This is a genomic window from uncultured Intestinibacter sp. (assembly GCF_902468165.1).
Classification (GTDB): Bacteria; Bacillota; Clostridia; order Peptostreptococcales; family Peptostreptococcaceae; genus Intestinibacter.
In genome coordinates this window covers 1-52147 of the sequence record NZ_CABQXJ010000011.1, presented here as the reverse complement: position 1 = coordinate 52147, position 52147 = coordinate 1, and the positions used below count along the sequence as shown (strand labels likewise).

General features: G+C 28.7%; 44 protein-coding genes and 1 riboswitch. Of the genes, 3 read left to right on the top strand and 41 right to left on the bottom strand.

The annotated features are described in order from the left end of the window. Positions 1-133: 133 nt before the first annotated feature. From spoIVA to RDX53_RS03585, 27 genes are all read right to left on the bottom strand, one after another. A complete protein-coding gene (gene spoIVA, locus RDX53_RS03715) occupies positions 134-1609 on the bottom strand; it encodes a stage IV sporulation protein A (RefSeq protein ID WP_295571544.1) in 1476 nt (491 codons plus the stop codon). Between the two features lie 181 nt (positions 1610-1790). After that, the gene (locus RDX53_RS03710) at positions 1791-2816 is read right to left on the bottom strand and encodes an NAD(P)H-dependent glycerol-3-phosphate dehydrogenase (protein WP_195929766.1); all 1026 of its coding nucleotides are present in this window, start codon (positions 2814-2816) and stop codon (positions 1791-1793) included. Positions 2817-2835: 19 nt separating this feature from the next. Then, complete coding sequence (gene plsY / locus RDX53_RS03705) at positions 2836-3441, bottom strand: glycerol-3-phosphate 1-O-acyltransferase PlsY (protein WP_195929767.1); 606 nt, start codon at positions 3439-3441, stop codon at positions 2836-2838. A 21-nt stretch (positions 3442-3462) separates the two neighbouring features. Further along, positions 3463-4791 (bottom strand): ribosome biogenesis GTPase Der, encoded by a 1329-nt coding sequence (gene der, locus RDX53_RS03700; protein ID WP_195929768.1) that lies wholly within the window; start codon positions 4789-4791, stop codon positions 3463-3465. Positions 4792-4804: 13 nt separating this feature from the next. Next, on the bottom strand, positions 4805-6130 hold the full coding sequence (locus RDX53_RS03695) for a DUF512 domain-containing protein (RefSeq protein WP_195929769.1): 1326 nt from the start codon (positions 6128-6130) through the stop codon (positions 4805-4807). 89 nt (positions 6131-6219) lie between these two features. Further along, positions 6220-6417 carry a hypothetical protein gene (locus RDX53_RS03690; RefSeq protein ID WP_195929770.1) on the bottom strand — a complete coding sequence of 66 codons (198 nt, stop codon included), beginning with the start codon at positions 6415-6417 and terminating at the stop codon, positions 6220-6222. A 1-nt stretch (position 6418) separates the two neighbouring features. After that, positions 6419-7351 carry a YIEGIA family protein gene (locus tag RDX53_RS03685; RefSeq protein ID WP_195929771.1) on the bottom strand — a complete coding sequence of 311 codons (933 nt, stop codon included), beginning with the start codon at positions 7349-7351 and terminating at the stop codon, positions 6419-6421. A gap of 19 nt (positions 7352-7370) precedes the next feature. Continuing rightward, positions 7371-8303, bottom strand: coding sequence for a YIEGIA family protein (locus tag RDX53_RS03680; protein WP_195929772.1), 933 nt, complete (start codon positions 8301-8303; stop codon positions 7371-7373). 138 nt (positions 8304-8441) lie between these two features. After that, entirely contained in the window at positions 8442-9743 is a 1302-nt protein-coding gene (locus RDX53_RS03675; protein WP_195929773.1) for a HAMP domain-containing sensor histidine kinase, read from the bottom strand. Between the two features lie 17 nt (positions 9744-9760). Next, positions 9761-10444, bottom strand: coding sequence for a winged helix-turn-helix domain-containing protein (locus RDX53_RS03670; RefSeq protein WP_195929774.1), 684 nt, complete (start codon positions 10442-10444; stop codon positions 9761-9763). 12 nt (positions 10445-10456) lie between these two features. Beyond that, entirely contained in the window at positions 10457-11179 is a 723-nt protein-coding gene (gene pgeF / locus RDX53_RS03665) for a peptidoglycan editing factor PgeF (RefSeq protein ID WP_195929775.1), read from the bottom strand. 1 nt (position 11180) lies between these two features. Next, on the bottom strand, positions 11181-11639 hold the full coding sequence (nrdR, locus tag RDX53_RS03660) for a transcriptional regulator NrdR (RefSeq protein ID WP_195929776.1): 459 nt from the start codon (positions 11637-11639) through the stop codon (positions 11181-11183). 33 nt (positions 11640-11672) lie between these two features. After that, positions 11673-11933 (bottom strand): YlmC/YmxH family sporulation protein, encoded by a 261-nt coding sequence (locus tag RDX53_RS03655; protein ID WP_195929777.1) that lies wholly within the window; start codon positions 11931-11933, stop codon positions 11673-11675. A 264-nt stretch (positions 11934-12197) separates the two neighbouring features. Then, the gene (gene sigG, locus RDX53_RS03650) at positions 12198-12971 is read right to left on the bottom strand and encodes an RNA polymerase sporulation sigma factor SigG (RefSeq protein WP_195929778.1); all 774 of its coding nucleotides are present in this window, start codon (positions 12969-12971) and stop codon (positions 12198-12200) included. An 89-nt stretch (positions 12972-13060) separates the two neighbouring features. After that, positions 13061-13795, bottom strand: a complete 735-nt coding sequence (gene sigE, locus RDX53_RS03645) for an RNA polymerase sporulation sigma factor SigE (RefSeq protein ID WP_279325548.1) — start codon at positions 13793-13795, stop codon at positions 13061-13063. Between the two features lie 16 nt (positions 13796-13811). Further along, complete coding sequence (locus tag RDX53_RS03640) at positions 13812-14639, bottom strand: sigma-E processing peptidase SpoIIGA (protein ID WP_195929779.1); 828 nt, start codon at positions 14637-14639, stop codon at positions 13812-13814. 204 nt (positions 14640-14843) lie between these two features. Continuing rightward, positions 14844-16016, bottom strand: a complete 1173-nt coding sequence (gene ftsZ / locus RDX53_RS03635) for a cell division protein FtsZ (RefSeq protein ID WP_195929780.1) — start codon at positions 16014-16016, stop codon at positions 14844-14846. A gap of 290 nt (positions 16017-16306) precedes the next feature. Beyond that, positions 16307-17047 carry a cell division protein FtsQ/DivIB gene (locus tag RDX53_RS03630; protein WP_195929781.1) on the bottom strand — a complete coding sequence of 247 codons (741 nt, stop codon included), beginning with the start codon at positions 17045-17047 and terminating at the stop codon, positions 16307-16309. Between the two features lie 227 nt (positions 17048-17274). Continuing rightward, positions 17275-18492, bottom strand: a complete 1218-nt coding sequence (murG, locus tag RDX53_RS03625; protein WP_195929782.1) for an undecaprenyldiphospho-muramoylpentapeptide beta-N-acetylglucosaminyltransferase — start codon at positions 18490-18492, stop codon at positions 17275-17277. Positions 18493-18506: 14 nt separating this feature from the next. After that, entirely contained in the window at positions 18507-19643 is a 1137-nt protein-coding gene (ftsW, locus tag RDX53_RS03620; RefSeq protein WP_307993717.1) for a putative lipid II flippase FtsW, read from the bottom strand. A gap of 53 nt (positions 19644-19696) precedes the next feature. Continuing rightward, a complete protein-coding gene (murD, locus tag RDX53_RS03615; RefSeq protein WP_307993716.1) occupies positions 19697-21052 on the bottom strand; it encodes a UDP-N-acetylmuramoyl-L-alanine--D-glutamate ligase in 1356 nt (451 codons plus the stop codon). A gap of 19 nt (positions 21053-21071) precedes the next feature. After that, positions 21072-22037, bottom strand: a complete 966-nt coding sequence (gene mraY / locus RDX53_RS03610; RefSeq protein WP_195929784.1) for a phospho-N-acetylmuramoyl-pentapeptide-transferase — start codon at positions 22035-22037, stop codon at positions 21072-21074. 348 nt (positions 22038-22385) lie between these two features. After that, the gene (locus RDX53_RS03605) at positions 22386-24374 is read right to left on the bottom strand and encodes a penicillin-binding transpeptidase domain-containing protein (RefSeq protein ID WP_307993715.1); all 1989 of its coding nucleotides are present in this window, start codon (positions 24372-24374) and stop codon (positions 22386-22388) included. Between the two features lie 39 nt (positions 24375-24413). Next, on the bottom strand, positions 24414-24761 hold the full coding sequence (locus RDX53_RS03600; RefSeq protein WP_295571466.1) for a hypothetical protein: 348 nt from the start codon (positions 24759-24761) through the stop codon (positions 24414-24416). Between the two features lie 265 nt (positions 24762-25026). Continuing rightward, positions 25027-26925, bottom strand: a complete 1899-nt coding sequence (locus tag RDX53_RS03595; protein WP_195929804.1) for an ABC transporter ATP-binding protein — start codon at positions 26923-26925, stop codon at positions 25027-25029. Further along, a complete protein-coding gene (locus RDX53_RS03590; RefSeq protein WP_307993714.1) occupies positions 26918-28651 on the bottom strand; it encodes an ABC transporter ATP-binding protein in 1734 nt (577 codons plus the stop codon). The genes RDX53_RS03595 and RDX53_RS03590 overlap by 8 nt, the downstream gene beginning before the upstream one ends. 115 nt (positions 28652-28766) lie before the next feature. Beyond that, positions 28767-29192, bottom strand: coding sequence for a MarR family winged helix-turn-helix transcriptional regulator (locus RDX53_RS03585; RefSeq protein WP_278474017.1), 426 nt, complete (start codon positions 29190-29192; stop codon positions 28767-28769). Between the two features lie 316 nt (positions 29193-29508). On the opposite strand from RDX53_RS03585, the gene RDX53_RS03580 reads away from it, so the two are divergent. Then, entirely contained in the window at positions 29509-29958 is a 450-nt protein-coding gene (locus RDX53_RS03580) for a hypothetical protein (RefSeq protein WP_195929807.1), read from the top strand. Between the two features lie 205 nt (positions 29959-30163). On the opposite strand, the gene RDX53_RS03575 is transcribed toward RDX53_RS03580, so the two are convergent. From RDX53_RS03575 to RDX53_RS03545, 7 genes are all read right to left on the bottom strand, one after another. Next, positions 30164-31516 (bottom strand): MATE family efflux transporter, encoded by a 1353-nt coding sequence (locus RDX53_RS03575; protein WP_307993713.1) that lies wholly within the window; start codon positions 31514-31516, stop codon positions 30164-30166. Between the two features lie 167 nt (positions 31517-31683). Beyond that, the gene (locus RDX53_RS03570) at positions 31684-32970 is read right to left on the bottom strand and encodes an O-acetylhomoserine aminocarboxypropyltransferase/cysteine synthase family protein (protein WP_295571461.1); all 1287 of its coding nucleotides are present in this window, start codon (positions 32968-32970) and stop codon (positions 31684-31686) included. A 207-nt stretch (positions 32971-33177) separates the two neighbouring features. Further along, a riboswitch (SAM riboswitch) is annotated at positions 33178-33278 on the bottom strand. 82 nt (positions 33279-33360) lie between these two features. After that, entirely contained in the window at positions 33361-34296 is a 936-nt protein-coding gene (gene rsmH, locus RDX53_RS03565; protein ID WP_195929810.1) for a 16S rRNA (cytosine(1402)-N(4))-methyltransferase RsmH, read from the bottom strand. A 56-nt stretch (positions 34297-34352) separates the two neighbouring features. After that, positions 34353-35084, bottom strand: coding sequence for a prolipoprotein diacylglyceryl transferase (gene lgt, locus RDX53_RS03560; RefSeq protein WP_295761498.1), 732 nt, complete (start codon positions 35082-35084; stop codon positions 34353-34355). 11 nt (positions 35085-35095) lie between these two features. Further along, complete coding sequence (locus tag RDX53_RS03555) at positions 35096-35878, bottom strand: tyrosine-protein phosphatase (RefSeq protein WP_295732959.1); 783 nt, start codon at positions 35876-35878, stop codon at positions 35096-35098. Between the two features lie 182 nt (positions 35879-36060). Further along, a complete protein-coding gene (locus tag RDX53_RS03550; protein ID WP_195929813.1) occupies positions 36061-37362 on the bottom strand; it encodes a pitrilysin family protein in 1302 nt (433 codons plus the stop codon). A gap of 10 nt (positions 37363-37372) precedes the next feature. Further along, positions 37373-38635 (bottom strand): pitrilysin family protein, encoded by a 1263-nt coding sequence (locus tag RDX53_RS03545; protein WP_295675570.1) that lies wholly within the window; start codon positions 38633-38635, stop codon positions 37373-37375. A gap of 228 nt (positions 38636-38863) precedes the next feature. Between RDX53_RS03545 and ychF the strand changes: the two genes are divergently transcribed. Continuing rightward, positions 38864-39961 carry a redox-regulated ATPase YchF gene (ychF, locus tag RDX53_RS03540; RefSeq protein WP_195929815.1) on the top strand — a complete coding sequence of 366 codons (1098 nt, stop codon included), beginning with the start codon at positions 38864-38866 and terminating at the stop codon, positions 39959-39961. A 154-nt stretch (positions 39962-40115) separates the two neighbouring features. On the opposite strand, the gene RDX53_RS03535 is transcribed toward ychF, so the two are convergent. From RDX53_RS03535 to RDX53_RS03505, 7 genes are all read right to left on the bottom strand, one after another. Next, positions 40116-41621, bottom strand: coding sequence for a UDP-N-acetylmuramoyl-L-alanyl-D-glutamate--2,6-diaminopimelate ligase (locus RDX53_RS03535; RefSeq protein ID WP_295675572.1), 1506 nt, complete (start codon positions 41619-41621; stop codon positions 40116-40118). A gap of 37 nt (positions 41622-41658) precedes the next feature. After that, positions 41659-42372 (bottom strand): aspartate/glutamate racemase family protein, encoded by a 714-nt coding sequence (locus tag RDX53_RS03530; protein WP_195929817.1) that lies wholly within the window; start codon positions 42370-42372, stop codon positions 41659-41661. 13 nt (positions 42373-42385) lie between these two features. Next, the gene (locus RDX53_RS03525) at positions 42386-43600 is read right to left on the bottom strand and encodes a carboxylate--amine ligase (protein ID WP_195929818.1); all 1215 of its coding nucleotides are present in this window, start codon (positions 43598-43600) and stop codon (positions 42386-42388) included. A gap of 254 nt (positions 43601-43854) precedes the next feature. Then, complete coding sequence (locus RDX53_RS03520; protein ID WP_195929819.1) at positions 43855-44940, bottom strand: hypothetical protein; 1086 nt, start codon at positions 44938-44940, stop codon at positions 43855-43857. A 163-nt stretch (positions 44941-45103) separates the two neighbouring features. Further along, positions 45104-46711 carry a Na/Pi cotransporter family protein gene (locus RDX53_RS03515; RefSeq protein WP_295732966.1) on the bottom strand — a complete coding sequence of 536 codons (1608 nt, stop codon included), beginning with the start codon at positions 46709-46711 and terminating at the stop codon, positions 45104-45106. Positions 46712-46960: 249 nt separating this feature from the next. Beyond that, positions 46961-48940: a fructose-1,6-bisphosphatase gene (locus tag RDX53_RS03510; protein ID WP_195929821.1), complete on the bottom strand. Its 1980-nt coding sequence runs from the start codon at positions 48938-48940 to the stop codon at positions 46961-46963. A gap of 463 nt (positions 48941-49403) precedes the next feature. Beyond that, positions 49404-51194, bottom strand: coding sequence for an aminopeptidase P family protein (locus tag RDX53_RS03505; RefSeq protein ID WP_195931829.1), 1791 nt, complete (start codon positions 51192-51194; stop codon positions 49404-49406). Between the two features lie 252 nt (positions 51195-51446). Here RDX53_RS03505 and RDX53_RS03500 point away from each other — a divergent pair, with 252 nt between their 5' ends. Beyond that, a complete protein-coding gene (locus RDX53_RS03500) occupies positions 51447-52037 on the top strand; it encodes a metalloprotease family protein (RefSeq protein ID WP_195931830.1) in 591 nt (196 codons plus the stop codon). Positions 52038-52147: the final 110 nt, after the last annotated feature.

Genomic DNA, 52147 nt, shown 5'->3' with positions numbered 1-52147 from the left:
TTAATTTTTAATCTTCACTTATCTTTAGAGGTATTAACGCAAAAAAAATTTCCTTAAACATTCTAAGGAAATTTCAAAATATATATTTTTTAAGGAGCAAATTATAACAACATATTCTTATTAATAATATAATTTAAAGAATAATTGTTATTATATTATTGCTGCCTTCATTTATAATTTTTTGTAGTGTTTTTTGGATTTTAAATCTAATTTCATCTGGCATCATATACAACTTACTTTGTAGCTGTTCTTTTACTAAATCATTTAATGACTTACCAAACATATTTGATTCCCATAATTCACTAGGATTTTGTTCAAATTCATTTAGAAGATATTTAACCATTTCTTCACCTTGATCTTGATTTCCTACAATTGGAGATACTTCTGTAGATATATCTGCTTTTATAATGTGAAGTGATGGTGCATTTGCTTTTAACTTAACTCCATATTGTTTTCCTTGTTTTATAATTTCAGGCTCTTCCAAGCTAAGTTCACTAAGTGATGGTGCTACAACTCCATATCCAAAAGTTTTAGCATCATTTAATGCAACTTCTATCTTGTCGTATTCTCGTTTTACTTTAGATAAAGTCGTAACTAAATTCAATAATTGACTATCCCCTTCAATCTTAAATCCACTCTTTTCTTCTAATACTGTATAGAACAATTCTTGTTTTGTAGCTAATTGAATATTTATTACTCCTTCACCAAGTTCTACACTATCTACATTTACGCCTTCTAAAAATTCTAATTCTTTAAATCCATTTATAATATCATCAATATCTCTAATTTTTTGTAAACTAGCTATACATTCTTTTAATGTAGCTATTATACTTTGTTTTATCCAATGATTTTTTTCTAATCCTTCTACCCATTTAGAAATATTTATTCTTATTTCATTTACTGGGAAGTCATATAATACTGTTTCTAAGATATTTTCTATATCAGATTCATTCATTTCTTCCACATTTACTGGCAATATAGGTACTTCATATTTTTCTTCCAATTCTTTTCTTAGAAGTTCTGTTTTTTCTTCTTTTGGAGTCATGCTGTTTAAAACTACTACAAATGGTTTTTGGATTGATTTTAACTCATCTATTACTCTTTCTTCAGCTTCGATATAGTTGCCTCTTTCTATACCAGTTACACTTCCATCAGTTATAACTACTACTCCTATTGTAGAGTGATCTCTTATAACCTTTTTTGTGCCTATTTCTGCAGCTTCCTCAAAAGTCATAGCGTCTTTTGACCATGGCGTAGATACTAATCTTTGTTTGCCGTTTTCTTCGTGTCCTAATGCCCCATCAACTATGTATCCCACACAGTCGACCATTCTGACTTTTAGAGAAACAGCGTCTTTTAATTCAATAACTACACCATCTGCAGGTACAAACTTAGGTTCAACAGTCATGATAGTTTTGCCTGAGCCACTTTGAGGTATTTCATCTCTAGTTCTATCTCTTTTGAATTCATTGTCTATATTAGGTAGAACTAGCGTTTCCATAAACTTTCTTATAAATGTTGATTTTCCTGTTCTAACAGGGCCAACAACCCCTATATATATATCACCTTGAGTTCTTTTTGCTATATCCTCATAAATGTTCATTCTTATTCCCTCCTGCATACATTTCTTATTAAAGTATATTGAACAGTTTCTAAATTTATAACAAAAATCTTATTGCGTGGTTGTGAATGAATATAATTTCATATGTGCTATAAAATGTAAAAAAATAAAACCTACATAGAGTTTAAGTTTTATTTAACTTAAAATCCATGTAGGTTTTATATATAAATTAATTATGTACAAATCCGTTATTAACGACTTCTTCCATTTCATTTTTCTTATGTCTAGTCATAAGTGCTTTTACAGTTTCTTCAGTATTTGCTCCTTCGTATAATACTGAATAAATAGCATTAGTTATTGGTAGTTCAATATTTAATTTTTTACCAACTTTATAAGCAACTTCTGTTGCTACAATACCTTCAACAACCATATCAACTTCAGCTAATGTTTCCTCTAGTGTTTTTCCTTGTCCCATAAGTATTCCAGCTTTTCTATTTCTACTGTGCATACTAGTACAAGTTACGATTAAGTCTCCAATACCTGAAAGTCCTGTGAAAGTTGTTACATGTGCACCCATAGCAACTCCAAGTCTACCTATTTCTGTAATACCTCTAGTCATTAATGCTGCTTTTGCATTATCTCCATATCCAAGTCCATCACACATACCAGCACCGAATGCTATTATGTTTTTTAGAGCTCCACCTAATTCAACCCCTATTATATCTGGATTAGTGTAAACTCTAAGTACAGGACTCATAAATGCATCTTGTACAATTTCAGCTATTTCTAAATTTGGAGATGCTGCTACTAATGTAGTCGGCATAAATTTAGAAACTTCTTCAGCATGAGATGGTCCAGATAAAGTAACATATTCATTATTTGGTAGTTCTGATTTAACTACTTCAGATAATCTAAGTCCTGTTTCTCTTTCAAGACCTTTTGCAACATCAACTATAATTTGATTTTCTTTTATAAAAGGCTTTATCTTTTTGCATACACTTCTTACAGCTTGTGATGGCACTGCCAATACTACTATTTTACTGTCTTTTATTACACTTTCTAAATCAGTAGATATTCTCATTTCTTTTGGGAAAATAACACCTGGTAAGAATCTAGAATTTACTCTTGTAGTATTAATTTCGTTTGCTTGAGATTCATCTCTCGTCCACATATCTACTTTATATCCATTTTTACAAAGAGCTAGGGCAAGTGCGCTCCCCCAACTTCCTACACCTACTACACATACCTTCTCCATAATGACACCACCTAGTTTATTATTTTTTTTCACCAAGTTTTCTTTCTGTTCCATTTATAAGGCGTTTTATATTTGCTCTATGAGTATATATAACTGATGCTGATAAAAATAATGTTACCCATATACCTTTTGTATTGTGGTTTATAAGCATCAACACAGGAGACAAACATATACTTAAAACAGAACCTAAAGAAACATATTTGCTAACTAATACTATTATTATAAATGCTGCTAAACATGTAAGAGCTACAATAGGATTTATAGCTAACATCGCACCTAAAGAAGTTGCTACTCCTTTACCGCCTTTAAAACCTAAAAATGCTGGCCAATTATGTCCTATTACAACGGCTACTACAGCTATATAAGCGCAAGTTGCCTCATCTGCTTTCATGTAATGGGCTAATACCCTAGCAAATCCAACTGCAATCGCACCTTTTAAAACATCGCCACCAAAAGTCATGGCTCCTGCTTTTTTACCCATAGTTCTAAGTACGTTAGTTGATCCTGCATTACCCGAACCTTGAGTTCTTATGTCTACGCCTGCAAATTTTTTGCCAATAATATATGATGTTGATATATTACCTAAAAGATAAGCAACTACTATAATAATTAAATAAACTAACATCTCTGGCCCCCCATATTTTTATTATTTTCTTCTGTTCTTTTCTCTGTACTCAAATTGCACTGAAGTTCCTTCAAATCCAAAGTTCTCTCTTATTTTATTTTCAAGATATCTTTGATAAGAGAAATGAGTAAGCTGTTTATCATTTATAAATAATGTAAATTTAGGTGGCTTAGTTCCTGTTTGAGAACCATAATAAATTTTAAGTCTTTTACCTTTGTCTGATGGTGGTTGATTAAGCATAACTGCTTCACCTATAACATCATTTAATGCTGATGTACTAACACGTTTAGCATGTTCACTAGCTACATAGTTTACTGTTTCTAGTATTTTATTCATTCTTTGGTTAGTAAGAGCAGATACGAATAATACTGGTGCATACATCATGAACGGGAATTTCTCTCTTATTTCTTTTGTGTAGTTTCCTAATGTTTTGTTGTCTTTTTCAATTAGGTCCCATTTATTTACGATGAATATGCATCCTTTACCTTCGTCGTGAGCTATACCAGCAACTTTAGTATCTTGTTCTGTAACACCTTCAGTTGCGTCTATAACTATTAAAACAACGTCAGCTCTTTCTACAGCAGTCATAGATCTTATGACACTGAATTTTTCAACTCTTTCATATACTTTACTTTTTCTTCTTATACCTGCTGTATCTATTAATAAATATTGTTGTCCGTCTTTTTCAAAGTATGTATCTATAGCATCTCTTGTAGTACCTGCAATTGGACTTACTATAACTCTGTTTTCTCCTAAAATATTATTTAAGATAGAACTTTTTCCTGCATTTGGTTTACCTGTTATTGCTACCCTAATTATATCTTCGTCATACTCAGTGTTTAATCCTTTAGGGAATTGCTCTACAACTTCATCTAATAAGTCTCCAAGACCCATACTATTTGCACTTGATATTGCATATGGATTTCCTAAACCTAATTCATAGAAGTCATATATATTGTCCATTTGGTTTATACTGTCTATTTTGTTTACAGCTAATAAAACTGGTTTATTTGTTTTTCTAAGTATTTGAGCTACCTCTTTGTCAGCTGCTGTAATACCAGCTTTTCCATCTACAACAAAAATTATGATGTGTGCCATGTCTACTGCTAACATCGCTTGGTTTCTCATTTGAGATAATATTACATCTCCGTTATCTTTTTCGATACCACCTGTATCTATTAATGTGAAGTATTTGTTTAACCATTCTACTTCTGCAAATATTCTATCTCTTGTTACACCTGGTGTATCTTCTACTATTGATATTCTCTTTCCTGCTAATTTATTGAACAGTGTTGATTTTCCTACATTTGGTCTACCAACTACTGCTACAATTGGTCTATTATCGCTCATTTTAATCTCCCTTCTAGTTTATGATTTTTTCTACAAAATCTTTTCCTTCATTTTGACAAGTTATTACTTGAACATTTAATTTTTCTGTTAATTCTTCTAATGTTATATCATCTAAAAATACTTCTTCATCGCTTTTTAACATTGATCTAGTTATATATAAAGCACTACCTAAATCTTTATCTTTTAATTGATTGATTATATCAGTAGCAGTTATAAGACCTGATACAGTTATTGTATGACCGAAATAATCATTTCTTATCTTATATACGTTTATTTTTACATTTTTGAATTTTTCCATAACTTTATTTGCCATATCAAGGATAAATTCATATGCTGAACTTCCTGTTGCTATAGAAACAGTCTTTTCTATGCTATCATCTGCATCTAAAGTTTTTAAGTAGTTTATTGTTTCAGTTCCTTGTTTACGAATCATCCCTACTCCATCTTCAAATTGTAAAAATCCTTCGTATTCATCATAATCTAATAGTGGTCTTTTTGCTATTATATAAAACTCATCTGATAAGAAAGCAAATCTTGTATTTAATTCTTTTAAATACTTCTCTTGTAGAGCATGTACTTGGTCGATTGTTTCATTTGCACTTTCATATTCGAAAATTTCTAGTTTTGCTAAATTATCTCTGTATTTAGTAATACCTACAGGTACTATAGCTACACTATTTACATAAGGATAAAGGTTTGATAAATCACTTAAAGTTCTATCTAATTCTTCTTTGTCATTATATCCAGGACATAATACTATTTGACAGTTCATCTCGATATGTGCATCAGCTAATCGCCTCATAGTATCGATTAATTTTCCAGCGTGCTTATTTGTTATCATTTTTCTTCTAAGCTCTGGATTTGTTGTATGAACTGATATATTTATAGGACTTATTCTGTATTTTATTATGTTGTCTATATCCTCTTCGCTCATATTTGTTAAAGTGACAAAATTTCCTTGTAAGAAAGAAAGTCTTGAATCGTCATCTTTGAAATAAAGAGTTTCTCTCATACCTTTTGGAAGTTGGTCTATAAAGCAGAAAACGCATTTATTTCTACAGCTTTTTGCTTTATCGATTATAGGATTTACAAATTCGATACCTAATTCTTCATCAAAATCCTTTTCGATTTCATATATATAGACTTCGCCATCTCTTTTTTGTATTTCTAATTCTATATACTCATCACTTATTAAAAATTTATATTCTATAATATCGTGAATTTCTTCGTCATTAACAGCTATTAATAAGTCTCCTACTTCTATTCCTATTTCTTCAGCAATAGAACCTTTATAAACTTTACTTATGATATTGTTGCTATTTTTTACGTTGACTTCCATAAATCTTTCACCCTTCTCTAAAAATACATCATCTTATAATATCGTATAATTTTAAGTTAGTCAAATATATAAATTTATATACATTAATTTTAGTGTTTAACTATTATTAGGGTTTCTTTTGCGATTTCATGAACAACACCATCAACACACTTAGCCATCAACATAGCTTTATTTTGCATGTCATCGTCATTATCTGCATAAAATATCGGACAACCTCCTCCAGATGTCATATTTTTATTCGTTGTTATTATAGCTAATGTAAAATCATTTATAGACATATCTGACATATTACTTACCTTCCTTTCTTCCTATTACATAATTTTTTAAGGCTATATTTTTACCTCTAGCACTTGATACTATAGGAGTTGATTTAACTGCTTGTATAACTGCCTCAATGTTTTTTTCTATAGGTAAATACGCTATTACTAGACTTTCGTTTTTAGGATTTCGTCTTGGTATAGGAGTAAAAACTGGCTCGTTTTTTTGTCTATAAAGCCCCAATCTGCTGTATAAATTATATGCTATTGTCTGTCTTTGGCCTGGGTCTTGTATTATTGAAGCATTTATATAATTATTGTCTTTTGGAAGTATTTCTATTCCAACTCCATATTTTAAAAATTTTTCTCGTTCTGACTTTAACCCTACGTTTGTTATTCCACTTAGTGAGCCAACTTTGAGTATACTGTTATCTTCAAATGATATATCTACAATCTTTACATCTGCGATATCTCCAATAGAATCCCTTTTTATAAGCTTTTTTAAAATAAATGCTAGTACTATACCTAATATAGTACTTATAAGTAAGCTTATATTTTGACCTAATTTGAATTCTGATGTAATTAAATAGTAGCAACCAACTGTAAAAAATGAAGATATTATACACATATAGTTTCTAACTTCATACGTCTTTGCAATTTCTTCTATAAATGCATTTCCTCTTTGCACAAGTTGTTTTGCTTCTAATTCTGTCAGTGTATCTCTTCTATTTTCTCTTACTTGTCTAAATTGTTCTGCTGCTAAAGATAAAAATGTAATTGATGTATATGATCTTTCGATTAATGCAGGAACTAATAATGCACCTAGTGCAGATGCAATAAAAGCTAAAACTAATTGTGAAATTAAAACATTTGGTTGTGTTGGATATTGTTTTTGTTCTAAATTAAGCATAATTAATCTAGTTAATATTCCTATTACTATTCCGATTAAAAAAATTTTGTCCATTTTATACCTCTCAAACTTATTATTTTATTAAACATTGGTAATTACTTTGTTTTCCTTTTGCCGCTTCTAGGATTGGCGTACTTCCGGCAACTTGTTTTATAAGTTCCATATCGTTTAGAATCGGCATAAAAACAATCAACACACTTTTTGTTTTTAAATCTACTTTTGAGGTTGAAACTATATCGTGTTCATCTACATCTTTATCTACACCTGTATGAATAAATATATTGTATATAATTGCATCTCTCTGACCCAAATCATTTATAACGCCAAAATCTTTTTCGTCTTTTGGCACAACTTCAATTGCTATTCCGTCTTTCAAAAACTTTTCTCTCGTCGCTTTTAGACCTATATTTGTAATAACTACATCATTGACTTTCATTATAGGTCCATCAAAGTAAATTTTTGCTTCTTTTATATCGGCTATATCATTGATACTGTTTCTTCTCAATATTCTTCTAAATATTAAACCGACTATCGCGGCTACAAGTATAGCTGCTACTGTGCATATTATTATATTTTCGCCAAATCGCATTGCAATGATGACATAAGCTATTGATGAGCCAAGACCTGCAAATAAACTCACATAGCTTCTTACTTCATAAGTAGATGCTATTTCGTCTATATAGGTTGCACCCTTTTTAACTAATTCATCTTCATCGATATTGTTTAGAGTTATCTTTTCTTGCTTAGATAATCCTTGGAATTGTTGGATACCTACTGCTAAAAAAGTCAATGCTGAGAACTCTTTGTCCATAAGGGCTGGTAGAGCAATTCCTCCTAATGCTGATGTAAGCCCTGCCATTATAATTTGTTCTATATAATCTTGGGGTCTTGTTGGATATTGTTTATCTTTTATTCTAAGAACTAAAAATCTGCATAGCGTTCCGAGTAAGACTGATACTAAAAATGAATGTCTAAACAGAGCTTCGTCTAATACGCTTTCCTTCATAAAATACACTCCTTTACAAAATAAATTTTATTGTATAAACGTTATAAATTTATTTTGTACAAAAGAAAAAATCTTATGTAAACTTTCTATATTGATAGATTTATTTACATAAGATTTCGTTTTTCAGATATTTAATTTCTATTCTGTATTTTGCGGAATTGTGACTATAAAATCACTCCCAACTCCTAAAATACTATTAACTTCTATATTTCCTCCTAAGGATTTTACCATATGCTTAGTAATCGCAAGACCTAATCCTGTACCCCCTATATCTCTACTTCTAGCCTTATCAACCCTATAAAATCGTTCAAATATTCTATTTAGAGATTCTTTAGGTATTCCTATTCCATTATCTTTAAATTCTAAAATTATATTTTGTTTATCTTTATCATAATATTGAATAACTTGTATTCGTCCATTTTCAGGTGTATATTTTATTCCATTGTCTACTAGATTTAAAAAGATTTGTTTTATATTGTCCCTTATTCCTAATATATGTACTTCTTCATCTTCAAAATCATATGATACTTCTATGTTTTTTGATGAAGCAATATATTGTGTAATTTCACATACTTCTTTAAATATATCAAATAATTTAACTTGTTCGTATGATAAATCTTGACCATTTTCAATTGAAGAAAGCATTAATATATCTTCAATAAGACCTTTTAATCTGTTTGATTCTTTTTCGATTATATCTAAAAAATGATTTCTTGTAGCTTTGTCTATTTCATCATTTATTTTTAAAGTTTCTACAAAACCAGTTATTGATGTTAGAGGTGTTTTTAGTTCATGACTTACATTAGCTACAAAATCTCGTCTCATATTTTCTAATTTTACAAGGTCTGTTATATCTTCAATATTTATAATAGAGCCTATTATCGCATGTTTTGAATCCTGCAGATATACTGGGTCTATTTTTATCCTATATACTAGGTTATCTCTTAAATCTAATTCTATTACTTCATTTTGAGTACTTCCTACATATTTATGAAATATCTCAAGTATTTTTTTATCTTTTACGATAAATTTAAAATTTGATCCCTCTACATTAGTTTTCAAATCACATTTTAGCATTTCTTTAGCTATATCATTTATAAGCAAAATATTTCCCTTTATGTCTATTGCTAAAATACCATGAGATATGCTTTTTACAATGGAAGTCAGTTGTAGGTGCTTATATTCAACTTCTTCAATTGTACTATCCATTATTTGAATCATATAATTAAAATTTTTAGATAGTTCTCCTAGCTCACCTTTTACATATGTATTAAATCTCGTATGGAATTCTTTATTACTTACTTTTTTAGAAACTCTAGTAAATTCTTTTAGATATCTTCTCAGTGTTACCGTATATCTTATAAGTAATATAGCTAAAGCTGATGTAATAAGCATTATAAAAAAATATACACCATTTACTTGCTGTAAGTTTGAATTCATAAGTATTACCTCAACTTTTAACTAATTTTATATCCTATTCCTCTAATAGTTTCTATATATTTCTCTTCGTCTGTTTCAATTTTTTTTCGTAAGTATCTAATATGTACATCAACAGTTCTTGTTTCTCCAAAATATTCATATCCCCAGACTTTATCTAATAAAAAGTTACGTGAAAGTACTTTTCCTTTATTTTGAAGGAGTAATTTAAGTAAATCAAATTCCTTAATAGTCAAATCGATTTTCTTATCTTTTTTAGTTACTTCATGCTTTATTAAGTCCATTTTTATATCTTTAACACTTAATATATCTTCTACTTTATTTGCAGTTTTATTATATCTTCTAAGAACCGAATTTATTCTAGCTAAAAGTTCTTTTATTCCGAAAGGCTTTGTTATATAGTCGTCAGCTCCCTCTTCTAGCCCTTTAACTTTGTCTCTTTCCATATTCTTGGCTGTAAGCATAATAACAGGTATATCTTTTAGTTCTTCATCATTTCTTATTTTTTTTAATACATCCATACCACTTATATTAGGTAACATCCAGTCTAAAAGTATTAGATTTGGCTTAAATTCTTTTGCCTTATGATATCCGTCAAAACCATCTAATGAGTAGTCAACCACATATCCGTTTACCTCTAAATTAAATTTTAAAAGCTCTACTATGTGCATTTCATCATCTATAACTAATATTTTCTCCTCCATAACAATACCCCCTTACTTTATCTCAATGAAGGTTCCTATTCTCTTTGGCGTTTTATCATGCTTTCTATACGAGAAAAATCTATCACAATTACAACTTGTGCAGATATTCATATTTATTATATTCGACTTTAGTACTCCAAATTCTTTTAATATTTGGGTATTTATTTCCCATAAATCAAGATAATACTTCTCATCTCTTATTTCATATATTTTTTCATCTGCATTTGGAAGAAGTGCACTGAATTTTTCTACTAAGTCATAAGATACTTCATAGCAACATTTTCCGATAGATGGTCCTATAATTGCAACTACATCTTCTGTATTTGTATTATAATTTTCTTTCATAGATTGAAGTGTTTCTGAACAAATTTTGCCGTATGTCCCTCTCCAACCTGCATGAACAAGCCCAACAGCCTTATTTACCTTATCAACTAAAACCACTGGCACACAGTCAGCTGTTAATATTAGAAGTGGAACGTTTTTCTCGTTTGTAATTATGGCGTCTCCATCTATTATTTGTCCTATATTGTCTTTATCTACTTTATTTACTATGTTTGAATGTATTTGTTTATTTTTACTTAAATTTTTTAAAGTAAATACATCTTTAAATGCATTATTTACATCATCTAAATTTTTTGCATCTATATTAGTAGTTGTAATAGCTATATCTACAAATTCTAATCCTTCTTTATTTATAGTTAAATAATCTTTTTTATCTATTATAGTTTGTGTCATATTAATCTCCCTTTTCCATTAAAATATTTTTTAATTCACTTACAAAAGTATTTATATCTTTAAATTGTCTGTATACAGATGCAAATCTAACATATGATACTTCATCTATATCTTTTAATTTATCCATTACCATTTCACCGATTTTATCAGTATTTATTTCGCTTATATAATTTTTATTTATTTCATTTTCTACATAAGAAATTATGCTTTCTATTTGTTCTATTGAAACAGGTCTTTTTTCACAAGATTTTATTATACCTCTTTTTATCTTTTCCCTATTAAATAGTTCTCTACTGTTATCTTTTTTAACGACCATTACAGGTGTTGTCTCTATAATCTCATAAGTAGTAAATCTTTTTTTACAAGATTCACATTCTCTTCTTCTCCTAATAGACTTGCTATCTGTATGTCTCGAATCAACTACTTTAGATTCCTTGTAGTTACAATATGGGCATTGCATTGTTTTCCTCCTTAGTTAGTTAAGATTTAGAATTTAGATATCTATTTGATTTTTATCAAAATTTGATCCTATACTTACAATAATAGTATCGCAACCTATTCTCAAAATATCCCTCCAAAATACAGTGTCGATTTCAGCCCCTCTTGAAAAAAAGTTGCCTGAAGACCCTGTTATTGAAAAAGATGATACTTTGCCATTTTCGACATCTAGATCTATATCTGTGATAAAACCTAGTTTTTTACCATTTTTCACATTGATTATTTCTTTTTCCATAATATCTGATATTCTCATCATAGTGAATCTTACCTCCTATATATTTAATATTGAAATCCTCACAAAAATTTTTAAATAAGGATTGTCTTATATAAGTTTATTATTTATAAGTAAAAAAAATTCACCATGATATCATCTATAATCTTTATAATTATTTTCCTATTAGTTTTATTTTACACATTATTAAAAAATAATCAAATATTTTAGTGATATATACAATAAAACTGTCGCAAAGTAAACAATTAAATTACTATTACGACAGCTTTAATTTTTAGTATTTTGTTTTTAGATGTATTTTCTCATATTTTTTAGGGCATTTTTTTCTATTCTAGAAACTTGAGCCTGAGAAATACCAATTTCATCTGCTACTTCGATTTGAGTTCTTCCTTTATAAAATCTTAAATCAAGGACTAATTTTTCCCTTGAACTCAATTTTTTTATAGCTTCTTTTAGAGCTATTTCTTCTAGCCAGTTTTCATCTGTATCCTTTTTGTCTTGGACTTGATCCATTACAAATATTGCATCACCATTATCTTGATATACAGGGTCAAATAATGATATTGGGTCTTGTATTGCATCAAGAGCCATAACTACAGATTCTACCTCCATGTCTAGTTCTTTTGCTATTTCTGATATTGTAGGTTCCTTTGAATTCGTTCTGATTAATTTTTCTCTTACTTGTAATGCTTTATAAGCTATATCTTTTAATGAACGTGAGACCCTAATTGGGTTGTTATCTCTAAGGTATCTTCTTATTTCGCCTATAATCATAGGTACAGCATAAGTAGAAAACCTTACATTTTGACTTAAATCAAAATTATCAATAGCTTTTATAAGTCCAACACATCCTATTTGAAATAAGTCGTCTACATTCTCTCCTCTATTATTAAATTTTTGGATAACACTTAGAACTAATCTCAAGTTGCCCTTTACAAACTTCTGTCTTGCGTCCTCATCTCCTTGTTTAATTTTTACTAATAGGTCTCTCATTTGATCAGCCTTTAGTACAGGAAGTTCGGATGTATTTACACCACAAATTTCAACCTTATTTATAATCATAAATTTCAGTCCTCTCTTAAAAGATTCTATATATGAAATTATTTACACATCATATATTTTTATACTTTTAATAAGGACTTATTTATCTATTAAACAAATTTTTTCATTTCTTTTTTTAATCTGGAAATTATTTTTTTTTCCAATCTCGAAATGTAGGATTGAGATATTCCAAGTATGTTAGCGACTTCTTTTTGAGTTTTTTCTTTTCCTTTTGTGCTCAAACCAAATCTTAATTCCATAATTTGCTTTTCTCTATCGGATAATTTATCTAGTGCCATAAATAATAAATTCTTATCTATTTCTTCTTCAATTATTTTATAAATTTCATCATTATCAGTTCCCAATACATCTGACAATAAAAGTTCATTTCCATCTAAATCCACATTTAGCGGTTCATCAAAAGATACTTCTGATTTTTTCTTATTATTCTTTCTAAGACACATCAATATTTCATTTTCTATACATCTAGATGCGTATGTAGCTAGTTTTATATTTTTATCTAAATTAAATGTATTTACTGCTTTTATAAGCCCTATTGTACCTATAGAAATTAAATCTTCCATATCTATTCCCGTATTTTCAAATTTACGCGATATATAAACGACTAATCTAAGGTTTCTCTCTATTAAAATCGTCTTTATATTGTCATCGTACTCTAATTTTTGTAATAGTTCCTTTTCCTCCTCAAGTGTTAGTGGTGGTGGAAGTACATTTACACCTCCCATATAATAACAACTATCAGGTTTTATTAGTTTTAGCTTATTGCCTAATTTAATTAACTTCATAAACAATAATCTTTTTAGTTTCTTTACTTGTAATATCAATTAAAAGTCCTCCTTTTTAATATAATATTCTCGGATTCAAAATTGCACTATATCCTTCATCTTCAAAATTGGATATGCCGAGAATAATATTACTTATTTTTTTATTATCTACGTCTAGATAATCTGCTTTTATCCCCAAAATCATTCCGGCATTGTTGTCACCTACATGTTTATAAGGTATTATTCTAACTCTCGACGAAAGATTTGGTTCTAAACACTCTGTTAAACTCTGGATATCTGACATATCCATTTTTTCGAAATTATAATTTTCTGGTAAAAAATTTTCTAAAAGACTTGCCTTGATTATTACAACATCACTTTTACTAATAGGATCCTGTAGAAGGTTTCCACTATCTAATAATGCTATACATTCTATATTCTTATCTAATATTTTTATTCTTATCTTTTTAGTTATATCATCTATATGCTTTAGCAATCTAAAATCATTAACTATTTTTTTCAATAATTTACAACTAATATAAGAACATATTATAAAAAAAGATATAGTCATATGACTAATACCTGTAAAATAAATAACAAAATAAGTGCTTCCGGATATAAATATATTTACTAGATAAAAATTGAAAAGTATCTTAAAAAAATCTTTTTTATTAGTTACATTGAAAGATATTAAAACGATTACTATAAAAAATATAAATTTAGAAGGTAGGGTAAAAAAGATTTCTAAGTCTTTATAGATATACATAACACTGTAGATAGTACCTATTATAGCTCCACATATTTGCTTAAATTTTTTTGTGTATATTTTTGTAATATATGTAGTACAATTTATTATAATATAGTTAATCAGTAAGTTTTCTAGAATATAATAATCTAAATACATTATATCTTCTCCTCTTTCTTACTTAATCACACAATGTACTAAAATCTATGAATGTTTTTAAACTTTTTCTTAAATATATTATAGAATACTTCATTTAAATAATTTGTCATTTCTAACAGTCGAATTCAAAATACTTTTTCTAAAAATATGCAAAAAAATAAAAAAACCTTCAATATTATTGAAAGTTTTTTTATCTATTATTAACTATCTTCTTTTATTTCTTAAGAAAGTTGGTATTTCCATTTCATCATCCCAGTCGTTATTTCTAACTGGTTCTGGTCTTTTTTCTATTTTTGGTTCGATTACTGGTTCAGGCTCTTGAACTGGTTCATGGTGATGAATCACAGGTCTTGGTTCTGGTTTAGCAACTGGTGGTATTTCAGTTTTTTTGATTGGAGTTGGTTCAACATATCCACCTTGAGGAGCTTCATTAAAGCCAGTAGCTATTACAGTTATCATTATTTCATCTTCTAAGTCTTCTCTTATAGACGCCCCGAAGATTATGTTTGCATCTGGATCACATGATTCTGTTATTAAGTTAGATGCAGCATTTGCTTCGAATAATGATAAGCTTGGTCCTCCTGTTACGTTAAGTAATACGCCTTTAGCACCTCTTATAGAAGTTTCTAATAATGGCGATTGTATTGCTTCTTTAGCAGCTTCTATAGCTCTATTTTCACCGCTAGCATTACCTATACCCATATGAGCTAGACCTTTATCTTTCATTATAGATGTAACGTCTGCAAAGTCTAAGTTTATAAGTCCAGGAACTTTTATTAAGTCAGATATAGATTGTATACCTTGTTTTAATACATTATCAGCTATAGAGAATGCTTCTACTATAGATGTATTTTTTTGAACTACTTCTAGTAATCTGTCATTTGGTATAGTTATTAATGTATCTACATTAGCTTTTAATTCTTCAATCCCAGCTTCTGCATTTTTCATTCTTACTTTACCCTCAAATCCAAAAGGTTTAGTAACAACACCTACAGTTAAGATACCTTTTTGTTTTGCAAGTTGTGCAACTACTGGAGCTGCCCCTGTACCTGTTCCACCACCCATTCCGGCAGTAACAAATACCATGTCAGTATCTTGTAATAGTTGTTCTATTTGTTCCTTACTTTCTTCAGCTGCTTTTCTCCCTACTTCTGGGTCTGCACCTGCGCCTAACCCTCTTGTAAGTTTTTCTCCTATTTGAATTTGATTTTCTGCTTTCGATGTAATTAATGCTTGTCTATCTGTATTAATTGATATAAATTCAATTCCTTTTATTTTTTCTTCGATCATCCTATTAACAGCGTTGTTTCCACCGCCACCAACGCCAAATACTTTTATCTTAGCATTATTATCAGTTTCTAAATCAAAGCTTAGCATAATATCGAAACCTCCCTCTCTTGTAATTATTTCTATATATATATTAATTATATCATTTAATATTTAAATATTTAATGTATATTTATTAAAATAAATATATTTTATTGTTGTCTCTAAATTGTCTACTACTTCAAATGTCTTATGTACTATTAAACCTATTTTAAATATAACATCTATATTATATCATTTATTTTATTTAATTTGTTAAACTTTTTATAATATATATAACTTATATACTAAAAAACGTTAAATTGTACTTATTTTTACTTTTTGTACTTCTTTTTCTCATATTATTTATATGTATATAAGGTGTATTTTGAAAATGTCATATCAATTTTTCCGTAATTTATATTTTGACTTTTTAAATCAGTTAAAATTTGAGTCAATTTTGCCATATCATGTTTCATATCACCTTTTTTATCAATTATGACTTTTATTCCCTCTTTTGTGTTCATGTTAATTGTGCTGTTATCTAAAAAAGCAATACTATTGATTTTATTATCTAGTCCTTCTTTTTTAATATTTTTCAGCAATGAAGCTAATTTTTTCTTATCATTTTTATTTTCAAAATTTAATTTATTATCTTTTATAGTAAAATCAATTTGAACTATTGGACAGTTATCCTTTATTTTTTCATACTTTACTTTATCTATATAATTCATGTCTTCGTCAATGTAATAGTAATTGTCGCCTTTATCTTTCAAAACACAATTAATACCTTTTTCTTTTACATCTATTATTATTGAATGTGGTATAGAAAGTTTAACTTTTACACTTTCTATGTATCTACTTTCACTTACATTTGCCTTGATTTTTTTTAAATCATATGAAAATAAATTTTTACCTGTACTAACTTTAGCTAAATCTTTGACTTCAGTTTTTGAAAGAACTTGATTATTTACTACATCTATATTTTTTAAACAGAAAAAATCACTTCTTATAAATACTATAAAACAAAAACAAAATAGGAATATAAATAGAAATAACATTATCAATCGATTTATTCTTATTTTCCTTCTTTTCTTTTTCATAAAACCACTCCTGAAAATATAAGTTTATAAATCAAAAATACTACACCGATGATAATATTTCCTACATATAAATTAATTTTTTTGAAACAAATTAATACTAATTCTTTTTATGGTTTATATAAAAAAGCCAAAATATATCGAGCTTTGTATTTTATTATCAAAAAAAGATATAGAGGAAATCAATTTATTTTGATTAATTCTATATCTTTTATATTTAAATTATTAACTTATTTTTTCTTTATTCCTATAACTTTAGGTTCTTGTGCAGTTTGTTGTTCTACATTTTCTTCTTTAACTTCAGATTGCTCTTTTTGCTTTTTGTTTTTCTTTTTAGAGCCAACAGCTTCATTATAAGATTTCATTATTTCATTGTAGATTAAGTCAATTGCTTCTGGTTTACCTATTTTCTTTGCATTATTTGCCATATCTATTAGTAATTCTTTGTCTCCAAGTAATTTAAATACGGCTTCATTTAAAGATTGTGGTGTTAAATCTTTTTCTAAAATTGCAATTCCTGCACCTTGAGATTCTATACTTTTAGCATTGTATTCTTGGTGATTTTCTGCTGTATAAGCTTTTGGAATTATTATTGAAGGTTTTCCAAGAGCAGTTATCTCTGCTAAAGATATTGCACCTGCACTACCGATTACTATGTCACTTGCTGCAAGACCATCAGCCATATTATCTAAGTAAGGCATAACTCTTTGGTATGGTTTAAGTTCGATATCTTTTATAGTTTCTATAAATTCATCATAATAAACTTTTCCTGTCGCAAATATAAATGCAACATCTTCTTTTACCATGTTTTCTATAACAAGTCTCATAGCGTCGTTTATTTCTTCAGAACCACCACTACCTCCGTAGCATAGTACCATTTTTTTATCTTCGCTAATACCTAGATTTTTTCTCGCTATAAATTTTCTAGAATTTAATATTTCTTTTCTTACTGGGTTTCCTGTAAGAACTAGTTTATCTTGACTAGCTTCTGGGAATCTTTTGTGAGAATCCTCAAAACTTGTAAGAACTTTAGTTGCTACTTTAGATAATATTTTATTTGTAACACCTGGGAAAGAGTTTTGCTCATGGACTATAGTTACTCTTTTGTTCATTGCTGCGTTAAATAAAACTGGTCCACTTACATATCCTCCAGTACCGATTACGATATCTGGTTTATATTTTTTTACGATTCTTCTAGATTGTTCTAAACCTTTACATAGTTTAAATACTCTTTTTATGTTGTCTAAATCTATTTTTCTTTTAAAACCTTGAACTGTGACTGTTTTTAATTCAAAACCTGCTTTTGGAACTATTTCAGATTCTATACCGTTTTTAGTTCCAACAAATAAAATTTCACAATCAGGATTATGTTCTTTTATTTTATTTGCTATAGCTATAGCTGGGTATACATGGCCTCCAGTACCGCCACCGGCTAATAATACCTTCACTTCATCATCTCCTGTTAATTAATTTTTACTTTTTTTGAGATGTTTAACACAATTCCAATTTCACCCATCAGCACCGTGAGCGAGGTTCCTCCATAACTTATAAATGGAAGTGCCACCCCAGTCGCTGGCATAGAAGATGTTGCAACAGCTATATTGAATGCTGCTTGTATTCCTATTTGGGCACCGATTCCTATCACTACCATACATGCAAATAAATCCTTTGATTTTAAGGCTATCTTCACACATCTATATACTAATATTACAAATAACATTATAACTAAAATACAACCTACAAGACCTAACTCTTCGCCAATTATGGCAAAAATAAAGTCATTTTGAGGTTCTGGTATGTAAAAATATTTTTGTCTACTTTTGCCAAGTCCCAGCCCAAAAAGGCCGCCAGAGCCTATTGCATAAAGACTTTGTATAACTTGATATCCACTTCCAAGTGGATCTTGAAATGGGTCTAAGAATGCTGTAAATCTTTTTAATCTGTATGGTTCTGCAATGACTAAAACTCCAAATAATCCAATACCTGCAATTAACATAGTCATTACGAATTTCATATTCATTCCTGCTACAAACAACATAATAAATACAACTATTATTATAGTCCCAGCTGTAGACATATTAGGTTGTAACATTATTAATATAAAAAATATTGATGGAATTATTAAAATTGGTATAACACCTTTTGTCAAAGATTTTATATTTTCATATCTTTTTTCTATGACTTTTGCTGTAATTACTATAGTTACAAATTTTGCTATATCCGATGGCTGAAATGTAGCTCCACCTACACCTAGCCATCTTTTAGCACCGTTAGCTTCTATACCTAATGGTGTCAAAACTAACGCTAAACATATAACAGTAAATATACAAAGTGGCAATGAATTTTTCTTCCAAATATTATAGTCTATATTTGACATGAACATCATTCCCACAAACCCTAGCACTGCATAAATTATATCTCTTTTTAAGAAAAAATAGCCATCATGGTGTTTAAATGATGCTTGAACATAGCTTGCACTAAACACCATAACTATTCCAAATAGTACTAAGGCTATTGTTGTATAAAAAATTACTAAATCAAACTCCGTCTTCATCCCCTTTGTAATTTGCTTTTTAATTTTCAAACTTTCATTAGGCATATGAATGACTACCACCCTCCTCATCGCTATTAGCTTCGAAGGAAGAGGTTAAATTATAAATTGTTTACATTATCTTTGAAGTCGCGTCCTCTCACTTCAAAGCTTGTGTACATATCCCAACTTGCACAAGCTGGTGAAAGTAAAACTACATCACCTTCATTTGCAAGCTGAGCAGAAGTTTCTACTGCTTCTTTCATACTTTTTACTATTTTTATAGTTTCAAATCCTTTAGTTTTTGCACAAGCCTCTATTTTTGGTGCAGTTTCACCTAATAATACTAAAGCTTTTACATTTTGTTTTGCAATATCTAAAAGTTCGTCATAAGTACTATCTTTGTCATATCCACCAGCTATTAATACAATAGGCTTTTTATAAGAAGTTACTGCTTTAATAGTTGAGTCTGGATTAGTACCTTTCGAGTCATTTACGTACATAACTCCATTTACAGTTTTTACATATTCTAGTCTATGTTCTACTGCTTTAAAAGTTTTTAATACTTCTCTTATTACTTCTATATCTATACCTGAAACATATGCACTTAACGCTGCAGCCATGCAGTTTTCTAAGTTATGTCCACCTTGTAAGCTAAGTTCATCTTCGTGAAGAAGTACTATTTCTTTATCTATATTTATTACTATATTACCTTCATTGTTTACATATACTCCTCTTACACCTTGGTGTTTTCTAGAGAAGTATAAAACTTGAGAGTTACATTTAGTTGATAAAGCTCTAACTGCTTCATCATCGTAATTTAATATTGTAAAATCATTTTCGTCTTGATTTTTAAATATATTAGCTTTTGCCATTATATAATTTTCCATTGTATGGTGTCTATTTAGATGGTCTGGTGAAAGATTAAGTATCATACTTACTTTCGGTTTAAATTCTACTATACTTTCTAATTGGAAACTACTAAGCTCTGTAATTAAGAAAGATTTTTCATCAGCTATACCGACAGTTTCTATAACTGGTTTTCCTATATTTCCAACTACATATGTGTCACATTTAGCTGTTTTAAATATCTCTCCTACTAAAGATGTAGTAGTTGTTTTTCCATTTGTACCTGTTATACCTATGAAAGTAGGATTATTTGATAATTCATATGCTAATTCTACTTCACCAATTACTTTTATATTTTTAGAATATAGTTTTTGTATAAATGGTAAATCAAGAGGTACCCCAGGAGATACTACTGCTAAATCGATATGATCTACTTCTTCTGGATGATATCCAAGTATATAAGTTGCATTTTTTATATCTTTTAATTCTTCTAATATATCTGCTAATTTTTCTTCAGTTTTTATATCGTTAACTGTTATCTTAGCTTCTAATTTATCTAATAATTTAATAGTTGATATACCAGTCTTTGCTAAACCTATAAGTAAAACATTCTTTCCTTTTAAATCCATTTTAATTTACCCCCATCACTTAAAATACTGCTAAAACACCTATCCAACATAAAACTACTGTTGCAATCCAGAATATGAATACAACTCTTGTTTCTGGCCATCCACATTGTTCAAAGTGGTGGTGTAATGGCGCCATTTTAAATATTCTTTTACCATTAGTTAATTTGAAGTAAGTTACTTGTATCATAACAGATAAAGCTTCTGCTAAGTAGATAAATCCTACTATTACTATTAATAGTGGTGAATTAGTAAGAGTAGCAAATGCAACTACTGCTCCACCTAATGCCATTGAACCTGTATCTCCCATAAATACTTTTGCAGGATATGCATTGAATCCTAAGAATCCTAAACAAGCACCTGCTGTTGCTGCAGCAAGTATAGCTACATCAGAATTAGATATTGATACTGCAAATAGTATGAAGAAACATGATACTATTAAAGTAACACCTGATGCAAGACCATCAAGTCCATCTGTTAAGTTAACTGCATTTACAGTTCCTATTATGAATATCATCATAAATGGTATATACCATATTCCTAAATTGATTATATGGTTTGTAAATGGTATAACAAGTTGTGTTGCGCTTGGTGATGCACTATATTGATAATATGCAATATATAAAGCAAGAGCAAACTGTAGTATTATCTTTTGATAAGCTTTAAGACCTAACGATCTTTTCATTTTTATTTTTATAAAGTCATCTAAAAATCCTACAAAACCAAATCCTACTATACAAATAAGTCCAACTATCAGTCCTTGACTTATTTTTGCTCTTGTAAGCCCTGTAATTAATATAGCTACTATCATCATAACACCACCCATTGTTGGTGTTCCGTTTTTTGCTAAGTGAGATTGAGGTCCTTCATCTCTAACCGTTTGACCAAATTTAAATCTAGCAAGCATTGGTATAAATATTGGTCCAAGTATTACTACTATTAAGAAACCAATCATTGCTGTATACGTAAGTTGTTTAATTCCTAACATTATTAAAACTCCTCTCCCTGTTGTTTCATCTTTTTTAATTAATTATTTTTCATTTGCGATTATTAACTTTTTTTATGCTAAATATTCCTATTTATACATTTTAATCTTAAAGTTTTGTGTGATGACTGTAAAAATTTTGGTTGTGATATTATGTTTCCAAGTTTAAAAACTTATTTATAATACTATCTACATCTCCAATCTTATTAATTATATACCAAATCGCCTCATTTTTGAAGATATTTATAATATAAGTATTACGTCGTAACGCTTTCATTCACTTTATCTTAATATTATTAAATGTATATGTATAATGTCTAGAGTTTTATAATGTATTTACTTGCTGTATATTTATTTATTATTGTTGTAGTATAGGGTTATACTTGAACCTTCGTTTACTTTTACTCCTGGCTTTGGAAACATATCTGTAACTATATTTTTTTCGTCTACTTCTATATCTGTATCTAAATTTGATTCTAAGTTGCTTTCTTCTAGCACTTTTGTGGCTTCTTTTATTGTTAAGTTTCTTACATCTGGAACTTTAACTTGTTTCTTTTCATTTTCTTTTTTCTCTTCTTCTGTATAAATCTTTTTAACTCCTAAATATTCTAAACTTTGGCTCATTACTTCTTTTATAATTGGACCTGCTGTAGTTGAACCAAATGCAACTACGTCTGTCGGTTCGTCGACTATAGCAAGTACTACTATTTGAGGGTCATCAACAGGGGCTACACTAATAAATGAGCATATATACTTACCTTGTGCATATTGTCCATCTATAACCTTTTGTGCTGTTCCTGTCTTTCCTCCTAGTCTATATCCAGGAAGATAAGCTATTTTACCTCCACCGTCAGTAACGACAGATTCCATAACTTTTAACATTTTTTGTGATGTTTCTTTTGATACTACCTGTCTTACAGTTTTAGGTTCAACCTCTTTTGTTATGTTGCCTTCGTTGTCTGTATATGCTTTGACTAATCTTGGTTGCATCAATTTTCCGTCATTTGCTATTGATGAAACTGCAGTTATTAGTTGGATAGGGGTTACTGATATTGATTGACCAAAAGAAATAGTCGCAAGCTCTACAGGACCTACATCTTTTTCTTTGTATAGTATACTGTTGGCTTCACCAGTCAAATCTATACCTGTTTTACTTGTAAGACCAAAGGCTTCTATGTAATCATATAATCTACTTACGCCGAGTCTCTTTCCTAGCTCTACAAATACTGGGTTGCATGAATTTTGAACTGCTTGTTCAAATGTTTCACTACCATGTGGTCTATAAGATCTCCAACATTTAATTCTTCTACCTTCTACAGTTACACTACCTGTGCATGTGAATTTTTCATTTGGTTTTATTACGTTTTCTTCTACTGATGATGTAGCAGTTACAAGTTTAAATGTAGATCCAGGTTCATAAGTATCACTTATAAGAGTATTTCTCCACATTTCATAGTAAGCATTTATTTTTTTGTCGTCGTCATAGCTGTCTAATAATTCTTCAAAGTATGGATATATTGCCTTTGTAGGTTGATTTGGATCATAATCTGGTTTTGATGCCATTGCCAAAACGTCACCTGTTTTAGGGTCCATCGCTATTATTTTAACCCTCTTAGCATTGTTTAATTCATATGCCCTTTGAGCTGCTTTTTCAGCATAACTTTGGATTACCTCATCTATCGTTAAAACAATTCCATTTCCTTGAACTGCTTCATAATATTGTTCTACCCCTTGATTGATTTCTCTACCAGATGCATCTGTACTGACAATTAATTTTCCATCTTGACCTTTTAATTCTTTGTTGTACTGTAGCTCTATTCCTGTTACACCTTCTCCATCTGATGATGTATGACCTAATACATATGGTGCAAAATTGCCATATGGATAATATCTTTGTGGGTCTTCTGATATCCATATACCTGGAATAGATGCATTTTGAATTTTATCTGCAATATCATCATCTACCCAACGTTGAATTCTGACTAATGCTTGATTTGTCTTAGATAATAATTTTAATATTTCATCATAATCCTTATCTTTAACAATTTCTGAAATTTTTTTAGCTGCTTCTTTCTTATCTTTTACTTCAACAGGTTTACACCAAATAGTATATTTTGTGACACTAACTGCCATCTCCTTCATATTTCTGTCGTATATTGTTCCCCTTTTTGATTCAACTGGTATTTCTCTAGTTTGTTGTTCAGATGCTTTTGTGCTCAGCCACTCTCCTTTTATAAGTTGTAGATAACAAGTTCGGACTATTAATACTAAGAACAAGGTACACGCACAAACAAGGACTAAAACTAGCCTTTTTTTGCTTCTGATTCTTATCTTCTTCATAATCATCCTCCTCTTTATAATGTATAAAAATCATATTATTTAATCATCCACAGAAATATATTTTTTTTGATATTCTGCAGGATAAATCATATCTAATTTTTTGCTAGCATCTTTTTCAATTTTTTTTGAATTTTGGTTTACCCTTTTTTCAACTTCTAATGTCTGTAGCTTATTTTGTTTTTCTTTTAAATCTTTTTCTAAATAGTATATATCGTATTTTAAGCTAGAAGAAATCTGGTAAATACATAAATCTCCTATTCCAACTGCTACAATTAAAACAAGCACCAATATTCCTGTTTTTTTCTTAAATATACCTCTTTTATTCTTATTCTTTTTCCTCTTCTTATATGCTTTAAAACTCTTTACTTTTTCGTTTTTTTCCTTCATATGACCGCCCCCTTAATTAGAAAAATTTAATTTTATTTTTTAACAAATTTAAGTAAATAACTTTTCCAAACATATAACTCCTATCATTAAAGAATTATTTATTTTAGATATATCTTCCTCTAAAAAAATTTTTCTAAAAATATACATATCTATTCAAATTTAGCTCTTTTTCTATATAATTTTTCTATATTTTTTTTATTCAAACAAAAAAATATGCCCAGTTAGATTTACTAACTGAGCATATTTTATAATATTTATATAATTTTTAATCTAATTCAAAAGCACCAGTATATAATTGATAATACTTGCCGCCTCTTTCTATTAATTCATCGTGGTTTCCACGCTCTATTATTCTACCTTGTTCTAAAACCATGATAACATCAGAGTTTTTGATAGTTGATAATCTATGCGCTATTACGAATACTGTTCTACCTTCCATAAGTTTATCCATACCATCTTGAACAATTTTTTCTGTTCTAGTATCTATACTTGATGTAGCTTCATCTAGTATTAAAACTGGAGGGTTGGCAATTGCCGTTCTAGCTATTGATAAAAGTTGTCTTTGACCTTGAGATAAGTTGCTTCCATCTCCTGTTAATACAGTATTATATCCATCTTTTAGATGTTCTATAAATCCATGTGCATTTGCAAGTTTTGCAGCAGCGATTACTTCTTCATCAGTTGCGTCTAATTTACCGTATCTGATGTTTTCCATAACTGTTCCTGTAAATAAGTGAGTATCTTGAAGAACTATACCAAGCGATTTTCTTAAATCGTCTTTTTTAATTTTAGTTATATTAATTCCATCATACCTTATTTTACCGTCTTGTATATCATAGAATCTATTTATTAAGTTTGTTATTGTAGTTTTACCAGCTCCTGTAGCACCAACAAATGCTACTTTTTGTCCTGGCTTAGCATACATATTTATATCATGTAATACGATTTTGTCGTCGTTATAACCGAAGTTTACACCTTCAAATACAACATCCCCAGTTAATTTAGTATATGTTACAGTTCCTTCCGCTTTATGTGGATGTCTCCAAGCCCAAGTTCCTGTACGTTCTTTTACTGGTTTTATTTCGCCATCTTCTTCTATAGCATTTTCTAATGTAACATATCCGTCGTCTACTTCTGGCTTTTCATCTATTAAGTTAAATATTCTCTCTGCACCAGCAAGAGCCATTATTATTGAGTTAAATTGTTGAGATACTTGCGCAACTGGCATATTGAAACTTCTTGTTAATTGTAAGAATGATGCTAATGCACCTAAAGTTAAATTTCCTACACCACTTATTGCAAGTACAGCTCCTATTGCAACTATTAAAACATAACTTATATTTCCTATGTTATTCATTATAGGCATAAGCATATTTGCAAAACTATTGGCATTGTCAGCACTATTAAATAATGAGTCATTTAATTCGTTAAATTTCTTTTTAGAATCTTCTTCATAACTAAATACTTTAACGACTTTTTGACCTTCCATCATTTCTTCAATATATCCATTAACTTTACCTATATCTCTTTGTTGGTTTCCAAAGAAGAAAGCACTTTTAGAGCCTAATATTCTCATTACTTGATACATTACAAATACCATAAGAACTATTAATATTGTAAGTATTGGACTTAGTACTATCATAGAAACAAAAGTCCCTACTATAGTTATTACAGAAGAGATAAGTTGAGGTATACTTTGACTTATCATCTGTCTTAATGTATCTGTATCATTTGTGTATATACTCATTATATCTCCGTGAGCATGTGTATCGAAGTATTTGATTGGAAGTTTTTCCATATGTTCAAATAAATCATCACGGATATTTTTTAATGTTCCTTGAGATATATTAACCATAAGTCTACTATATATATAAGTTGATATTACACCTGTATAGAAAATAGCAGCCATTATAGCTAAAGCTGTTAATAATGCTTTAAAGCTTGGGTTATTATGTCCTAATAGTGGAACTATATAATCATCTATTAATGTTTTTAAGAATAAGTTTGCTACTACTGAAACAATAGAACTTATAAATAATGTTATTAAAACTATAAAGAATAAAAATTTATAATCTCTAAAAATATAACTAATCATTCTTTTTAAAGTTTTCATAGGGTTGTTTCCTGGAGCTTTTTTATTTCCTTTAGCAAATTGTTTACTCATTATCGTCAGCTCCTTTCACTTGTGATTCATAAACTTCTCTATATATAGCGTTGTTTACTTTTAATTCATCATGTGTTCCTATAGCGTCTATTTTACCATCATCTAAAACTATGATTTTATCACTAGCTTCTATTGATGATATACGTTGAGCTATTATTATTTTAGTTGTAGATGCTATATCATTTTGGAGAGCAGCTCTTATTGTAGCATCTGTTTTTGTATCAACTGCACTTGTTGAATCGTCTAAAATTAATATTTTTGGTTTTTTAAGTAATGCTCTAGCTATACAAAGTCTTTGTTTTTGACCACCAGATACATTTGTACCACCTTGTTCTATATAAGTATCATATCCATCTGGGAATGTTTGAATGAATTCATCTGCACAAGCTTTTTTGCATGCATCTACTAATTCTTCATCTGTTGCGTTTTTATCTCCCCATCTTAGATTTTCTTTTATAGTACCTGAGAACAGTACGTTCTTTTGTAAAACCATAGAAACTTCATTTCTAAGAGTATCTATATCGTAGTCTCTAACGTCTACTCCACCTACTTTTATACTTCCTGCTGTAACATCGTAAAGTCTTGGTATTAATTGAACTAATGTAGATTTTGCACTACCTGTTCCACCTATAATTCCTATTGTTTCACCAGATTTTATTTCTAAGTTTACATTTTCTAAGTTTAATTTGTCTTTATCATTAGCATAAGAGAAATCTACATTTTCAAATGATATAGACCCATCTTTTACTTCTTTTATAGGGTTTTTAGGATTTTTTATAGTACTTTCTTCATCTAAAACTTCAAGTATTCTCTCTGCTGAAGATTTAGCCATAGTTATCATAACAAATACCATAGATAACATCATTAAACACATAAGTATTTGTGTTGAATATGTGAAGAAACTCATAAGTTGACCTGTTGTCATAGTATTTGAAACTATCATTTTAGCCCCTAACCATGATAAAAGTAATATACATGTATACATAGTAATTTGCATTACTGGAGCATTTAGTACTATTAATTTTTCTGCAAATATAAAACTATTTTTTACATCTCCTGAAGCTTTTTTGAATTTATTTATTTCGAACTCTTCTCTTACTGCTGATTTTACAGTTCTTATTCCTGTTAAGTTTTCTTGTACACTTGCATTTAATGCATCGTATTTTTTGAAAACAGCTGTGAATCTAGGAAATGCAACTTTTATTATAAGCGCTAATATTAACCCTAAGAATATTACTGCTCCAAAGAATACTAGTGATAAACTTGGATTAATTAAAACTGACATTACCATTGCAGATATAAGCATGATTGGTGCTCTAACAAGCATCCTTAAAATCATTTGATATGCATTTTGCACATTTGTTATATCTGTCGTAAGTCTTGTTACTAGACCTGCCGTTGAATATTTGTCAATGTTTTCAAATGAAAAATCTTGTATATTTTCAAACATCGCACGTCTTAAGTTTCTCGCATAACCTGCTGAAGCATTTGCCGCAAATTTTGCCCCTAATGCACCACAAAGAAGTGATAACATAGCTACTACAAGCATAAGTATTCCTATTTTTGCTACATAGCCCATATCACTATTGTTCAGACCATTGTCTATAATCATCGCCATTAATAGTGGTATTATAACTTCACATATACACTCTAATACCATAAATATAGGCGTGATTATAGAATTCTTTTTGAATTCACCAATATATGATGATAATTTTCGTATCATTTCTTCCTCCTCAATATATAAATTTTATTTTAAATTAAATAAATTATTTAATTTTTGACATTATAAACTTCTCATTATAATATTTTAAGGGCAACTTAAAATTATTAAATGAGAATTACTTTAAATTTTCTAAAATTTTATGCATATAATCAAATAACTGCTTTTGTTCTTCCTTTGAAATACCATTTAGCATTTGGGCATCTAATTCTTGTATATATAAATAAGCATCGTCTAATACTCTTTGAGTTTTTTCTGTCATCTTTATAAATTTAGATCTTTTATCATTTAAATTTTGTTCTCTAGTTATAAATCCTTTTTCTTCTAATCTATTTAATAACCCTGTAACTGTAGGATTTTTAAGTGTTAATCCTGTCTCTAAATCCCTTTGAGTAAGTTTATCTTCCTCATGTCTTTTTAAATATAAAAGCACATCCATTTGTGACGGAGTCAAGTTGTATCTTTGTAAGTTTTTATGACAACGTGTCTCAAATGCTATATGTATTTGTTTAATTAAAAAACCTATAAGTATTTTTTCTTCCATATTAATTCTCCTAAATATATAGCTTGCTATATATATTTTATTTATTTTTTTATTAATTGTCAATAGATGTAATTTTATTTTTTTATTTTTTCTATAGTTTAATTTTCTTTACACAAAAAAAGACTCCTATCCCTAATTGGTACAAAAGTCATATATAAATTATATTTCTCTAATACTTATATATCAAGTTATTCCAGTTTTATTCTTTCTATTTGTCTCTTAAAATTTAATCACTGTTATAAGTAATCTTATATAATTTATATTTAACCTATAGTATAATATTATTATCAAAAATAAATTTTTAAGGGGAAAACATATGAAAAAACTATCTATTGTAATATTAGTCATAATTGCATTATTTGCTTTCGGCTGTAAAAAAGAAGATACTTCTAACAACATGGTCAAGTTAAATAGAGTTGATATTTCATCAATTAGCAATACACAACTAAAAAATTTTATAAATGAAGCTTCACAAAAAGAAGGAGTTTATCAAATTAATACAAAATCAAATACTTATATATTTTTTAATGGAATAGAAAATGAATTTACTGATATAAAATGTAGCTTGGATAATAAAACTTTAAATATTGAATCTAATAAAAATAAATTAGACTCAAGTTCTCCATCACAAAATTTATATGTTATATATCAAAAGAACACAACTATCACAAATGACAAGGCAGTTTTCTTTGATACTATAAAGCTTGTTATAGATAATAAAGAATCTAACTTTGAAAATGTATTTGTTGAAAATAGAAATATATAATAACGAAAATATTGATTATAAAAATAATATAAAAAAGGCTGTTACAAAGTAAATTTAATTTGCTTAGTACTAGCCTCGTTTTATAATTCTAAGGAAATTATATATTATCTGGTTTGTAGATAATTATAATTTCCTTACATGTGTTTCAAAGAAATCTACCTTGTGAAATGTCTTTAGAATAAAGATTTCTTTATATGAAAAACTTTTAGTACCAATGTACTTTCCATTTTCCACTCAAATATCTCCATACAAAAAATATACTTCTTACAACCCAATCTGTAGTCATAGCTACCCATACACCAAATACTCCTAATCCCATGTATTTTCCTATAATGTAACTAAAACCTATTCTAAAAATCCACATTGAGAATATACAAACTATCATACAAAACTTAACGTCATTTGATGCTCTAAGTGTATTTGCTATCATAAATGATAATGGCCAAATAAGCATCGCCATAACACCATGATATATTATTATTTGTTTAGTCATTTGGGCAGTTCCTTCAGATAAGTTATATACATCTAAAATAAGATTTAATGCTAAAAATATAAATATATTCGTGATTATTATTCCTATATAACTTAGTTTCAACATTTTTTTAGTATAATATTTTGTTTGGTATTCATCATCAGCACCTACGCATTGTGATACTACTGCTAAATCAGCTTGACCTATAGCCATTCCAGGTACTATTTGAAAAAGTGCAAGACAGTTACTAACTGCATTTGCTGCAATAGCAGCTGTACCAAAACTTGCAACTAAATTTAGTACTACTATTTTTCCAAGTTGGAACATACTATTTTCTAGTCCATTAGGTATGCCAATATATAAAATTCTTTTTATTAAAGTTTTATTAAATCTAAAACACATCTTTTTTGATATATGAATTTGTAAATCTTGATTTCTTATAAGATAAAATGCTATTATAGCTGCTAAATATCTTGAGAAAACTGTAGGAATTGCAGCACCTACAACCCCCATTTTTAGTCCATATATTAATATTGCATTTCCTATAAAGTTTACACTATTCATAAGAATTGATATTTTCATAGTCACTTTTGAATTTCCCATAGCTCTAAACAAAGCTGCTGCTCCATTATATATTGCTATAGCTGGAATTGATAAAAATACTATCAATAGATATATATTTGCAAATCCCATAACATCAGCTTCTAATTTTCCGAATACCTTGTATAATATAAAATATTTTAACAGATATCCCAAAATCATAATTCCTATAGAACTTACTAATAAAAATAACATTAATTGATCTGATGCTTCACATGACTTTTCTTCATTTTTTTGACCTAAAAATTGACCTGCAACTACAGCTCCACCAGTACCTAATGCAATAAATACTTGGGTTATTAATACCATAATAGTATCTACTAAAGATACTGCTGATACTGCCGCTTCCCCTACGCTTGCAACCATAATTGAATCTACTAAACCAACGACTATTAAAAGTAACTGTTCCACAATTAATGGTCCTATCAATTTTCTTAAGTCTGAATTAGAAAATAAATAATTGACTTTATTCTGACTTGCCTCCACTCAAACCCCTTCTTTCACAAAGATTTTAAAATATATAGATATTTTAAAATACATAATATTAATTTTTACTATTTTAAATTATAAAGAGTAGCTAAAAATGTAATATACATCAATAACTACTCTCTTATTTAAATTATATACCTATTGGTATTTTCTTACAACAATTCTTATAAAGTTGCTTTTAGAGCTTGGTCTATATCCCAAAGTAAATCATTTATATCTTCTATACCAACTGACATTCTTATCATGTCAGGTCTAACACCTGCTGATTCTTGTTCTTCTTCATTCAGTTGAGCATGTGTAGTACTTGCAGGATGTATAACTAAAGATTTAGCATCTGCTACATTTGCAAGGTGAGAGAATATTTTAAGACTTTCTATAAATTTCTTGCCTGCTTCAAGCCCACCTTTTATGCCAAATGTAAATATTGAACCTGCACCTTTTGGAAGATATTTTTGCCCTAATTCATAATATTTGTTGCCTTCAAGCCCTGGATAATTAACCCATGCAACTTGAGGGTGATTATTTAAAAACTCAGTTATAGCTTTTGTATTGCTTATATGTCTTTCTATTCTAAGCGACATTGTTTCTAAACCTTGTAATAACATAAATGCATTAAATGGACTTAAACAAGCTCCTGAATCTCTCAACCATTGAACTTTTAATTTAGTCGCATAAGCCGCAGCTCCAACATCTTTTGCATAATTAAGACCATTATAAGACATATCTGGCTCTGTCAAACAAGGGAACTTTCCACTTCCTATCCAATCAAAATTACCACTATCAACAACAACCCCACCTAAAGTAGTTCCATGACCACCTATAAATTTAGTTGCTGAATGTACTACAATATCTACACCATGTTCAAATACTTTTATTAAATAAGGTGTTCCAAAAGTATTGTCTAGCATAAATGGTATTTTGTTTTCATGAGCAATATCTGCTATAGCTTCTATATCGATTAAATTTATCCCTGGATTTCCTATTGTCTCAGCATAAACAAGTCTAGTCTTATCATTTATTGCTTTTCTAAAACTCTCTGGATCATCTGGGTCTACAAAATGAACCTTTATACCGAATTTAGGAAGCATATTTGAAAGTAAATTATATGTTCCTCCATATAAAGTTGGTGCTGCTACTATTTCATCCCCTGCCTGTATTATATTAAGTATAGCTGCATTTATAGCCCCCATTCCTGAAGAAAATGCTACTGCACCTACTCCACCTTCAAGTAATGCCATTCTATCTTCAAATACTTGAACAGTTGGATTTGATATTCTTGAATATATATGCCCCTCTTGTTTTAATGCGAATAAATCAGCACCATACTTCACACTTTCAAAACAATATGATGTTGTTTGATAAATTGGTACTGATCTAGAACCTGTCGCTGAATCTGGTTCTTGTCCCCCATGAATTTGTAATGTACTAAAACCTAGTTTTCTTTCTGTCATGTTATCCCTCCGAATATATTATTGTTAAATACAAGTAAAATGTTTATATTAAACATATAAAAATATCTTTAAATTTTTTTAAAGATAAAAATTATTTATAGCATATTTAAAAAATTATACTTATCGCCAAATATAAAGTAATATAATTTCCTATATACTATAAAAAGCTCTTTTACCTTACGATAAAAGAGCTTTATTTCTCATTCTCTCTTATCTTTCTTATGAAAACATAAGTAGGATTTAGCACCTATCTAATATAGGTTGCTGGACTTCTCAGGGCCTATTCCCTCCATCACTCTTGATAAGAATTTATTTAGTTAAGATTGATATTTATAATTATATACCTAAAGTATATTTTAAACAATATTTTTTACATATTTTTCTAATTTATTATTTTTTCTCAGCTACTCTAAGTTTTGCACTTCTTGAACGAGGATTTGCCTCAACTTCTTCTTTGCTTGGAAGTATTGGTTTTCTAGTTATAACTTTAACTTCAGAAACTTTATCACACTGACAAATTGGAAGTTCTGGTGGACAAACACAGCTAAGCGATAATTCTTTAAATTCATTTTTTACTATTCTATCTTCTAAAGAGTGGAATGTAATTATACATATCCTTCCCCCTTTATTCATCATAGAAACAGCATCGTCTATCATTTTGTTTATAACTCCAAGCTCATTATTTACTTCTATACGTATAGCTTGGAAAGTTCTTTTAGCTGGATGTGGTCCATCTATTCTAGCTTTTTTAGGGATAGCTTTTTTTATTACATCAACTAATTCACCTGTTTTTTCGATTGGCTTTTCATCTCTAGCTTCAACTATAAATTTAGCTATTCTCTTCGCCCAATTGTCTTCACCATAATCTTTTATTATTTTTGCAAGTTGCTCTTCTGAGTATGTATTTACTACATCATAAGCAGAAAATGGCTTTCTAATATCCATTCTCATATCTAAAGGAGCATCGTGCATATATGAGAAACCTCTATCAGCTTCGTCTAATTGATGAGAAGAAACTCCTAAGTCAGCTAGTACTCCATCTATCTTATATACACCTATTTTTTCTAATTCTTCTTTTATATTTGAAAAATTGCTGTGAATAAATCTAACTCTATCAGAATACTCTGCTAATCTCTCTTTTGCAGTAGCTATTGCATTTTTATCTTGGTCAAACCCTATAAAAAGTCCGTCTTTTGAAAGTCTTTTTACGATTTCTTTTGAGTGTCCTGCACCACCCATTGTACAGTCTACATATACACCGTCTTCTTTTATATTTAAATTTTCTATACATTCATCTAAAAGTACAGATACGTGATGGAATTCCATAAAAAATTCACTTCCTTTCTGTAAAATCTCTAACTGTCGTATTTTTTATATTAATGTTATCTATTAGATTTTTTTGCTAATACATAATTTAGTACAACACCTATAATTATAAATACTAAACTTATAACTTGTGCCATTCTTAATGGTCCTAACATAAGTGAATCTGTTCTAAGTCCTTCTATGAAAAATCTTCCTATAGAATATGATATTAAATAGTAAGCAAGGATTTGGCCTTCATATTTTTGTTTTTTTCTAAATACCATCAAAAATATAAATACACCTAAATCCCATATAGATTCATATAAAAATGTAGGATGTACTTTTACACCATCAACCATTATCCCCCATGGTAAATCTGTCGGTCCCCCATGAGCTTCTTTGTTTAGGTAATTTCCCCATCTCCCAATTGCTTGAGCTAATGGTATACCTATAACAACGCAATCAGCCAATTTAAAGAAGTTTAATTTCTTAACTTTAGCATATATAAACCCAGCTAAAATTCCTCCAATTAGAGCTCCATGAATTGCTAAGCCGCCACCTCTAAAGTTTAAAATTTCAGCTATATTTCCTGAATAATAAGACCAGTTAAAGATAACATAATAAGCTCTAGCTCCTATAAGTCCACAAGGGATTGCAATAATAGCTAAATTTAATATATCATCTTCTTTTATATTAAGCCTTTTTGCTTCTCTTAATGCAATAAAAACTCCAAGGACCATCCCTGTAGCCATTAAAATTCCATACCACATTATATCTACACCAAACAGTGTAAATGCAACTCTATCCATATAAACACCTCTTATCTTCTAAATATTCTACTAAATAAACTTACTTTTTCTATTGGTTTCTCTAGTGGCTCTTCTACAATAATATCTTTATTGTCTAAGATACACTGAGCATTATTTTTAAATAGATTTTCTGCCATAGATTTTGAGCATTTATCTTCAACATATTCATATGCCTCTCTCAATAATGGGCGTCTTCTTGTATCACTATGGGCATCTGTCGCAACTAAATGAACCATATTTCTACTAATTAAAAGATCACATATTTTTTGGAATTGTTTACCCTGTTTTCCTATAAGACTTGAGCTATTTATTTGAATAATTGCACCTGTTTTTATACAATCATAAATTATCTCTGGATCCTCATGAATTTGCATATATCTCTCTACATGAGCCAATACTGGTGTATATCCCTGTTGTTTTAATTCATAAACAATATTGCATAAGTTGCTAGGAAAATTATTAGGCGGAAACTCTATTAATATATATTTACTATCATTTAAACAATAAAAGTCTAGTTCTGAAATCTTATCCATTAAATCATATGTAAAATAAATTTCGTTTCCTAAATATATTTCTATATCTATATTATTTTCTTTTAATTCCTTTTTAAATCTCTCACGAATTCTTTTTAACTCCTCACCCTTTTCATATTTGAATTCTGGATGATAATGAGGAGTTGCAATCATTTTGCTGATTCCTTCTTCTTGTGCTATTTTTGCCATATTTATGGCTTGTTGCATAGATTCAGCTCCATCATCAACCTCTGGTAGTATGTGACAATGTACGTCTATCATAAAAAAATCCCCCTTTTTAAAGTAAGCTATCTGAATACAAATGTTATTATATCAGTTTATAGCTTAAAAATAAATATTTCGTATGTATTCTAAAAAACAAAAGTTGTAAGAAGATATCTCCTACAACTTTTATTTTTATAATTTGTAATTTATATTGTAGATTTTATACTCAATGTTTTTATTTAGTTATTTTCTTTATCAATAGGCTCTACAATAGATATTACACAGTTATCTTCTCTTAAGTGTTCTTCTAGTCTTTGTTGTACTTCTTCAAATGTAACTTCTTTTATTACCTCTACATAATCTAATAAGTTTATATCTTTAAATTTGTAGAAGATAAAGTTGTTTGCAATGAAAGTTAAAGAATCAAAGTATTTAATAAAATTACCTATAGAAGATTTTTTAACTCTTTCAAAGGTAGCTCTATCTAATCCTTCTTTTTTATACATATCAAGATACTCGAATATAACTTTTTTTACTTGTTTTGGATCTTTTGATTCGCCTCCAACTGTTGTAAATGCGTAATCGATTTGTGAAGTAAATCCTGCTCCAAAACTTCTATTTATAAGGCCTTTCATATATAGATTTTCATATATTTCACTACCACGTCTAAATAACATTTCATTTAATATGTCTGTCATTACTTCGTATTTAAGTAGTTCTCTTCCTTTTATATTTACTTTATCGTCTTTAAATCCTATATTGAAGATAGGTATTGAAATAGGCGCCTGAGTTATTATTTCTTTTTGGTTAACTGTTGTAGGCTCTTCTGGATATATTCTAGTTATTTCTTCTTCCATTTTTGCCATGTCGTATTTATTTGCTTGTTTTACTTTATCAAATAATTCTTCTGGTTCTAAATCACCAATTACAAATAAAGCCATATTTCCTGGATTGTAGAATGTATTATAACATTTATAAAGTTCTTCTTTCGTTATTTTGTATATGCTCTCTACGCTTCCAGCTATATCTACTCTAACAGGGTGGTTTACATACATTGCTTTTATTGCGTTAAATGATACATTCCAGCCTGGGTCATCATCATACATTTTTATTTCTTGGGCAATTATTCCCTTTTCTTTTTCTACATTTTCATCTGTAAAATGAGGTGTCTGCACATAATCAAATAAATGATCTAGACAATCATAAAAATTCTCTGTTGTTGTAAATAAATACGCTGTCGTTGTAAAGTTTGTAAATGCATTGGCATTAGCTCCCCATTTTGAGAATTTTCCAAATGCATCTGTTTCATCTGGTTGTTCGAACATTTTATGCTCTAAGAAATGTGCTATACCTTCGTTTACTCTAATAGGTTCACTCTCTCCTATAGGAATAAATTCTAAGTCATTTGAGCCGTAATTAGTAGCTAAAACAGCATACTTTTTAGTAAATCCTTTTTTAGGCATAAAGTACACATCTAATCCATTTTCTAATTTTTCATAATATAATTCTTCTTTTAACAATTCGTTGACTATCTTTTCCATTATGCCCTCCCTATTTACTTAAGAAGTATATAGTATCTAGTTGAATATCTTTTACAGCATCTACTATATCTTCCTTTGTAGATTTATTTATCATATTTTTTATCTCATCTAAGTCACTTTTATTTTTTGCTATTGATTGAGAGAAATAGAAATCTGAAAGTCTTCCTATTTCGTCGTTTAAAGAATTTAAAGAATTTATAAATGCAATTTTAGCATTTGCAATTTCTGTTTCTGTTATATCTCCGTCTTTTAATTTTTGAACTTGCTCTTTTACTAATTCAACAGTTCTTTCATAGTTTTCAGCTTCTATTCCTGAACAAACCATCATTGTAGATTTGCTTTTTTGTATTGTAGAGTAAATAGTATAACAAAGACTTTCTTTTTCTCTTACATTTACAAATAGTTTACTATCAGCGCCTCCACCTAATATTCTAGAACCTAAAAGAAGGCTATAGTATCTCTCTTCGTCAAGATAATCAACATTACATCTATAACCCATAACTAATTTACCTTGTGCTATGTCCATAGTTTCTTTTACTTCTTTTACTTCGTCTACTTCTTTATAGAATTCTTCTTTTGGTAAATCTATTATATCTCCTCTATCGAATGTAAATCTTTCTTTTATTAATTCTACTACTTCTGATTCATCAAATTCGCCTTCGATTATTATTTCTATTGGAGAAGTTTTTAATATATTTTTATAATGTTGATATAAGTTTACTCCATTTATATCGTCTAAATCTTCGATATAACCCTTCCCACTTATAGCGTATGGTTCTCCTTCGAACATAATTTCACTAGCTTGTTTCATTGCATAGGTACCTTTATCATTGATGATACCCATTATAGAATCTTTTAATATTTCTTTTTCTATTTTTAGGTATTCTTCACTAAATCCACCATCTACTATTAGAGGATTATTTATTATTTCGTTTAATAGGTCTATACAACCACCTAATATTTTTTCGTCTAAATATTTTTCATTTACACCTAATATACTAAATCCTAAAACTTGATGTTCTCCTCGTTTTGATGTTCCAGCATTTAGATATGAGCCGTATAGTTCTTCTTCTCTATTTGTCAATTGACCAAGTGTTTTATATTTATCGCAACCACTTTTTAAAATGCCTGGAAGCAGAGCATTTTTTGTAACTTCTTTTCTATCTAATTCTCTAAGTATATATACACTTACTAAATTTGTCTTAAATTTACTTTCTGGGATTAATGTAAGTTTTACATTTTTCCCTATTTCTAATGTCTTTAAATTTTTCATGTACTAGCTCCTTTTCCTTATTTTAACTATCCTATATAATAATACCTTATCTTCATCATATTTGCTATTTTATTTAATCATTCTTTTATATTATCTCTTTATTTTTACTATTATATACAAAAGTCAAATTGTTTACATATATCGTAGTTATGATGTATAATACAAGATGTATGTCTAAAATTATTGAGAAAAATAATTAATTTTTATATAAAAGAGAGGAAGATCATAATGAAATTAGGAATAGTAGGTTTACCAAATGTAGGTAAAAGTACATTATTTAATGCTATAACTCAAGCTGGAGCAGAATCAGCAAACTACCCATTCTGTACAATAGAGCCAAATGTAGGTGTTGTTGCAGTTCCAGACGAAAGATTAAACGTATTAAAAGAATTAAATAACGCTAAAAAAATAGTTCCAACTGCTATAGAATTCTGCGATATCGCAGGTCTTGTTAGAGGAGCTTCAAAAGGTGAAGGTCTTGGAAATAAATTCTTATCTCACATAAGAGAAGTTGACGCTATAGTACACGTTGTTAGATGTTTCGAAGATTCAAACGTTGTTCACGTTGACGGTTCAGTTGACCCAATAAGAGATATCGATACTATAAACTTAGAGTTAATATTATCTGATATAGAAATATTAGATAGAAGAATAGTTAAAACTACTAAAGCTTTAAAATCTGACAAATCACTTGCTGGTGAATTAGAAATGTTAAATTCTATAGCTGCTACTTTAGCAGAAAGTAAATCAGTAAGAACTATGGACTTTACTGAAGAAGAACAAGAATTCGTAAACAGCTTAAACTTATTAACTTCTAAACCAGTTATATATGCTGCTAACGTTTCAGAAGATGATTTAGCTGATGAAGGTGCTAACAACGAATACGTTGCTAGAGTTAGAGAATTCGCTGCTTCTGAAAATGCTGAAGTTGTTGTTGTTTGTGCTCAAATAGAAGCGGAAATATCTGAACTTGAATCTGATGAAGAGAAAAAAGAATTCTTAGAAACTCTTGGACTTGAACAATCAGGTCTTGATAAATTAATCCAATCATCTTACTCATTATTAGGACTTATGTCATTCTTAACTGCTGGTGAGCAAGAAGTTAGAGCTTGGACTATAAAAGTTGGAACAAAAGCTCCACAAGCTGCTGGTAAAATACACAGTGATATAGAAAGAGGATTCATCAGGGCTGAAATAGTAAACTACAATGATTTAGTTGAATGTGGAAGTGTTGCAAACGCTAGAGAAAAAGGTCTTGTAAGACTTGAAGGTAAAGACTACGTAATGCAAAACGGAGACGTTGTTAACTTCAGATTCAACGTATAAGATAAATATTAACTTATAAAAAGATAACTATTATCTTTTTATAAGTTTATAAGGCATAGCTTTTGGGCTATGCTTTTTTTATAAAAATTATATTTATATAACTTTATATATTAAAAAAGCTTACAATATGGATATCCATACTGTAAGCTTTTTATTAGTTGTGAACCATAACTTCTTGCGCACGACTTGCAAGTACTTTTTTAGCTTCTTCTCTTACTATATCTCTTTCTGAGAATGGAACTTTTACACCATTTATTAATTGGTATGTTTCGTGTCCTTTTCCTGCAAGTACTATCATATCGCCTTCTTGTGCTATTCTAACAGCTAGTTGAATAGCTTTTTCTCTATCTGGCTCTATTATATATTTACTTTTATCATCATATGATTTAGCTATATCATCTATTATTTTTTCAGGATCTTCAAAGTCTGGATTATCAGATGTTAATATACTTAAATCACATTCTTTTGCAGCAACATCGCCTAATTCTTTTCTACGTATTTCAGTTCTTCCGCCAACTGAACCAAATAGACATATAAGTCTTTTGTGGTCGTAGTGTTCTAGTGTCTTTAATATATTTTCTAAACTAACTCCATTATGTGCATAATCTATAATTATAGTTGCATAAGGTAATGCAGATAAAACCTCTACCCTTCCGCAAACTTTTGCTTCAGTTAGGGCTTTTCTAGTTATTTCTTTTTTAACACCTAAATATTTACAAACAGATATTACAGCTAATGCATTGTAAATACTAAATATTCCTGGCGAACATATATAATAATCATCATTAGATTCTTTAGTTTTGCAGACAAAGTTTACACCTAGTGAATCTAAGTCTTTTGAGTATTGTATTTCAGTAGCCATTACATCAGCTTGTTTTTCTATACCGAAAGTTTCGATATTGCAAGTTGCAATGTCTATTATGTCTTTTGCATATTTATCATCTATATTGATTATTCCATGCTTAGCTAATGTAAATAATTTAGCCTTACATTCTAAGTAATTCTCAAAAGTAGGGTGTTCTTTTGGTCCTATATGGTCTGGTGATAAGTTTGTGAATATAGCAATATCAAAATCAACATGCTCTACTCTATGTCTTTGAAGCCCACCAGAAGATACCTCCATAGAAACACATTCTACTCCACTGTCTAACATCTTTCTAAATATTCTATGAAGTTCATAACTTTCAGGAGTTGTATTCACTGTAGTTTCTGATATGTTGTTGTAGAAAGTACCATTAGTTCCTACTACACCTGTATTTATTCCCGCTCTGTTTAAAACTTCACTTATATAGTTTGTAATTGTAGTTTTACCTTTTGTCCCAGTAACACCTATTATTTTTAATGATTTTGATGGATTTCCAAAATAATTTGCAGACATTTTAGATAAAGCTATTCTAGTATCTTCAACTATTATTTTTATAGCGTCATCTGCCATTTCTATATCATCTTGTAATACAAAGACTCTAGCTCCTCTTGAATATGCATCAAAGACATATTTATGTCCGTCTACTGTTTCTCCTTTAAGAGCAACGAACATATATCCTGGTTGGCATTTTAAAGAACTATAAGCTATGTCTACTATTTCAATATCATTAAAATCTTTTGAATCAGTATTAGAGGTAAAAGAAATACCTTCTAATACATTAGTTAATTTAACCATATGTCCTCCTATAGTTTCATCAATTTAATAATTATTCTTAAACAAATATTTCTTTTACTTTTCTATTTGATTTTATAATAGTCTGTCTTGCTAATACTTCTAATGAATCTATATATAGGTCATTACCTAAATTGTTGTCGTTTTTTAAGATAGATAACTCAGTACAACCAAGTACTATTCCATCACATCCATTTTCTTTTAAATGGTTTACCAATTTATTAAATTTATTCATATCAGCAGGTTTTCCACTTTTTATATCGTCATAAATTATCTCCATGACTTGCTGTTGTCTTTCATCATCAAAGACGAAATACTCCATATCAAATCTTTCACACATTTCTTGATATAATTTAGTTTTAATATTACCTGTTGTAGCCATAATACCTAATTTTTTATGACCATTTTCTTTAGCATATTTTATTGTCTCTTCAACAATGCTAAGAACTGGTATATTTACACTTTTATTTATTTTCTCATAAAAATAATGTGCTGTATTGCAAGTTATTACTATAAAGTCTACACCGAATTGTTCTAATTTTTGTGCATCACTAATAAGTACATCAGCTGGATTTTCATCACTTTTGCCTAAAATGTATGTACTTCTATCTGGTGTAGTTGCTCTATTTGTAATTACCATGTCTACGTGTTCTTGATCAGTTTTAGCATCAGTCATATCCACTACCATTTTGTAGAAATAAACAGATGCCATAGGCCCTAGACCGCCCATTACTCCTGCAGTTATATTTTCCATATTATCACCATTCTTATTTACAGTATTTATTAAACTTTCTGATTTGATTTATGCTGTATAAGAAGATGTACCAACTTCTCTTAATATTCCCGCTTAAATCGTATTTATATCCAAATGATGTTGCTTCTTTTCCTTCTGAAGCTAATTGTTTACATTTGTTTACTAAATCTTTATTTTTAACAAATTTATATACTACATGTCTTGGTATAACTCTCCAGAAGAAAGGTTCTTTTTGTATTTTTAATTCTAATTCTTTATTTTCAACTCTATCTTCAACTACATATTTAGCTATGTTGTTTCCAGAACCAGTTACGTAGTAGTTACTTCTACCTTGTCTTAAGTTTATTTCAAATACTTTGTAAGTATTATCTCTTGTATCGTATTTTATATCGAAGTTAGAGAAACCAGTGTAGTTTATGCTTTCTAAGAAGTTTTTGAATTTAGTCATTACTTCTTCGTCATATTCAGTTATTATAGCTGCGTGGTTTCCTATTCCTTTTGGTGTATGTTCTTCAAGTAAAACATGTCCTAAACACATCATTTTTACTTTTCCGTTTTGGTCAGAATAACAAGTTAAAACTCTCATGTGTGAGTCATCACCTGGTATAAAATCTTGTACTATTAAAGATTTTTCATATCCATGTGAATATATTTCATCAGTTATTTGTTTGAATTCATTTGCATCTTGCACAATGTATGCTTTTTTCATTCCTGGGAATTCATGTTGGAAGAAAGTAACACTGTCTGATGCTTTTAAGATTACTGGATAGTTAAATCCGAAATCTACTACTTCATCACCTTTGTTAAATACGTGTGTTTTTGGGTAGTTAAGATTGTACTCTTCACATATTTGGTAGAAAGAGTCTTTCTCGATTAATTTGTCTTTTAATTCTTTATCTATATATGGAACTATATATTTTGTTGAAAGTATCTCTTTATTATCGATTATAAATTCAGCATATTCATCTTTACATCCATGTATGATAAATACTTTACCTTCTTCTGCTTCTTGATCTGGTAATTCTAATAATCTTTTTAAGAAAGCTTCTTCGTCTTCTATAGTCGTTCCTTCTCTGTAATCGATTATTTTACTGTGATTTGTTGCTCCTATACGGATTTTTCCAAATGCTATTGATTTTACTCCATATGCTTCATGGTAAGCTCTTGCAACAGAGTAACAATTTATATCTCCACCAACCAATACTGGTTGAATTTTTACGTTATTCAATTAGTCCACCTCTTATTTTTCATTTTAATTTATTTTCTTTCATTTTTATACAATGGTATTATACTTTATTTTAATTGATATGTCAAAGAACGAAGCGCTTGGAAATCGTTATTTTTAACAGTTTTAATATAGATTTATTTGGATAAATTATTTAACATTTGTTAATTTTATTTTTTATAATTTATCGCATTTTGTGACAAAAAAATATGACAAAACACAATTTATATGCTTTGTCATATTTTTATTTTTAAGCTTTATATTGATTCAATTTCATCTTTTTTAAATTGCTTCATATCTAAGTTTGATTTACTTATTACTTTATTTAATTTATTTATATCACTTTGAGTTGAGTATGCAATATTTACAATTGCAAAATCTTCATAGTCCATATCTGCATAATAAAGTAATTTTTCTGATTTACTTTCTTCTAAAACTTTATTAATTTGATAAACTAAACTCTCATCAAAACAAGTATTATCTTTGCTTAAATTTACGCTAACTTCTTTTTCATTTATTTTCATAGTAATAGTTCTATTTTTTAAGCTAGATTTTTCACTTATATCTGTTATCTTAATTTCATCATCTGAAATTTGTGAAATATAATCAATTATATCTTCATATGTGTATCCATAGTCTAATATATCACTATCAAATGACATTATATTTTTACTATTTAATTCTATGCTTTTATCTTCTTTTCTGGCGTCTATTAATACATCGTCTAAGTCTAAGTCTATATTAAATGTATTGTCAAAGGCATAGTATGTTTCCCAATCTCCTAAGATACAATATTCCATAGTTATGGTTTTATTATCTCTAACTAAATTTCCGGTTAATGTAATATCGTCTCCTTGTTTGTATTGCTTTATCTCATCATAATGTTCATTTTCATCTTGATCAAATCTACAATATATCTTATATTGACTATTTTTTTTAGTTTCTAGCTCAACTTTAAGTACTCTATCATCCAATTCTTCTACTTTTTTTACCTTACCCGTAAGTTCTAAAAAAACTTGGTCATAGTTTAAATCTGCATTTTTTTCACTACGTTCATATTCTTCTATTAATTCATCTGATGAAATAGATATATCCTCCCAAAAATCACCTAAGAAGTTTTGTAATCCAAGATATTCTGATGAATCATTATTTTTACTTTTAGAGTTTATATTTATCAATATAATTCCTATTGAAATCAATATTAATATTAAAATTATAATAAACCCTATAAATACGGGGTTTCTCTTGATGAAATTTTTTTGTGTTTTTCCACATGCCAAACATCTATCACTGGTTATTTCTAATTTTTCCCCACAGTATTTACATACTTTACTTTTTTTCATATAAATTCCCCTTATTTTTCATTTTCCACAAATTATCATTCTATTTATATTATACATAAAATTACTATTTTACTATAGAAACAATTTTGTTATTTTTACCAAAAAAACCCAATCTTTAAAATTTAATGATTGGGTCTTAAAAATCTATATATATTTAATTTTATTAAATATCATAAGAATAATCAGCTATATTTTTAGAGTGGTCTGATATTCTTTCTAAGTTATTTAATATATCAAAATAAATAACACCAGAATCTACTGTACATTTTCCATCGTTTAATCTTTGTAGATGATGGTTTCTATATCCTATTTCTAATAAATCAACTTGTCTTTCATTTTCATGTACTTGTTTTCTAAGTTGTAAATTAATTTCTTCTAAACATTTCATAGAGTCAGTGAAGTTATTTATCGCTAAATTATATATTTCTCTAATTTCGTCTTCTGCATGTTCTGATAAACTAAGATTTTCATTAATTAAATCTCTACCTAATTCAGCAATATTTTCACCATGGTCTGATATTCTCTCTATGTCGTTAACTGCATATATTAAATTTGTAACTTTGTTACGTTCATCCTCATTTAATGATTCTTTTGATAGTTTAACTAAAAATGCAAGAAGTTGTCTTTGTATTTGGTTTACCTTTTTCTCCATTTCAAAAGTTTTTTCCACTTCTTCTCTTGAATTATTTAGTATACCTTCAATTGCATATTGTACAGATTCTTTAGCATAGTTAGCCATTTCTTTTATTTCTAAAAATGCATTTCCAACAGCAATGCTTGGTGTTTCTATCATTCTATCGTCTATATATTTTACATCTAAGTTTTCATGTTTTTCATCTTCAGTAACTGGTATTAATTTTAAAACTAATTTAACTATATATTTTGAGAATGGCAATAACACGATTACATTTACTACGTTAAATAATGTATGTGCGTTTGCTATTTGTCTTGCAACGTTGTTTGGATCTAAGTAAGTTACAACTTTGCTTATTGGTATTGTAAATATAAACATAAATAGTATCGTACCTATTACATTAAATGTTAAATGCATAGTTGCTGCTCTTTTAGCATTTTTCGATGCACCTAAACTTGATAATAGTGAAGTAACACATGTACCTATATTATCACCATATAATATTGGTAATGCTGCACTCAGTGGTAAAATACCTTGTGATGCTAAAGCTATCAACATCCCCATAGATGCACTTGATGATTGAACTATACCTGTTATTAAGAAACCTGCTAGTATTCCTAATACTGGATGGATACCAACGAAAAGTAAAGCATCTCTGAATTGTGGTAAATCCGCTAAAGGACTTACTGCTTCTTTCATAAATTCCATACCCGTAAATAACATACCAAATCCTAATAATATCTCTGCATATTGTTTATGCTTTTGTTTTTTTGATGCTAAGTATATAATTATACCTATTCCTAATGCTATAGGTGCTATATCTTCTAATTTAAATGATACTAATTGTGCTGTAACTGTTGTACCTATATTGGCACCCATAATTACACCTATTGCTTGTGATAATGACATTATACCTGCATTAACAAAACCTACAACCATTACAGTTGTTGCACTCGAGCTTTGTATTATACCTGTTACTACAGCTCCTACTAAAACTCCCATTACTACATTACTTGTTAAAAATCCAATTATTTTTTTTAATTGTTCTCCGGCAGATTTTTGAAGTCCATCGCCCATCATATTCATACCGTATAAAAATAATCCTAGGCCACCTAGTAAACTAATTGCTATTTGCACGTCTGCTCCTCCTTAAGACTTATAAATTAATTCCTTTTGATAATACATTAAAAATCAAATTTGTTTGCTAAATCAAAGTTAATTCAATATTAAGATTATGTTAAATATGATATAGTCGTTAAAATTTGTATAAAAATGGTATATAAATCGTTTACTTTTGATTAAAAATCTTTAATTTATATACCACTTTTGTTAACATAAATATTTTCCCTAATTTGGTGTATTTTTATACTGTATAATATTATCTATTTATTTTTCTTTAATTAAGCCTTTTTTATAAGCTAAAAGCAACATTTTTAAATCATATATTTCTTCTTGCATTTTTTCTCCATCAAGAGTATCTCTCACATACATTCTACGAGCTATATCTTCTACAACTACTGAAGTTGATAATATATCACTTTCTTTTTTAATTGCGTCTTCTGCTGATGAGAATGGCTCATGAGCGACTAGTTGAAGTGTGTATGAGTTGTATATTAAAGTATATCCAGCTATACCTGTTTTTCCTTGATATGCTCTAGAAAAACCGCCGTCTATAACTAATATTTTTCCACCTGCTTTTATTGGACTTTCACCTTTTTTACTTTCAACAGGAACATGTCCAGTTATTATATGTGATTGTTCATAATCTAATCCAAATTCATCAAAAATTCTATTGCATATATTTTCATCTTCTCTCAATGTATAGTATGGATTTTTATTTTCTACATGAGTTTTTTTATCTGCAATAAAATATCTTTCATAAGTTGTCATATCATCTTTTCCAAATAATGAAGAACATTTACCTGTCCATAAGTACCACATCATATCCATACCAAATTGTTTTTCTGGACTCTTTTTATAGAAAAATCCTTTTCTCGCATAAGAATCCATTTGATCCATTAATGCTCTACCACTATACTCTTTTCCTTTTATCTTCATAGACATAAAGTTTCCTTTGTCATCAAGCGGGATACAACCATGTACTAACATATTTTTGTTTGCAATTAAGTATATACTTCCTTTTGAGAATAAGAATGAAACATGTTTTTGTAATTTTTCACTACCTTTAAATGAGGCTACTAATTTATCCATTACATTTTCTTCTTCTTTTGTCAATTTATATGGTGATTTTGGGTCTATAGTCGGGAAATTTGTATCCTTTAATTTATATACTTTTCCTTTTAAGTTTATAGTCCCCGCCTCATAATCAACTTTATCTAAAAGAAGTCTGTGCTTCATATCAAATTCAGGATTATTGTTAATTACTTCAGCTTCTAATTTAAATTGTATCATACTGATAGCTTTATGCATTTTTGCTATTAATGATTTTTCCTTAGTTGATACTTTTCCTTCTTCTGCTTTAGGCATAAATTCACTACATGGGTCATCTTTATATGCTTCCATCGCAAATGTAGCTAGAGGAAGTAGATTGATTCCATAAATATCTTCAACTATATCTAAATTTGCATATCTAGCTGATATTCTTATTGCATTTGCTATACAAACCTTTTGACCTGAGGCAGCTCCCATCCATAATATATCGTGATTTCCCCATTGAACATCTACATTGTGGTGATTTATAAGTGTATCCATGATAATATCTGGTCTTGGCCCTCTATCATATACATCACCTACTATATGTAATCTATCTACTACTAGTTTTTGTATAACTTTAGATAGAGCTATTATAAATTCTCTAGATCTATCTATTTCTATTATTGTTTCTATAATGCTTTTATAATACCCGTCTTTATGTGTACTACTTTCGTCTGGATGTAGTAATTCTTCTATTATATATTTAAAATCATCAGGAAGAAATTTTCTTACTTTAGATCTAGTATATTTGCTAGATGCATATCTACAAAGCTCTATAAGTCTGTGAATTGTTATTCTATAAAAATCTTCTAAATCTTCTTCTTCCTTTATAAGGATATCTAGCTTTTGTTCTGGATAATAAACTATTGTAGCTAGTTTTTTTCTCTCAGCTTCTGAAACAATATTCCCAAATAACTCCTCTATTTTTCTTTTTATAACTCCTGACCCGTTTTTTAGAACATGTACAAATGGTTCATATTCACCATGTAAATCTGACAAAAAATGTTCTGTCCCTTTTGGTAGACTCAGTATTGCCTCTAAGTTTATTATCTCTGCACTTGCACTCGATATGCTCGGATATTGCTTAGACAGCAACTTTAAATATTTAAGTTGGCTTTCCAACTGTTCATCCGGTATGTTATTTATTTTCATATTAAAATTCCTCCTAATATATTTTTACAAATTTAAATCTAATTTATCCTGTCCACTGTTCTTATATAAATTATAGCATACTCTTTATAGTTTTTTACTGAATTAATGTATATTCTATGCTTATTTATGTCGTATTATTTCTAATATTTTGAAAGTTTTTGTGCAACTTTGTAAAAATAAATTTATATTACATCAAAATTTTACACGTTATAAGAAAAGCTTTCAATTTCAATTAATTTTCTTATAAAAAAAATCCTTTCTTCTTGCAGTATATATGGATTTAATATACAATGTATTTATAAATTTAAAATATTATAAATATTTAGATAAATTAAATCAGCATTCCCTATAATTTTAAATATATAATTAAACATTGTAATTAAACATTATGCATGCGAAATAGCCATAAGCTTAGATCCCCTTCTAATATTCTTATGGCTATTTTGTTATATATATTTAATTTTTATATAGCTCTAGTATATTGTTTTAACCACTCAACTTCATCTTCATTTAAATATGGTGAAATTTTATCAAATACTTCTTTATGATAGTTATTTAACCATACTATTTCTGATTTATCCATATATTCAGGATTTACACCATCTAAGTCGATTGGAGCAAATGTTATAGTTTCAAATTCCATAAATTGATCTAAGCCAACTTTTGGACCTCTTTGGCATATTAATTCGTTTTCGATTCTTATACCGTGGCTTCCTTCTATATATACTCCCGGTTCATTAGTTGTAACCATACCTTCTTCAAGTATACAAGAGTCATTTCTTTCAGGTACTATCTTCCATCTAAATCCATTTGGGCCTTCGTGAACATTCGATACAAATCCAATTCCATGACCTGTACCACATTTATAATCTATTCCTAAATCCCATAGTGGACCTCTTGCTAAAATATCTAAATTTAGCCCTCTGCATCCATATAAGAATTTAGCTTTAGATAGTCTTATCATACCTCTTAAAACAGATGTATAGTGTAGTTTTTGTTCTTCTGTAATATCTCCTAATATGTACGTTCTTGTTATATCAGTTGTCCCTGTATAGTATTGTCCACCAGAATCTACAAGTAACATTCCTTCTTGTTCTAATTCATATTCACTTTCTTTTGTGGCACTATAGTGCATCATAGCAGCATGTTCTTTATATCCTGATATAGTCGGGAAACTTAAATCAAAACAGTCTTTGTCACTTCTTCTAAGTTGTTCTAATTTGTCAGATGCGCTTATTTCTGTTATTTTTATTTTTCCTATATTAGTTTTTAACCAATACATAAATTTAGTCATAGCGACACCATCTTTTATATGGCACTCTCTTATATTTTTAAGCTCAACTTCATTTTTTATTGCTTTAAATATAAATGTAGGATTTGGTGCATCTATTATTGATACATTAGAAGGTATATTTCTGTAAAGTTTGTAATTTACTGTAGTGCCATCTAATAAAACTACTTCATCTTTTTGTATAGTTTTTACAAAATCGTATATTTCAAAGTAATTTCTTACTTCTATTCCTATTTTATTAAATTCAGCTTTTATTTCATCATTTAATTTTTCTTCATCTACAAAATAATATACTTTATCTAAAGTTATAACTGCTGTAGATAAAACAACAGGTGTGTTATTTATATCGTTTCCTCTTATATTTAATAACCATGCTATATCATATAATGAATTTAATATATGCATTGTAGCATTTTGTTTTTTCATTATAGCTCTTACTTTAGTTAATTTATCTTGTATACTTTCACCAGCATATTTTACATCTAATAAAAACGCTTTATCTTTTGACATAGAAGGTCTATCTGCCCATAATTCATCTATCAAATCGTATTCATAAACTATATTTATATTTTTATCGCTATATTCTTTTTCATATCCATAGCCTTCTTTTGCATTTAGTACTCTTCCATCAAATGCTAAAGTATCACCATCTTTTAATACCCTGTTTAAATATTGTTCGACAGTTTCTACTCCTTGTTCTCCCATTTTAAATAATTTTATTGTAGAATCTTTTAATTGCTCTTCTGCTTGGATAAAATATCTTCCATCAGTCCAAAGCCCTGCTTCCTCTAAAGTAACAACAACTGTTCCTGCTGAACCTGTAAAACCAGAAATAAATTGTCTACACTTGAAATAATCTCCTACATATTCACTTTGGTGAAAATCTGCAGAAGGAATTATATATGCAGAGATTCCTTTATTTTTCATAGATTCTCTTAATTTTTGTAATCTTTCAGTTATCATTTTTTCCCTCTTTTCTACTTAAATATTTATTTAATATATTATTCTTCTATATTATACTTCATTTACTTATTTTTCAATTAAAATATTTAATATTAATAGGTCTTTATAGTCTATAATTCAATTCTATATATTACTAAAATTTAATATTACTTTGCTTGAACATCATTTTTTTCTGGAATATAATTTATATATAGAAGTCTTTATTTATTAATATAAACTATTTTATATTAATTTTTAGAGGGGGGATATATTATGGAAACACAAAAAAATAACTTTTTAGGAGATAATACAAAATTAGTGTTGGAGTTTGACTATACAAACTGCTTTGACCTTATACATGAGTGGCTAGCTATTCCCTCTATAATCTCAAAGATATATAAATGCTTTTTTTATATTATGTGCATTCTTTTTATAATAAGCATATTACTAAGGCCAAATCTCCACCATATAATAATTAACTTTGGATTTGCAATAGTATTTTTCTTGGCTTTTATAGGAGGACACCAATTCCTTCACTTAATTGCCGCTTATATTATTGGTTGTAGAAATGTTAAACTAATGGTTTCCAAGGCAAATATATTTTGCTCTTGTGACAAAACTGAGCTCAACTCAAATAAATATATGTTTGTATCAATATTTCCATTTGCAATTACTACATTATTTAGCATAATAATTGCAATAATTTTTCCTGAATATTTGGGAGCAGTTTCTATTTTTAATATATTTCATTTTACAATATCAAACGGCGATATTGGTATAACTAATTACTTTTTAAATAACAAAGATACGTATTTTTATTGTAATCAAGATAAAAATACGGCTTATCTATATAAAAAATCTTAATCTAAAAAACCATCTTAAATATTAAGATGGTTTTTTAATTTTAAATAAATTATATATTATCTTTATATGGATAATTTATAATTATTTTTATGGCACAAACGTGTGCAAAT

Excerpts from the sequence above, each read along its gene's own strand:
- RDX53_RS03710 (WP_195929766.1), bottom strand. The coding sequence starts at position 2,816 with ATGGAGAAGGTATGTGTAGTAGGTGTAGGAAGTTGGGGGAGCGCACTT.
- plsY (WP_195929767.1), bottom strand. The coding sequence starts at position 3,441 with ATGTTAGTTTATTTAATTATTATAGTAGTTGCTTATCTTTTAGGTAAT.
- der (WP_195929768.1), bottom strand. The coding sequence starts at position 4,791 with ATGAGCGATAATAGACCAATTGTAGCAGTAGTTGGTAGACCAAATGTA.
- RDX53_RS03695 (WP_195929769.1), bottom strand. The coding sequence starts at position 6,130 with ATGGAAGTCAACGTAAAAAATAGCAACAATATCATAAGTAAAGTTTAT.
- RDX53_RS03690 (WP_195929770.1), bottom strand. The coding sequence starts at position 6,417 with ATGTCAGATATGTCTATAAATGATTTTACATTAGCTATAATAACAACG.
- RDX53_RS03685 (WP_195929771.1), bottom strand. The coding sequence starts at position 7,351 with ATGGACAAAATTTTTTTAATCGGAATAGTAATAGGAATATTAACTAGA.
- RDX53_RS03680 (WP_195929772.1), bottom strand. The coding sequence starts at position 8,303 with ATGAAGGAAAGCGTATTAGACGAAGCTCTGTTTAGACATTCATTTTTA.
- RDX53_RS03675 (WP_195929773.1), bottom strand. The coding sequence starts at position 9,743 with ATGAATTCAAACTTACAGCAAGTAAATGGTGTATATTTTTTTATAATG.
- RDX53_RS03670 (WP_195929774.1), bottom strand. The coding sequence starts at position 10,444 with ATGGAGGAGAAAATATTAGTTATAGATGATGAAATGCACATAGTAGAG.
- pgeF (WP_195929775.1), bottom strand. The coding sequence starts at position 11,179 with ATGACACAAACTATAATAGATAAAAAAGATTATTTAACTATAAATAAA.
- nrdR (WP_195929776.1), bottom strand. The coding sequence starts at position 11,639 with ATGCAATGCCCATATTGTAACTACAAGGAATCTAAAGTAGTTGATTCG.
- RDX53_RS03655 (WP_195929777.1), bottom strand. The coding sequence starts at position 11,933 with ATGATGAGAATATCAGATATTATGGAAAAAGAAATAATCAATGTGAAA.
- sigG (WP_195929778.1), bottom strand. The coding sequence starts at position 12,971 with ATGATTATAAATAAGGTTGAAATTTGTGGTGTAAATACATCCGAACTT.
- RDX53_RS03640 (WP_195929779.1), bottom strand. The coding sequence starts at position 14,639 with ATGTATTTAGATTATTATATTCTAGAAAACTTACTGATTAACTATATT.
- ftsZ (WP_195929780.1), bottom strand. The coding sequence starts at position 16,016 with ATGCTAAGCTTTGATTTAGAAACTGATAATAATGCTAAGATAAAAGTA.
- RDX53_RS03630 (WP_195929781.1), bottom strand. The coding sequence starts at position 17,047 with ATGAAAAAGAAAAGAAGGAAAATAAGAATAAATCGATTGATAATGTTA.
- ftsW (WP_307993717.1), bottom strand. The coding sequence starts at position 19,643 with ATGCCTAATGAAAGTTTGAAAATTAAAAAGCAAATTACAAAGGGGATG.
- murD (WP_307993716.1), bottom strand. The coding sequence starts at position 21,052 with ATGGATTTAAAAGGAAAGAATGTTTTACTTATAGGTTTAGCAAAGACT.
- mraY (WP_195929784.1), bottom strand. The coding sequence starts at position 22,037 with ATGTTAGGAATTAAACAACTTACGTATACAGCAATGATTGGTTTCTTA.
- RDX53_RS03605 (WP_307993715.1), bottom strand. The coding sequence starts at position 24,374 with ATGAAGAAGATAAGAATCAGAAGCAAAAAAAGGCTAGTTTTAGTCCTT.
- RDX53_RS03600 (WP_295571466.1), bottom strand. The coding sequence starts at position 24,761 with ATGAAGGAAAAAAACGAAAAAGTAAAGAGTTTTAAAGCATATAAGAAG.
- RDX53_RS03595 (WP_195929804.1), bottom strand. The coding sequence starts at position 26,925 with ATGAGTAAACAATTTGCTAAAGGAAATAAAAAAGCTCCAGGAAACAAC.
- RDX53_RS03590 (WP_307993714.1), bottom strand. The coding sequence starts at position 28,651 with ATGATACGAAAATTATCATCATATATTGGTGAATTCAAAAAGAATTCT.
- RDX53_RS03585 (WP_278474017.1), bottom strand. The coding sequence starts at position 29,192 with ATGGAAGAAAAAATACTTATAGGTTTTTTAATTAAACAAATACATATA.
- RDX53_RS03580 (WP_195929807.1), top strand. The coding sequence starts at position 29,509 with ATGAAAAAACTATCTATTGTAATATTAGTCATAATTGCATTATTTGCT.
- RDX53_RS03570 (WP_295571461.1), bottom strand. The coding sequence starts at position 32,970 with ATGACAGAAAGAAAACTAGGTTTTAGTACATTACAAATTCATGGGGGA.
- rsmH (WP_195929810.1), bottom strand. The coding sequence starts at position 34,296 with ATGGAATTCCATCACGTATCTGTACTTTTAGATGAATGTATAGAAAAT.
- lgt (WP_295761498.1), bottom strand. The coding sequence starts at position 35,084 with ATGGATAGAGTTGCATTTACACTGTTTGGTGTAGATATAATGTGGTAT.
- RDX53_RS03555 (WP_295732959.1), bottom strand. The coding sequence starts at position 35,878 with ATGATAGACGTACATTGTCACATACTACCAGAGGTTGATGATGGAGCT.
- RDX53_RS03550 (WP_195929813.1), bottom strand. The coding sequence starts at position 37,362 with ATGGAAAAGATAGTCAACGAATTGTTAAAAGAAGAATTATATTATGAA.
- RDX53_RS03545 (WP_295675570.1), bottom strand. The coding sequence starts at position 38,635 with ATGAAAAATTTAAAGACATTAGAAATAGGGAAAAATGTAAAACTTACA.
- ychF (WP_195929815.1), top strand. The coding sequence starts at position 38,864 with ATGAAATTAGGAATAGTAGGTTTACCAAATGTAGGTAAAAGTACATTA.
- RDX53_RS03535 (WP_295675572.1), bottom strand. The coding sequence starts at position 41,621 with ATGGTTAAATTAACTAATGTATTAGAAGGTATTTCTTTTACCTCTAAT.
- RDX53_RS03530 (WP_195929817.1), bottom strand. The coding sequence starts at position 42,372 with ATGGAAAATATAACTGCAGGAGTAATGGGCGGTCTAGGGCCTATGGCA.
- RDX53_RS03520 (WP_195929819.1), bottom strand. The coding sequence starts at position 44,940 with ATGAAAAAAAGTAAAGTATGTAAATACTGTGGGGAAAAATTAGAAATA.
- RDX53_RS03510 (WP_195929821.1), bottom strand. The coding sequence starts at position 48,940 with ATGAAAATAAATAACATACCGGATGAACAGTTGGAAAGCCAACTTAAA.
- RDX53_RS03505 (WP_195931829.1), bottom strand. The coding sequence starts at position 51,194 with ATGATAACTGAAAGATTACAAAAATTAAGAGAATCTATGAAAAATAAA.
- RDX53_RS03500 (WP_195931830.1), top strand. The coding sequence starts at position 51,447 with ATGGAAACACAAAAAAATAACTTTTTAGGAGATAATACAAAATTAGTG.